We start from the raw sequence: 41,573 nt of genomic DNA, 5'->3' as shown, positions 1-41,573 counted from the left end.
CCCCCCCCCCCCCCCCCCCCCCCCCCCCCCCCCCCCCCCCCCCCCCCCCCCCCCCCCCCCCCCCCCCCCCCCCCCCCCCCCCCCCCCCCCCGGCCCGGTGCTCAGGACACCGGGCGGTTCGGGTGGACGCTCCGGGTCACGCCGGCGGCGGGCAGAGGGTGGTCCGCAGCGCGTCGTTGATCTTCGCGGCGGTGTCCGGTCCGAAGCCCTGCGGGTGGTCGGGCGAGGTGAAGCGCTGGTTGGCCAGCTCGACCAGCTTCGACTTGTCCTTGGGGAACTGGAACAGCGCCTGGCACTGGTTGCGGGCCCGGTCCACGGCCTGGTCCGGCTTGCCGCCGACGATTGCCGGGTCTATCGCGTCCAGCGCGGCGACCAGCTTGCCGGTCAGGTCGGTGCCCGGCTTTCCGGGCAGGCCGGCGTCGCTGGGGGGCGTGGGCTTGGCCGGGGCGGGGGCTCCGGAGGAACCGGAGTCCGGGGCGGGGGCCGAGGGGCTGTCGGGCGCGGGCGCCGAGGGGGCCGCGGGCACCGAGGGGGAGGCGGCCGGGTCGGGCGCGGAGGCCGAGGGCGACTCGGGCGCCGACGGCGTCGAGGCGGTGCCGGGGGCGGGAGCCGAGGCGGCGGCCGGGGTGGTGGGGGAGCCGGCCGCGGCGGTGGCCGGGTGGGGGCCCGGTCCGGAGCTGGAGCAGGCAGCGAGGCTCACCGCGGCGAATGCCGTGAGGGTGGCGGCGAGGAGACGAGTGCGCATGGCGTCACACTGTCATGTCCGCGGCGTCGAAGGGAAGATCCTCCCGCGAGCGCGGACGGCCCGGGAGGGGGACCTCCCGGGCCGCCGACTCGCCGCGTTCGCAAGACACGGGCGAGGCGCCAGCAAGGCACGGCCAGGGCGCGGGCGAGGCGCCAGCAAGGAACGGCCGGGGCGCGACCGGGCACGGCCAAGGGGCCGGCCGAGGCGTGGTCAGCCGAGGCCGTTGGCCTTCAGCCAGTCCTTGGCCACCGCCGACGGGTCGTCCTTGTCGATCGCGACGCGCTTCATCAGCGCCGTCAGCCCCGCCGTGTCGAGCTTGGCCGACACCGCGTTGAGGGCCGCCGTCGCGGTGGGGTTCACGCTCGCCTTGTTGACCAGCGGGGTGACGTTCTGCGCGCCGAAGAGGTTCTTCGGGTCGGTCAGCGGGACGAGCTTCAGCTGGACGATCTTCGGGTCGGTGGTGAACACGTTGCCGACCTGGATGGTGCCGTCCTTGAGCGCGTTCGCGGTGGCGTCGCCGGTGGGCTTCCACTCCTTGAAGTTCAGCCCGTAGACGTCCTTGAGCTGCTGCTCGCGGCGGGACTTGAACTCCGGCGGACCGCCTATCGTGAACTCGCCCGCCTTGGCGGCCAGGTCGGCGATGCTCTTGAGGCCGTACTTGTCGGCGTTCTCCTGGGTGACGCTGAGCGAGTCCTTGTCCTCGGCGGGGGAGGAGTCGAGGATCCCCAGTGCGGCGGGCAGCGTCTTGGCCAGCGCCGCGTTCACCTCCTCGGTGGTGGCGGCGGTGGACTTGGCGTCCAGGTAGGCGAGCAGCGAGCCGTTGTACTCGGGCAGGACGCTCAGGCTGCCGCTCTGGAGCTGCCCGTAGAGCACCTCGCGGCTGCCGATGTTGAACTTCTCCTCGACCTTGACGCCCTTGGCCTTGAGGGCCTGCGAGTAGATCGAGCCGAGCAGCACGTTCTCCGGGAAGTTCGCCGAGCCGACGACCACCGTCGAGCCGGCGCCGGCGCCCGAGGCGGCGGGGGAGCCCGCCGCGGAGCCGCCGCCGAGCGGGTCGCCGCCGCCGGAGGAGCCGCAGGCGGTGGCGCCGAGGGCGAGTGCGGCGAGCGTGCCGAGGACGACGGCGCGCCTGCTTCCGTGGTTTGTCGACATGGTGACAGATGTCCTTCCGGAGAGGATGGGAACGAGGTTCAGCGGGCCCGGCGCTGGGCGCGCATCCCGGGCGGGAGCGCGTACCGGGCGAGCAGGGCGAAGAACAGCTGGGCGCCGACCGCGAGCAGCACCACCAGCAGTGCGCCGCCGACGGTGACGGCGTACTTGCGGGTGGCCAGTCCGTCGATGACGTAGCGGCCGAGGCCGCCCAGCCCGACGTACGCGGCCACGGTGGCGGTCGCGATCACCTGGACGGTCGCGGTGCGAAAGCCCGCGAGCAGGGTCGGCGCCCCGGATGGCAGGCAGACCTGCCACAGCACCTGCGGGTGGGTCAGCCCGATGCCGCGCGCCGCGTCCCGGACGTCCGGGTCGGTGCCGCGCACCCCCTCGACGGCGGCCACCAGCAGCGGTGGCGCGGCGAGCGCGACCAGCGGGATCAGCACGGCCGTGTCCCCGACCCCGCCGAGCAGCACTGCCAGCGTCACCAGGCCGAGCGTCGGCAGGGCGCGGGTGGCACCGGCGAAGGCCGTCACGAGCGTGACGCCGCGCCCGGTGTAACCGATCAGCAGCCCGAGCGGCACGGCGAGCAGCGCTGCGAACAGCAGGGCCTCGCCGGAGAGCACCAGGTGCTCGGTGATCCGGTGCACGATCGAGTCCGGGCCGCTGCGGTGGTCGGGGGCGGAGAAGAAGTCGCCCAGCCAGTTCAGCCAGTTCACGAACCGGCTCCCTTCTCCCGGACGGCCCAGGGTGCGAGCAGCCGGCGGGCGCCCACCAGCAGCAGGTCGACGGCCAGCGCGAGGGCGGCGATCAGCGCGATGCCGGCCACGATCGGGGTCGGGAACGTGCGCTGGAAGCCGTCGATGAACAGGTAGCCGAGCCCGCCGCGCCCGATCAGCGCGCCGACGCTGGCCAGCGAGATGCTGGACACCGCCGCGACCCGCAGCCCGGCGATCAGGTACGGCACGGCGGCGGGCAGCTCGACGGAGGTCAGCCGGTGCCACGGCCCGTACCCCATCGCGGTGGCGGCCTGCCGGACCGGGTCCGGGACGGCGCGCAGGCCGTCCACGGTGGTCGGCAGCAGCACGGCGAGCGCGTAGAAGGTGAGCGGGATCATCACGGTGGCCTGGGTGGCGAGGCCGGTGTAGGGGATGAGCACCACGAACACGGCCAGCGAGGGCAGCGCGTAGACGATGTTGAAGACGGCGGACAGCGGTTGGTACAGCCGGGGGAAGCGGGTGCAGGCCAGGCCCAGCGGGACGGCCAGCAGCAGGCCGATGAGCACCGGAAGCAGGGAGATCACGGCGTGGTCGGCGAGCAGGTCGCCGAGGTAGCCGAGGTGGTCGCCGATCCAGTACCAGCGGACGATCGGTTCACCGTCCACCGGCCGCCCCGTCCGTGAGGTCACCGGCCGCCGCGCCGGCTGCCGCACCGCCCGCCGCGTCCACAGGGCCACCGGCTCCCGCACCGCCCGCCGTGCCCGCTGCGTCGGCCGCCGCGGCGGCCACAGGGGTGGACAGTGCGGCGAGGACGGCCTCGCGGCTCGCGGTGCCGGTGGCCCGGCCGTCGGCGTCCAGGGCCACGGCGGCCCCGGCGGGGGAGAGGACGGCGGCGTCCAGCGCGGTGCGCAGGGTGTCGGCGTCCGGCCGGTAGCCGGAGACCGGGTGCAGCTCGGCGGTGGCGGCGTCGCGGTCGATCCAGCCGATCGGGCGGCGCTCGTCGTCCAGCGCCAGTTCCCAGCCGCCGTAGCGCAGCCCGTCGGCCACTGGGCGGACGGCGACGGTGGTCGCGGGGCGCAGGGCGAGGCCGCGCAGGCCCCGGTCGCGGCCGAGGAAGGCGGCCACGCCGTCGTCCGCGGGGGTGGTGAGCAGGGTGTGCGGGTCGGCGAGCTGGGCGATCCGGCCGTGTTCGCGCAGGACCACCACCTGGTCGCCGAGCCGGACGGCCTCCTCGATGTCGTGGGTGACGAACAGCACCGTCTTGTGCAGCTCGGACTGGAGCCGCAGCAGTTCCTCCTGGAGCCCGGCGCGCACCACCGGGTCGACGGCGCTGAACGGCTCGTCCATCAGCAGCACCGGCGGGTCGGCCGCGAGGGCGCGGGCCACGCCCACCCGTTGCTGCTGGCCGCCGGACAGCTGGAACGGGTACCGCTTGCCGGTCTCGGGAGCGAGCCCGACCAGTTCGAGCAGTTCGGCGGCCCGGGCGCGGGCCTTCTTGCGGTCCCAGCCGAGCAGGTAGGGCACGGTGGCGACGTTGTCGATCACCTTGCGGTGCGGGAACAGGCCGGCCTGCTGGATCACGTAGCCGATGCCACGGCGCAGCTTGGCGGGCTCCAGTTCGGCGACGTCCGTGTCGTCCAGCAGCACCCGGCCCGAGGTCGGCTCGACCATCCGGTTGACCATGCGCAGCAGGGTGGTCTTGCCACACCCGGACGGTCCGACCAGGACGGTTATCCGACCGGTCGGGACGTCCAGGTCCAGGCCCTCGACGGCGATGGTGCCGTCGGGGTGGCGCTTGCCGGCGCCCTCGAATCTGATCACGGGGAGTTTCCTCGTCAGGGCGCCCCGGGGAGGCGGCGCCTGTTTCGGTCGTACGGTTGATGGCGGTTCGTCGACAAGCGGCGACGGCGTGGGCCGTACCGGCCGCTGCCGTGACGGCGTCTGTCGGATCGACCGCCCGGGCGTTCTTCCGCCCGCGTGGCTGCCCAGCTTCGGACCGGCGGAAACTCTGATCAGACTATGACCTGCATCATCTCCTGTCTCTCACTTACCACCCGGCACGGGGCCCGGACCCCGCCTCCGGACGGCCGGGGCCGACCGGACGCCCGACGTTCCGGCAGGTCAGAGGGGTGGGACACGGACACCCTGACGGCGGGTCGAGGGCTCGGGCCCCGGACGATCAGCCCGTCAGCCGCCGAGCGCCCCGGCCCTCCAGACTCTCAGCCGCCCCGGCGCGTCGGCAGCCCGGAGGCCGCCCAGCCGACGAAGCCGCCGTCCAGATCGGTCGCCCGGTGCAGCCCCAGCTCGCGCAGCGAGGCCGCCGCCAGGCTGGAGGCGTACCCCTCCGAGCAGACCACGATCACCTCGACGTCGTAATCCGACGCCTCGGGGATCCGGTGACTGCCCGTCGGGTCCAGCCGCCACTCCAGGACGTTGCGCTCGATGATCAGCGAGCCGGGGATCTCCCCCTCCGCCGCCCGCTGCGCCGCCGGACGGATGTCCACCAGCAGCGCGCCGTCCAGCTGCGACTGGTACGCCTCTCGGGCGCGCGGACGGTGGACGCCCTCGCGGGCCCGCTCCACCAGGTCGTCGATCGTGGTCACCATTGCTCCGGTCCTTCCTCCGAGGTACGGACGAGCCCGCCGGCCCGCAGGTCGTAGTGCGCCATCGAGCCCAGCGGGGGCGAGTAGGCGTGCAGGGTCACGGCCGGGCCGGACGCGGTGTTGCGCACGTCGTGCACGTACTCGGGGCCGAAGGCGCGGGCGGTGCCGGCCGGGACCCGGCGGATCAGCAGGCCCTGCTCCGGCCCGCCGAGGGACAGCTCCTCCAGCTCGCCGAGGGCGACGGTGAACGCGCCGCGCGAGCCGCCGTGGTCGTGGAAGCCGGTGGACTGGCCGGGCAGCCAGCTGATCAGCCACACCTCGTGGTCGTCGTCGGCCACCAGCCGCCGATACCAGCGCTCCTCGGTGGAGAGCCGGACGAGGTGGATCCACTGGTCGGGCTGTTCGGCCAGTTCGCGGACGACGGTGCGCAGGGCGCTCGGGGTGAGCGGCGCGCGGGTCTCCGCGGTGGCGGTGGCGGTGGCCGTGGCGGTGGCGGTGGCGGTGGCCGTGGCCTTGGCTGTTCTGGCCGGTGCCGGTGCCGGTGCCGGTGCCGGGGTCGGGGCTTGGGCGGCAGCGGGTTCGTCGGGGGCGAGGTTCAGGCTCATGGGGGCGTCCTCGGGTGCAGCGGGAACGTCGGCGGGGTGCGCCCTGGTCCGGCGGCGGGCGAGGGCGCGGGCCGACGGAGCGGCACGGCACGCGCGGATGCGCCGGGCGGGGCGGGAATCAGAACGCTGGGTGCGGGTGTGCGGCGCGGGCCCTGGCGGACGTCACAGGGCGGGGGCAGCGCGGAGAGCCAAGGTCAACAGGCACAGATGGAACTCGCCTGGCGTCGCAGATCGACGTGCAGGCGGCAGACCAGAGTGGTGCCGGTGTCCATGCGCCGGATCCTTCCCGAGCCAACCGGACGAAGTCAAGCCGGATGGGGCCGGATCGCCCGGCTCCGCCGCCGGTCGGCTCTCCGCCGGCTGCCCGTTACCCCTCGGCCGGCCGCCTTCGGCTGCGCCGCGCTAATCCACCCCGGCCGACCGGCCGACCGGCCGACCGGCCGTCGAGCCGTTCTGGACCGGAACCGCCGAACGGCACTCGCATGCGTAAGGACCCCACTTGCGGGGTAAATGATCGTTTCATCCCATCCAGGACCCTCTGCGTGTCCGCGTCACGAGATCGCCCCAGATGCGTTACCGCCAACGTATTGTCAGGCCACCGAGGCCCGGCCTACGGTCTACAGACCGCTTTCTACGCACGTAGACCCCTGCGGATCCCCGGCGGTCCGCAGACGAGACCCGCCCGCCCCGTCAACCCTCAGACCGCAGGCCCGACCCCATGGCCGGGCGGCGGAGTTGCGGAGGTATCCATGTCGCAGATCGTCCGTGCCGCGCTCGTCCAGACCCGCTGGACCGGCGACCAGGAGAGCATGATCGCCCTTCACGAGCGGTACGCCCGCGAGGCCGCCGCCCAGGGCGCGAAGATCATCGGTTTCCAGGAGGTCTTCAACGCCCCGTACTTCTGTCAGGTCCAGGAAGCCGAGCACTACCGCTGGGCCGAAGCCGTCCCCGACGGCCCCACCGTCCGCCGGATGCAGGACCTCGCCCGTGAACTCGGCCTGGTGATCGTCGTCCCGGTCTACGAGGAGGAACAGGCCGGGGTCTACTACAACACCGCCGCCGTCATCGACGCCGACGGCAGCTACCTCGGCAAGTACCGCAAGCACCACATCCCGCAGGTCAAGGGCTTCTGGGAGAAGTACTACTTCAAGCCCGGCAACCTCGGCTGGCCCGTCTTCGACACCGCCGTCGGCAAGGTCGGCGTCTACATCTGCTACGACCGCCACTTCCCCGAGGGCTGGCGCGCCCTGGGCCTGGCCGGAGCGCAGATCGTCTACAACCCCTCCGCCACCAGCCGAGGCCTCTCCGCCTACCTCTGGCAGCTGGAACAGCCCGCCGCCGCCGTCGCCAACGAGTACTTCGTCGCCGCCATCAACCGCGTCGGCACCGAGGAGTACGGCGACAACGACTTCTACGGGACCTCCTACTTCGTCGACCCGCGCGGCCAGTTCGTCGGCGACGTCGCCTCCGACAAGGAGGAGGAGCTCGTCGTCCGCGACCTCGACCTCGGCCTGATCGAACAGGTCCGCCAGCAGTGGGCGTTCTACCGGGACCGCCGCCCCGACGCCTACGGACCGCTCGCCGAGGCCTGAGGAGCAGCGCGATGACCACCCGCGACCCGCACCAGCGCACCATCGTCCGCGGCGGCCTCGTCATCACCGCCGCCGACGAACTCCACGCCGACGTCCTCATCGAGGGCGAACGCATCGCCGCCCTCGCCACCACCGGCAGCTCCACCGCCGAGGCCTGGAGCGCCGACACCGTCATCGACGCCACCGGCCACTACGTCATCCCGGGCGGCGTCGACGCCCACACCCACATGGAACTGCCCTTCGGCGGCACCTCGGCCTCCGACACCTTCGAGACCGGCACCCGGGCCGCCGCCTGGGGCGGCACCACCACCATCGTCGACTTCGCCGTGCAGTCCGTCGGCGGCTCGCTGCGCGAGGGCCTGGACACCTGGCACGCCAAGGCCGACGGCAACTGCGCCGTCGACTACGCCTTCCACACCATCGTCTCCGACGTCAACGAGGGCGTCCTCAAGGAGATGGACGCCCTCGTCGACTCCGGCGAGTCCACCTCCTTCAAGCTCTTCATGGCCTACCCCGGCGTCTTCTACAGCGACGACGGCCGCATCCTGCGCGCCATGCAGCGCGGCGCGGTCAACGGCGGGCTGATCATGATGCACGCCGAGAACGGCATCGCCATCGACGTCCTGGTCGAACAGGCCCTCGCCGCCGGGCACACCGCACCCCGCTACCACGGCGAGGTCCGCCGCGAACTCCTGGAGGCCGAGGCCACCCACCGGGCCATCAAGCTCGCCCAGGTCGCCGGCAGCCCGCTCTACGTCGTCCACGTCTCCGCGGCCGCCGCCCTCGCCGAGCTCGTCCAGGCCCGCGACGCCGGGCTCAACGTCTTCGGCGAGACCTGCCCGCAGTACCTGTTCCTCTCCACCGACAACCTCGCCGAGACCGGTGCCGACGGCTTCGAGGGCGCCAAGTACGTGTGCAGCACGCCGCTTCGGCCGCGCGAGCACCAGGAGACGCTCTGGCGCGGACTGCGCGCCAACGACCTCCAGGTGGTCTCCACCGACCACTGCCCGTTCTGCTTCACCGGGCAGAAGGAACTCGGCCGCGGCGACTTCTCGAAGATCCCCAACGGCCTGCCCGGCGTGGAGAACCGGATGGACCTGCTCCACCAGGCCGTCGTGGACGGGCACATCACCCGTCGGCGCTGGATCGAGATCGCCTGCACCACGCCCGCCCGGATGTTCGGGCTGCACCCGCGCAAGGGCACCATCGCGCCCGGCGCCGACGCCGACCTCGTCGTCTACGACCCCACCGCCATGCAGACCGTCTCCGCCGCCACGCACCACATGAACGTCGACTACTCGGCGTACGAGGGCCGCCAACTCGCCGGCCGCGCCCGCACCGTGCTCTCGCGCGGCACCGTCGTGCTGGACGGCGAAACCTGGCTCGGCCGGGCCGGCCACGGCACGTTCCTGCGCCGCGACACCTGCCAGTACCTGACCTGACCACTCTCCCGCGCCGCCGCCCGGGCCTGTGCGCACGACCGCCCGGGCGGCGGAACCACCCTCCCCGGAGCCACCATGGACATCGGCCTCGTCCTGCAGACAGACCCGCCCGCCCGCCTGCTCATCGACCGGATGATCCGCGCCGAACAGGCCGGGTTCAGCCACGGCTGGACCTTCGACTCCTGCGTCCTGTGGCAGGAGCCGTTCGTCATCTACAGCCGGATCCTCGCCGAGACACGGCGGTTGACCGTCGGACCGATGGTCACCAACCCCTCCACCCGGACCTGGGAGGTCACCGCCTCCCTGTTCGCCACGCTCAACGACATGTACGGCAACCGCACCGTCTGCGGCATCGGCCGCGGCGACTCCGCCATGCGGGTCGCCGGACGCCACCCCGCCACCCTCGCCCGGCTCTCCCAGGCCATGCACGCCATCAAGGAGCTGGCCGAGGGGCGGACGGTCGAGGTGGACGGCACCGAGATGTACCTGCCGTGGGTCGGCCCAGGCGCCCAACTCCCCATCTGGATGGGCGCATACGGGCCGAAGGCGCTCGCACTGACCGGTCGTCAGGCCGACGGATTCATCCTCCAGCTGGCCGACCCGTACCTCACCGAGTACATGGTCAAAGCGGTGCGGTCCGCCGCGGCCGAGGCCGGCCGGGACCCGGACGCCGTCACCATCTGCGTCGCCGCCCCCGCCTACGTGACCGCCGACGACTCGCCCGCCGCGCTCGCCCACGCCCGGGAGCAGTGCCGCTGGTTCGGCGGGATGGTCGGCAACCACGTGGCCGACCTGGTCAGCCACTACGGCGCACACTCCGAGCTCGTCCCGGAGGCCCTCACCGACTACATCAAGGGCCGCCAGGGCTACGACTACAGCCACCACGGCCGGGCCGGGAACCCCGACACCGCCTTCGTGCCGGACGAGATCGTCGACCGCTTCTGCCTCATCGGCCCGCCGCAGGCCCAACTCGCCCGCTTGGAGCACCTCCGCTCCCTCGGCGTCGACCAGTTCGCCGTCTACGCCATGCACGACGCCGTCGAGGCCACCATCGACGCCTACGGGACCGACGTCATCCCGCACCTGTCCCGCCAACCCCAGACGTAACGCCATTCACGCGGAGGGGAGTTGACCATGGCCGACACCGCGACCAGCGGCGGCGGGCAGCGGCATCACTCCGACGGCCGGGTCGAACTCGAACCGGCCGCAGGAGAGTTGCCGTCCAACGGCTTCACCAACGACGACCTGCGGCCGGTCCCGGTGGCACGGCGCACCTGGACCACCTACAACTTCCTGGCGCTCTGGGTCGGCATGGCCCACAACATCCCGTCCTGGACGCTCGCCTCGGGGCTCGTCGCGCTCGGCATGGACTGGAAGCAGGCCGTGCTGACCATCGCGCTCGCCAACCTCGTGGTGCTCGTGCCGATGCTGCTCACCGGGCACGCCGGGACGAAGTACGGCATTCCGTTCCCGGTGTTCGCCCGGGCCGCGTTCGGACTGCGCGGCGCCAACCTGCCCGCGCTCATCCGGGCGGCGGTGGCCTGCGCCTGGTTCGGCATCCAGAGCTGGATCGGCGGCGAGGGGATCTTCCTGCTGGCCGGCAAGCTGCTGGGAGAATCCTGGCGCACGGCAGCGGAGTTCGGCGGCTATCCATGGACGCAGTGGGTGTCGTTCCTGCTGTTCTGGCTGATCGAGATGGCCATCATCGCCCGTGGGATGGAGACCCTCCGGCGGTTCGAGAACTGGGCCGCGCCGTTCGTGATCGTCGGCGCGCTGGCGCTGCTGGCATGGATCACCGTGAAGGCGGGCGGGTTCGGTCCGTTGCTCGACCAGCCGTCCGAACTGGGCTGGGGCGGCGGGTTCTGGAAGGTCTTCTTCCCCGCGCTGATGGGCATGATCGGGTTCTGGTCGACCCTGTCGCTCAACATCCCCGACTTCACCCGCTTCGGGGGCAGCCAGCGCGCCCAGATCCGCGGGCAGGCGCTCGGCCTGCCGACCACGATGACGCTCTTCGCGCTGCTGTCCGTCCTCGTCACCTCCGGCTCGCAGGCCGTCTACGGCGCACCGGTGTGGGATCCGATCGAACTCGCCGCGAAGATGGAGAACCCGGTCGGCATCCTGTTCGCGCTGCTGACCGTCCTGATCGCGACGCTGTCGGTGAACATCGCCGCCAACGTCGTCTCGCCGGCCTACGACCTCGCCAACCTGCTGCCCCGACTGGTCGACTTCCGTACCGGGGCGCTGATCACCGGCGTCGTCGGGATCGCGATCTTCCCGTGGAGGCTGATCTCCGACCCGCACGTGTACATCTTCACCTGGCTGGGTGTGGTCGGCGGCCTGCTCGGGACGGTGGCCGGGGTCCTGATCGCCGACTACTGGGTGCTGCGTGGCACCCGGCTGCAACTCGCCGAGCTGTACCAGCCGGGCGGGGCGTACTGGTACGCGGGCGGGTGGAACTGGCGGGCGGTGACGGCGCTGTTGGTCGGGGGCGTCCTGGCGATCGGCGGCTCGTACGGCGGGCCGTTCCCGGCGGACGGGCTGCTGCCCGTGTTCAAGCCGCTGGCCGACTACGGCTGGGCGGTCGGCTTCGGGTCGGCCTCGGTGCTGTACCTCGTGCTGGGCGCTGTCCCGGGTGCCCGGCGGGTGGGCGGGCGCCACGGGCGGACGGCGGCGGACGGCTGACAAGTGACAGCGGACGGATAACAGCGAACGGATGACAGCGAACAGATAACAGATATCGAAATCTGTTATCTGTTCGCTGTTACTTGTTCACTGCCGGCTGCCCGCTGTCATTCGCCAGTCGCTGCCCGGTCGACGGCCGCGAGCACCTTCGCCGCACCGTCCTCGGCCGCGAGCGTGGCGGCCGCCGCCCGGGCCTGGTCGCGGTAGCGGGGGTCGTCGAGGGCCTGGCGGATGGCGGCGGCGAGGCGTGCGGCGGTGAGGGCGTGCAGCGGTACCGGCCCGGGGGAGACGCCGAGGCGGGTGAGCCGGTCGGACCAGAACGGGGCGTCGAGCTGCGCGGGTACCGGTACGGCCGGCGTGCCGCAGCGCAGGGTGGCGGCGGTCGTGCCGGCGCCGGCGTGGTGGATCACGGCGGCCATGCGGGGGAACAGCCAGTCGTGCGGGGCGTCGCCGATGGTCAGGACGTCCTCCGCCTCGCCGGCTCCGAGGTCGCTCCAGCCCGACTGCAGGACGGCCCGGACCCGGGCGGCGCGGACCGCGGCGACCACTGCCGCGGTGAGCCGGCCGGGGTCGGGGACGACCAGGCTGCCGAAGCCGACGAAGACCGGCGGCGGTCCGGCGGCGAGGAAGTCGAGCAGTCGGGTCGGGGGGTGCCAGTCCGGATCCCGTACCGGCCACCAGTAACCGGCCACGTCCAGCCCCGGGCGCCAGTCGGCGGGCCGCGGGACCACGGCGGGCGAAAACCCGTGCAGGACGGGGTACTTGCGCCTGGCGTGGGCGGCGCCGAGCGGCGGTAGGCCGAGGCGGCGCCGCAGCCCGCGTACGGCGGGGGCGAAGAGCTGGTCGGTCGCGACCTGGACGGCGTGCCCCGCGAGCAGGTTGCCCGGGCGGCCGAGTGAGCGGGCACCGGTGACAGCGGGCGCGAACTCCCTGGTGGGGGAGAGGGGTTGGAGGTGTAGGCCGATGCTGGGAATGCCCGCAGCCTCGGCGGCGACCTGGCCGAGCGGGCTGGTGGTGCTGGTGGTGAGCAGCAGGTCGGTGCCGAGTGCCGTGGCGTCGGCGATGCCGTCGGCGAGCTCCGGCATGAACTTCCGCCCCAGCTGTAGAAGTTGCAGGACGGCGCGAGGTCCGGTGCCGGCCTGGAGCAGGCGCCGCCCCTCGGCGGAGGCGAGTTCGGCGCGCGGGTCGACCGGCAGCGGGCGGAACTCCAGCCCTGCGGTCCGCACCGAGGCGGCGAAGGTGGCGTGGGTTGCGACGGCCACCTGATGGCCGGCCGCCTGGAGGCGGGCGCCGAGCCCGGTGAACGGGGCCACGTCGCCCCGGGATCCGGCGGTGGCGATCAGGATGCGCATGGCCGCAGTATCCCGGCGCGGGCGCCCCGCCGGAAAGGTGCCGTGCCCGGAGCGGCCCGGTCCGGGGTGGCCGGTTCGGGCCGGTGCTTCCGCGGCGCCGGAACCGGGCGGTGGTGGGCGGCGTCCTTCCTGGCAGAGCGGCGGAACGGGGCCGCCGCGCCGTGGACGGGAGGGACAGATGAGCATCGTCGCGTGGATCGTGCTTGGCCTGCTGGCGGGGGCACTGGCCAAGCTGCTGCTGCCGGGGAAGGACCCGGGCGGCCTGATCGTGACAACCCTGATCGGTATCGCCGGCTCCTTCGTGGGCGGTTGGATCGCCTCGCACTTCCTGCACAGGTCGGTGACGGCGCACTTCTTCGACATGGCGACCTGGGTGTCGGCGATCGGCGGGGCCCTGGTGCTGCTGATCATCTACCGGCTGGTGTTCGGCAGCTCCCGACGCTAGCCCGAGCGCCGGGAACCGGCCCCGCGCCGACGCGGACACGGTGTCGCACAGCCGAGCCGGCCAGGCCCACGGGGCGGCCGGCTCGGCTCAGCGCGTCGGTGCCGACGCCTCCGCGACCCACTCCGGCAGGTCCTCGCGGGCGGCCAGCCAGGCGGTCGGCACCTCGGCGAGGCCGGTGCGAGCGGCGACCGCCCCGGCGGCGATCGCGCAGGTGGTGTCCATGTCGCCCCAGCCCTCCAGGGTGTGCCAGATGACCTCGGGCAGTGAGTCCAGGTGCCCGGCGGCGGACCAGAGGGCGAACGGGACGGTGTCCGGGGCGGAGATCATGAACCCGGAGCCGAGTACGTTGGCGGCCTGCCGGACGCTCGTGTGTCCGGGCAGCCGGGCGGCGATCCGTAGACCGGAGCGCACTTCGCCGTCCGGCAGACGCCCGGCCACCTCTGCCAGCAACTCGGCACGGCCGGGCGGGTTTTGGCCCCGGCTGCGGACAGCGAGTGCCGTAGCGAGGGCGACTGCCACCGCGCCCGCGACCGCCTCCGGGTGGAAGTGCGTGGTGAGCGCCTGGAGTTCAGCCTGCCGGGCGACGGCGTCCAGGTCGTCCGCGAACCAGGCGCCCAGTGGGGCGACCCGCATCGCGGCGCCGTTCCCGTACGAGCCCTGACCCTCGAACTGGCGCGAGGTGATGGCGCGCCAGTCCCCGCCGGCGCCGATCTCACGCAGTACCCGGTGCATCGACGGGCCGTACTTGCGCCCGTACTCCCGGGCGTACTCCTCGGCGAACTCGCCGGCCAGCGCATCCTGTCGGACCTCGCCCCAGGAGGCCAGGTGGCGGATGAGGACCAGCGCCATCGCGGTGTCGTCGGTCCAGTACCAGGGCGCCGGGCGGAGCCGGCGGGCGGCCAGCGCGGCGGGCGCCTCGTCGAGCGGGCACGAGAACCAGCGGTCGCCGAAGGCGTCGCCGAGGGCGAGCCCCTGCAGACTGTCCAGGGTCGGACGGGGCGGAGGGGTTGGACGGGCCGGACGCATGTCGTCCTCCAAGTGAGATCAACCGTGCGCGGCAGTCTGCCGGACGGCCGGGCCCGCCGGCGACCGGGTTTCACTCCGGTGCCGGCGAGCCCGGCCGTCGGTGTCCGGGTTCAGGGGCGCCCGGGGCTTCGGAGGTCCGTCACTTGGCGAGCAGGCCGCCGAGGATGAGCTTCCAGAGGGCCTCGAAACGGTCCTCGATGGTCGGCTCGGACCACGAGGACGCGTACGCCGGGTCGTGGAAGGGGCCGGTGGCGTCGAAGACGGCGCGGGCCGTGGAGAGGATGTGGGCGAGCTTGAACTCCTTGCTCTCCATGCCGTCCTGGACGATCTGGGCGATCTGGGTGACCAGGGTGTCGATGTGCGCCTCGACGATGCCGCTGTTCTCCTCGACCAGCACCATGTAGGTGGCGAACAGCTCCGGGTCGTCCAGCGCCTTCTTCCGCTTGGCCGCGAACAGCGTCACCAGCCAGCGGTGCAGCCGCTCGACGGCCGAGCCGGCCTCGGTCGAGATGAAGGCGAGCTGGTGGTGCGCCTGGTCGAGCCAGCGCTGGGTGACCGCCTCGCGCAGCGCGGCCTTGCTCGGGAAGTGGCGGTAGACGCTGCTGTGGCTGACGCCGAGGATCCGGGCGACGTCCACGACGGTGGCCTTGGCCGGGCCGAACCGCCGGAGGACGTCCTCCGCCGCGATCAGGATCTGCTCGGCGGTGAGTGTGGTGTCCGTGGTCACGGGGAGGTCCGTCCTTAGGGTCGTGCGGTCGAGGGTGGTGCTGCCGTCCCCGGCCGTCGGGCCGGTTCCGGTGGGTCAGTGCTCGCTGTCCAGGTGCTCCATCTGGGCGGCAGCGTAGCGGTCGCCCGCTGCGGAGCCGGCGGGGACGGCCGCCTCGATGGCCGCGAGGTCGGCCGCGGTGAGCGTGACGTCCAGCGCGCCCAGCGCCTCGGTGAGGCGGTCGCGGCGGCGGGCGCCGACCAGCGGAACGACGTCCTCCCCGCGCGAGGCGACCCAGGCGATGGCGACCTGGGCGACGCTCGCCTCCTTCGCGGAGGCCACCGCGCGCAGTGCCTCGACGAGCGCGAGGTTGTGGGCCAGGTTGTTGCCCTGGAAGCGCGGACTGTGGCCACGGAAGTCGGTGCCGGCCAGGGCGCGGCCCTGGTCCCAGTGGCCGCTGAGCAGGCCGCGCGAGAGCACGCCGTAGGCGGTGATGCCGATGCCGAGCTCGCGGGCGGTGGGGAGGATGGCGTCCTCGATCGAGCGGGAGATCAGCGAGTACTCGATCTGCAGGTCGCTGATCGGGTGGACGGCGGCGGCGCGGCGCAGGGTGTCGGCGCCGACCTCCGACAGGCCGATGTGACGGACGTAGCCGGCCTTCACCAGGTCCGCGATGGCGCCGACGGTCTCCTCGACCGGGACGTTCGGGTCCAGGCGGGCGGGGCGGTAGACGTCGATGTGGTCGGTGCGCAGTCGGCGCAGCGTGTAGGCGAGGGCGGTCTTGGTGGCGGCGGGGCTCGCGTCGTAGCCGAGCCACTGGCCGTCCGGGCCGCGCTGGGCGCCGAACTTCACGCTGATCTGCACGCTCTCGCGGGCGCGGCCGCGCAGGGCCTCGTGGATCAGCAGCTCGTTGTGGCCCATGCCGTAGAAGTCGCCGGTGTCGAGCAGGGTGACCCCGGCGTCGATCGCGGCGTGGATGGTGGCGATGCTCTCGGCCTCGTCGGCCGGGCCGTACAGGTCGGACATGCCCATGCAGCCGAGGCCGAGGGCGGAGGTGACCGGTCCGGAGGTGCCGAGGGTGCGCTGCGTGGGGCGGGAGGTCGTGGCCACGGGGACTCCAGGGGTGGGTGCGGCGATGGGTGGGGTGACCCGGAGTCCACTATGACACGACAGCGAACAGATTTCAAAATCTGTTCGCTGTCGTCTGTTATCTGTTATCTGAAAGCTGTCACCTGTTATCTGTCACCCGCCGACTCGATCGGCCGCCCGGCTGCGGTTCTCGTACGCGAGTGCCTCGCCGGCCGCGGCCTCGCCGGCCGGGGGCTCTGGCGGCGAGGCCGGACCCCAGTCCTCCCGCCCGCCCAGTGACCGCAGCAGGTAGGCGCGGGCCGGCGGCAGGTTGCGCCACACCGTGCGCTCACCCAGCCCGTACGCCGCCTCGAACCGCCGCAGCAGTCGCACCACTGCCCGGTGGCGGGCGCTCTGCCGGGGCCCCGAGGACAGGGTGCGGGCCGTCGTCGTGCCGAGGTAGCCGAAGTACGTCAGCTCGCCCCCGGGCAGAAGCAGCCGCAGGTAGAGGTCGAGGAGGTGGCGTACCTGGGCCGGCTCGAAGTTGGTGAACGGCAGGCCCGACACGATCACGTCGTACCGCTCGTCCGTCTCGCCGGCTCGGCCCGTCACGTTCGTCTGGTCCTGGGGCAGTTCCTCCACCCGGCAGGCCGACAGCCGCAGGGCGACACCCGGGCGTCGTGCGGCCAGCACCGGGTCCTCGCGCAGCCGGTCGGCGAAGCGCGGGTTCGCCTCGACGACGTGCAGCCGGTCACCCGGGAGCAGTACTTGGGCCAGCCGGCGGGTCACCACGCCCGTCCCGGCGCCGACTTCCAGCACCGAGATCGGCCGATTCGGGCGGCTGGTGGCCGGAACCACCAGGGCGTTCACGAGGTCCTCACCGCTCGGGGCCAGCGCTCCGGTGTCGTGGAAGGTGCGCAGGGCCTCGGCGAGGAACAGCAGGTGGTCCCCGGCGGACCGTGAACTACGCTGCGGGGTGAGGAAGTCGGGGCGCGGGCGGAGCTGTTCGGTGGTCATGCCTTCGACGCTAGGCAGCCCCGCCGCACCCCGAATCGGCCGACGAGCGACGCGTACCCCCGACGAAAGTCGAGGGTGCGGGTACCCGGGAGAAGGGGGCACCCGCCCGCCGCCCGCCCGTAACATCGAGCCGGACGGACGGACGGACAGGCGACGGACGGACGGAGCGAGCGCGGAGGGAGCCCGATGCGAGAGGACGGGAGCGGCCCGATGCGCGCAGGCCTGTTGGGCTGGTACGGCCCGGGCCGCCGGCTGTGGAGCGAAACCCTGCTGCTGCTCGGCATCCTCGCGCTCACCGCCGAGGAGGGCCTCTCCCAGTGGGTCCACGCCGATGAGCCGTTTCGGCTGCCCCGGACCGTCGTGGCCGTCCTCGCCTCGCTCTCCCTGCTGTTCGCCCGCCGCTACCCGATGGCCTCCGCCGTCCTGCCGGTGCTCACCGGCGGCCTGTTCAACCGCGCCTTTCCCGGGCTGTTCAGCGTCTACTACCTCGCCTCCCTCGGCCGGACCGGCCCGGCGGCGGCCGGCGGCGCCCTCATCGCGATGGTGGGCGCGACCCGAGCCGATTCGCTGGTCGGCTGGGCGGGCACCACCGGATCCCAACTCCTCGTTCAGGCGGCGACCTTGTCCTTCGGCCTGTGGCTGCACGGCCGCAGGGTGCTGATCCGCACCCTGCACGAGCAGGTGGACGCGCTGCGCCGGGAGCGCGAGTTGCGCGCCGAACGGGCCCAGGCCGCCGAACGGGCCCGGATCGCCCGGGAGATGCACGACGTGCTCGCCCACCGCCTCAGCCTGCTGGTGCTGCACGCCGGGGTGCTGCGCGACCAGGCCCTCGCCGGTACCGTCGCCGCCGACCCGGACCGGCTCACCCACCGCCTCGAACTGCTGCGCACCACCGCCGCCCACTCGCTCGACGACCTGCGTGACGTCCTCGGCGCCCTGCGGGCCGACCCGCCGACAGCACCGGCCGCCGAGGAGGTGCCGGCCGCACCGCCCCGGGTGGCGCGCGTCCCGGTGCCCGTCCCGGCGCGCGTCCCGGCGCCCGCGCTGCGCGACCTCACCGAACTCGTCGGTGAGGCCACTTCGGCCGGGCAAGAGGTCGAACTGGCCCTCTCCGGCGACCCGGAGACCGTCCCCACCACCCACCGGCTGGCCGTGCACCGCCTGGTCCAGGAGGCGCTGACCAACGCCCGCAAGTACGCGCACGCCGCGCCCGTCACCGTCCGGGTCCGCTACGGCGCCCCGGCAACCACCGTCGAGGTCCGCAACGGTCCGGGGGAGGCGTCGCCGAACGGGCCGGGCACCGGCGGCGGGTACGGTCTGGTGGGGCTCGCCGAACGGGTCGACGCGCTCGGCGGCTACCTCGACGCGGGACCGGACGGTGGTGGCGGCTTCCGGCTCGCAGCCCGCCTGCCCGCACCGGAGCGCCCGCCGCGGACCGTGCCAGGACCCGTGCCAGGACCGGGACACGGCCTCGGATCCGGGCCTTCTCCGGCCCTTGCCCCCTCCCCGACCCCGCAGCCGAAGGACGCCGCATGATCCGCACGATGGTGGTCGACGACGACGCGCTGGTGCGGCTCGGCCTCGTCGACCTGCTCGCCCAGGACCCGGCCCTCACCGTGGTCGCCGAGGCCACCGACGGACTGCAGGCCGTCGAACTCGCCCGCAGCCAGCGGATCGACGTGGCGCTCATGGACATCCGGATGCCCAGGCTCGACGGCATCGCCGCCACCAGGCGCCTGCGCGAACTGCCCGACGCCCCGCGCGTGATCGCGCTCACCACCTTCGACCTCGACGAGTACGTGTACCAGGCGCTCGCCGCCGGGGCCGACGGCTTCCTGCTCAAGGACACCCCGCCCGCCGAGATCGCCCGGGCCGTCCACGTCGTCGCCGGCGGCCAGGGGATGCTGCACCCGGCGGCCGCGCGGCGACTGATCGACCGCTACCACCGCACCGGTGCGCCCCGGTCGGTCGCCGCCCGCAACCGGGTCGCCGGGCTGACCCCGCGCGAGACCGACGTGCTGCGCGAACTCGCCGACGGGCTCTCCAACGCGGAGATCGCGGGCGTCCTCGGGATGCGCGAGAGCACCGTGAAGGCGCACGTCAGCCGGATCCTGACCGGGTTGGGCGTCGGCAACCGGGTCCAGGCCGCGCTGCTCGCGCGCGATTCCGGGCTGGTCGGGGACGGCGCCTGAGCCGGCACCGGGCGCTGTGGGGCGGTGCGGTGCGGTGCGATGGTGCGGTGCCGTCGTGGCTCGTGTGGTCGCTGGTCCTGCCGATGCGCGACGCCCGGTGGTGCGCGCGGTGGTGGGTGGGGCGTCATGTCGTCCGGTGTTCACGCGAGTGTTCCCGGGGCGTCGGACCGGGCTCCCCCTGAGCCGGTCGCGTGCTCCCGGTTCGTACCGCGCGCTGAGCCGTTGTCACCCATCCGGCGTGGAAATCCCGCGCCTTGGCGGTTTGCGCTGCCGAACCCGGGCGGCGGGTCCATGGTGGAGATGGGCGCGATCCGGCGACCGCGCCCGCGCGCCGATCCAGGCCCGCGCGCCGCGTGCCCGCCGCTGTTCTCCGACGGGTGTCCGAGGCTGAGGGCCCGGTCCCGGCACGCTGGGAGCAGGGCCACCTCGCAGGAAGCCGAACGGTTCTTCTAGGCTCACATCTCGGCTTCCCTGCGGCGGTCCGGCCCGTTGCGCCCGCCGTCAGGAAGCCGCCGTCCACGGGGCCCCGGGCGGACCGGGGCCACCGGATCGAGCGAGGAGGACGCAATGCCAAGCACGCCGCCCAGCCGTTCCACCGCACTTGGGCCAGACGGTCCGTTCCGAAGGGCCGGGCACCATCCCGGTCGATCGGCGCGGTCCGGCCGGGCCTGGCAGCCGGGTTGGGGTGGCCGGCCGGTCCGGCCGCTGAATACCGGCAGCGGCCGCGGAGGCGAACGTTGAGTCCCCAGATCGTCGGGTTGCCCGCCGCGCCGAGTGCCGCCGCCCCCGACGGTGACTCCGCCCCCGCGCCCGCCCCTGCCTCGGACCGCGCCCCCGTCGACCTCCCGGCCGCTGCTGACGGTGAGGCCCTCACCGCTACCGCGACCGCTCATGCCACGGCCACGGCCACGGCCACCGTCACAGCCTCGGCCACCGCTGCCGCGACCGCCGCACTCCCCGGCCTGCCGCAGGCCCTCAGCACCCGCGCCCGTACGCTGGCCGGGGCCGTCCGGCGCCGGTGCACGGACCTGGCCCGGATCGAGTCGCCCAGCGGAGACGTGCCCCGACTCGACGCTCTCGCCGAGGAGTTGAGCGCCGGGTTCAGCGCCACCGGTGCCACCGCGCGGCGCGAGCCCGGGCCGGCCGGTGACCACCTGGTCCTGGAGTGGGAGGGGCAGGACGAGACCCTGCCGCACCTGTTGATCGTCGGCCACCACGACACCGTCTGGCCGGTCGGCACCCTCGCCGACTGGCCGGTCACCGAGCAGGACGGTCTGCTCAGCGGCCCCGGCGTCGTCGACATGAAGGGCGGACTCGCCATCCTGGAAGGCGCGTTCGCCCTGCTCGCCGACCTCGGGCAGCGGCCGCACCGCGCCGTCCGGCTGGTCGTCGTCTCCGACGAGGAGGTCGGCAGTCCGGACGGACGGCGCCTGGTCGAGCGCCAGTTGCGCGGCGCGGCTGCGGTCCTCGGGCTCGAACCTCCGCACCCCGACGGCCGGTTGAAGACGGCTCGGCGCGGCAGCACCCGGGTCCGGCTCACCGTCACCGGGCGTGAGGCCCACGCGGGCAACGACGCCCACGACGGGGTGTCGGCAGTCGACGAACTCGTCGACCAGCTCGTCGTCGTCCGCGGCCTCGCGGGACAGCCGGGGACGGAGCTCAACGCCGGTCGGATCAGCGGGGGTTCGCGGGCCAACGTGGTCGCGGGCCGGGCCGAGGCCGAGCTCGGCCTGCGGTTCTCCACCGTCGAGGCGCAGCGCCGTACGCTCGACAACCTGGCTCGGCTCACCGCGCTGCGCCCGGGGGCCAGGGTCCGGACCGAGGTGCTGTCCAGCCGTCCGGCGTGGCCCGAGCGCACCGGCAACCCGCTGCTGCGGCACGTTCGTTCACTCGCCGCGGTGCTCGGGCAGCAGCTGGACGGCGGTCCGGCGGGCGGCGCGGGGGACACCAATCTGCCGGGCTCGCGCGGGCTGCCGACGCTGGACGGCTTCGGCGCGGTCGGTGCCGGTGCTCACGCCCGGCACGAGCACATCCGGCTCGACCAGCTGGCACCCCGGATCGCCCTGCTGGCCGCGCTCCTCGCCGTACCGCTGCCGAGGCTGCGCGACCGCACGGAGGGTTGAGCGGGCTGCCGGCGGCCGGGGGCTGTCGGCGAACAGGGAGCAGGGAGCAGGGAACAGAGAACAGAAGACGGATGACAAGTAACAGCTGACAGATAACAGCTAACAGATAATGAAATCTGTTAGCTGTTATCTGTTTGTTGCCCACCCGCTCGCGGCAGCCCGCCCGTCGACGACTGCCCGCCGTCCGAAACCCCGCCCCTCACCCGCGTCCCTTGCCATCCCTCCGCCTCGCCGCGCAGAATGGTACCGACCGACCGAACGGTCAGTCGGTTGGCGCCGCGGGCGCCGGCGCGGGACACGAGAGGTGATCGTGGTGACAGCAGAGGTGGCCGAGGCGGTCCCCGCGCAGGCGCTGGAGGACCGGTTCGAGGCGGTCGTCGCCGCCGAGCAGCGGATCGAGCCCAGGGACTGGATGCCCGACGCCTACCGGGCCACGTTGGTCCGCCAGATCGCCCAGCACGCCCACTCCGAGATCATCGGCATGCAGCCCGAGGGCAACTGGCTCACCCGCGCCCCCTCGCTGCGCCGCAAGGCGATCCTGCTCGCCAAGGCCCAGGACGAGGCCGGCCACGGCCTCTACCTCTACGCCGCCGCCGAGACCCTGGGTGTCGACCGCGCCGAGCTGACCGAGAAGCTGATCTCCGGCCGGCAGAAGTACTCCTCGATCTTCAACTACCCGACCCTCACCTTCGCCGACGTCGGCGTGATCGGCTGGCTGGTCGACGGCGCCGCGATCTGCAACCAGGTCCCGCTGTGCCGCTGCAGCTACGGCCCGTACGCCCGCGCGATGGTGCGGATCTGCAAGGAGGAGTCGTTCCACCAGCGGCAGGGCTACGAGCTGCTGCTGACACTGATGCGCGGCACCGAGGCGCAGCGCCGGATGGTCCAGGACGCGGTGGACCGCTGGTGGTGGCCGTCTCTGATGATGTTCGGGCCCCCGGACGCCGACTCGCCGAACACCGCCCGCTCGATGGCCTGGCGGATCAAGCGGCACACCAACGACGAGCTGCGCCAGCGCTTCGTCGACATGACCGTCCCGCAGGCCGAGCACCTGGGCGTCACGCTCCCGGATCCCGAGCTGCGCCGGAACGAGGAACGCGGCGGCTGGGACTTCGGCGAGCCGGACTGGTCCGAGCTGACCAGGGTCATCCACGGCCAGGGCCCGTGCAACGCCCAGCGGGTCGACCGCCGCCGGACGGCGCACGAGGACGGTGCCTGGGTCCGTGAGGCGGCCGTCGCCTACGCGGCCAAGCGCCGCGCCGAACAGTCCGCCGAACCCGGGCAGCCCACCGGATCCGAACCGCCCGTCGAAGCCGGGCAGCCCGGGCGTACGGGCGAGCCCACGGAACAGGAGAACGGAAAGTGACCGAGTCCAAGGCCGGCTGGCCGCTGTACGAGGTGTTCGTGCGCCCCCGGCGCGGGCTGAACCACGTCCACGTCGGTTCGCTGCACGCGGCCGACGACCGGATGGCCCTGCTCGCCGCCCGCGACCTCTACACCCGCCGCAACGAGGGCGTCAGCCTCTGGGTGGTCCGCTCGGACGCGATCACCGCCTCCACCCCGGACGAGCGCGACCCGTTCTTCGAGCCCAGCGGGGACAAGGTCTACCGCCACCCGACCTTCTACGACATCCCCGAGGATGTCCCGCACATCTGACGGGGGAACCGCCATGCAGGACCACAGCACGCAGGCCGGCGCTGACGTCGACGCCGACGACCACGTCTACCTCGGCCTCGCCGAAGCCACGCCCGGCCCCGAGGGCGAGGGCCGCTGGGCGTACGGGACGGGCTTCGCCGACCCGCTGCTCGGCGTGGACACCGCCGTGCCCGCCGGAGTGGACGGCGCGGACCTCGCCGCCTACTGCCTGATGCTCGGAGACGACGCCCTGATCCTCTCCCAGCGCCTGATCGAGTGGTGCACCCGGGCGCCCGAACTGGAGGAGGAGGTCGCGCTCGCCAACCTGGGCCTCGACCTGCTCGGCCAGGCCCGGCTGCTGCTCACCCGGGCCGGCCAGGCGGACGGCTCCGGCCGCACCGAGGACGACCTGGCGTACTGGCGGGAGGACCACGAGTTCCGCAACGTCCGGCTGGTCGAGGCCCCGAACGGCGACTTCGCCCACTCGATCGCCCGGCTGCTGCTGTTCGCCACCGCGCGCTGCGCCCTGTACGAGGCGCTGAGCGCGCACCCGGACCCGGTGCTGGCGGCGGTCGCCGCCCGGGGCGTCAAGGAGCTGGCGTACCACCGCGAGTACGCCACCGCCTGGACGCTTCGGCTCGGTGACGGCACGCCGTACTCCTCGGCGCGGATGCAGGCCGGGCTGGACGCGCTCTGGCCGCTGCTGGAGGAACTGTTCACGGCCCACCCGGTGGAGCTGCGGACGGGCGCCGATCCGGCGGTGCTGCGCGAACCGGTGCTGCGCTCGCTCGGCGCCGTTCTCGCCGAGGCCGGGCTGACCGTACCGGACGTGCGGCCGCTGGCCACCGTGCTCGGCCGGGCCGGCCGGGACGGCGTGCACACCGAGGCGCTCGGCCCGCTGCTCGCCGAATTCCAGGTGCTGGCCCGCGCGCACCCGGGGGCGACGTGGTGAGCGCGGCGCTGACGGAGCGCGGGACGGCCTGGGAGGTCGCGGCGGCCGTGCCGGACCCGGAGCTGCCCATGCTGACCCTGGCCGACCTGGGCGTGCTGGCCGAGGTGGCGGTGGACGACGGCGCGGTGACCGCCTGGCTGACCCCGACCTACTCGGGTTGCCCCGCCGTGGCCGAGATGGCCGCCGACGTGGACCGCCGGCTGCGCGCGGCCGGGTACCGGGACGTCCGGGTCCGGCTGCGGCTGGATCCGCCGTGGTCGACCGATCTGATCACCGCCGAGGGCCGCCGCAAACTCGTCGAGGCGGGTATCGCCCCGCCGCGTCCGACCTCCGCCGCCGGCGTGGCCGGCCCGGTCCCGCTCGCGCTCGGTCCCACCCGCACCGCCGCTCCGGCCGGCACCTCCGCTGCCGCTTTCGCTTCCGCAGCCGCCCCCGTGCCCTGCCCGCGCTGCGGCGGTGCGGACACGGAGGAGCTGTCCCGCTTCGGTTCCACCGCCTGCAAGGCGCTCTGGCGCTGCCGCGCCTGCCGGGAGCCGTTCGAACGCGTCAAGGAGATCTGAATGCCCGCCGCTTCGCCCGCCGCGTCCCAGGCCGACGCCTCCCAGCCCGCCGCGTCCCAGGCCGACGCATCCCAGACCGAAGCCTCCGCCGCCGCGCACGCCGACACTCCCGCTGAGGCCGCGGTGTCCACGCTGCGCCCCGCCCGCCGCCCGACCTTCCACCGGCTGCGGATCGAGCGGGTCGAGCGGCTCTGCGACGACGCCGTGGCGGTGACCTTCGAGGTGCCGGACGGGCTCGCGGCGGACTTCGTATTCCGGCCGGGGCAGACCCTGACGCTGCGCAAGGTGGTGGAGGGCGTCGACGAGCGCCGCTCGTACTCGATCTGCGCCCCCGCCGACGGGCCGCTGCGGATTGCCGTCCGGGAGGTGCCCGGCGGGCTGTTCTCCCGGTGGCTGGTCCGGGACGCGGGGCCGGGCGAGGAGGTGGACGTGCTGACGCCGTCGGGCCTGTTCACCCCCGACCTCGGCGTTCCGGCCGAGCACGTGCTGCTCGCGGCCGGTTCCGGCATCACCCCGATGCTGTCGATCGCCGCGTCCGTCCTGGCCGCCGACCGCCGCTCCACCGTCACCCTGCTGTACGGCAACCGGCGCAGCGACACCGTGATGTTCGCGGACGAGCTGGCCGACCTGAAGGACCGCTACCTCGGCCGCTTCCAGCTGGTCCACGTCCTGTCCCGGGAGACCCGCGACGCCGAACTGCTCAGCGGGCGGCTGGACCCGGAGCGGGTGGGGGCGCTGCTGGGGGCGCTGGTGGATGTCGGGAGCGTCGGGCACTGGTGGCTGTGCGGCCCGTTCGGGATGGTCGCGGGGGCGAAGGAACTGCTCGCCGGGCTGGGCGTGCCGGGCGAGCGCGTGCACCAGGAACTGTTCCACGCCGAGGACGAGCCGGTGTCCGAGCGACCGGAGGACCGGGACGGCGCGGCGGGAGCGGCCGACGGCCCGCACAGCGAGGTCACCGTCGTCCTGGACGGGCGCGGCAGCACGCTCTCCCTGCCGTGCGACCGCTCGATCCTGGACGGTGCCCAGCGCTCCCGCCCCGACCTGCCGTTCGCCTGCAAGGGCGGGGTCTGCGGCACCTGCCGTGCGCTGGTCACCGAGGGCGAGGTCGAGATGCGCCGCAACTTCGCGCTGGAGGAGAAGGAGCTGGCTGCCGGCTACGTCCTCACCTGCCAGGCCCGCCCGATCACCGACCGGGTGACGGTCGACTACGACCGCTGAGCGGCCGACCGCCCCGCCCTTCCCCTCCCGACTGCTTCAGACCACGGCCGGGGCGGGCAGCCTGGCCGGGTCGCCGAGCAGGTGGACGAGGTCGCTGACGGCGGCGCGACCGGCCCGGTTGGCGCCGATGGTGCTGGCGGACGGGCCGTAGCCGACCAGGTGGACGCGCGGGTCGGCGGTGGCACGGGTGCCGGTGAGCGCGATGCCGCCGCCGGGGGAGCGCAGCCCGAGCGGGGCCAGGTGGCCGACCTCCGGGCGGAAGCCGGTGGCCCACACGATCGCGTCCACCGCCAGCTCCTCCTCCCCCCAGGCGACGCCGTGCTCGGTGAGCCGGTCGAACATCGGGCGGCGGTGCAGGGCGCCCAGTTCCTCGGCACGCCGGTAGGCGACGGACGGGCCGAGCCCGGTGACGCTCACCACGCTGCGCACCGGCAGGCCCTGCCGGACCCGTTCCTCGACCTTGGCGACCACCGCGCGTCCGTACTCGGGGGTGAACGGCCCCTCGTGGTAGACGGGCGGGGTCCGGGTGACCCAGACCGTCTCGCCGACCGCAGCCACCTCGGACAGCACCTGGATCGCCGAAGCGCCCCCGCCCACCACCAGGACGCGCCGGCCGGCGAACTCCCCGGGGCCGCGGTAGTCGGCGTAGTGCAGTTGGCGACCGGCGAAGTGGCCCGGGTAGTGGGGCAGGAACGGGCGGGTCCAGGTGCCGGTGGCGTTGATCAGCGCCCGCGTGGACCAGGTGCCGTGGTCGGTCTCGACCAGCAGCCGGGAGTCCGGGCGGTCCGACTCGGCGCGCACCGCGCGAACGGCGACGGGGCGTACGACCGGGAGCGCGTGCCGGGCCTCGTACGCCGCGAAGTACCCCGGCACGACCTCGCGCGCCGGGGCCTCGGGGTCGGGCGCGGGGAGTTCGGCGTCCGGGAGGTCGTGGAAACCGTGCACGGTGGCCATCCGCAGGGACGGTGAGCGGTGCGCCCAGGCGCCTCCCGGTGCGGGGTTGGCGTCGAGCACGACGAAGCCGCCGTCGGCGTCCGCCCGGTAGGGGGCGAAGCCGCGGCGGCGGAGGTGGTAGGCGGCGGACAGTCCGGCCTGTCCGGCGCCCACCACCAGGATGTCCACCACGTGGACGTCCACTACCAGGACGTCCGCGTGCCGCTGCCCGCCATTGGTTGCACCGTAAACAGTCACGCCGGTGAAACATCGGGGGTGCGGCGGGTGTTCCCGCGTCCGCGGGTGCTTGCGGTCCCGCCGCGTGGCGCCCCGCGCGGGCGACGCGTCAGACGGCCGGGGAGATCACCGCGGCCGTGCCGTAGGCGCAGACCTCGGTGCCGACGTCCGCCGCCTCCGTCACGTCGAAGCGCATCATCAGCACCGCGTTCCCGCCGCGCGCCTTGGTCTGCTCGATCAGCCGCTGCATCGCCTCGTTGCGGCTCTCGACCAGGGTCTTCGTCAGGCCCCGCAGCTCGCCGCCGATCAGCGACTTCAGTCCGGCGCCGATCTGGCTGCCGAGGTGGCGGCTGCGCACGGTCAGCCCGAAGACCTCGCCGATCACATGATCGACCCGGAAGCCGGGGATGTCGTTGGTGGTCACGACCAGGACGTCGGCGTTCGGGCCCTGCCCGCCGCCGTACTCGTTGATGTCAGCCATGGGTCCATCCTGCCGTGTCGTACGTCCGAGTGATCGAGGCGGGGCCGGGCGATGGCCGAGAAGGGGTCCAGAAGCTGGTTCAGACCGGTGATCGGGCGGCCGAAAGGCCGTACCGTAGCCCCATGGGCGAGCGAAGCGATCATCCACAGGGGCCGGGCGCGGCGGAGGACTCCGGCGCGCAGGAGATCGAGGCGACGGTGGTGCTGGGCCTGCGGATCACCGACTGGCCGGCGCTGCGCGCCGCCGCGATCAGGGCCGTCGAGGAGCTGGTGTTCGAGGGCGTCGACCCGGCCGGCCAGCGCCGCGAGCTGCTGCGCGAGGTCTCCGAGGACGCCAACGCGGCGCTCGGCGCCCTGCTGCACCCGGACCGGCTGGTGGCCGCGATCCCCGGGGTCGAGGCGATCGGCGGCACGCTGGAGATCAGCGTCACCGAGGACTTCGCGCCGGACTTCGCCGAGCTGTTCCCGCTGGAGGGCGACGAGGACGAGGACGGCGGCGCCGGCGCGGACTGGACCCTCACCCCGCGCACCGCCTGCCTCCTGCACGCCCAGCTGATCGGCCTGGCCGACGCCGCCTACGACGACTTCGACGAGCACGGTGACGACCCGGTCGTCGACGGCGAGGACGCCGACTGGGCGGTCTACGCCCGCCTGCCCCAGCGCACCTGGCGGCTGCACCGGAACTGGCGCCGCGCCATGGCCCGGGCCTTCGACGACCTGGCCGACGACCTCGCGCTCGGTGAATGGCCGCTGCCGCGATGTCTGGCCGAGGACATCGGGCTGCGGATGGCCCTGGTGGACGCCCGGGCCCTGCTCGGCGCGCAGCCCGAGTCGGTGGCCGACATGATGGGCGACCTGCCGGCCGACCTGTACGACTACGACTGGGACGGCTGTCACGACGAACTGTTCGGCGTCTACGGACCGGACGACGGCGACCCGGAGCTGGGCGCCGAGCAGCGCACCGAGGTGCTGCTGGCGGCCACGCACCCGGAGGGCTGGTTCCTGACGTACGAGGACGCGGAGGCGCGGGACCCGCAGCGCGGCTACCGGCGCTGACCGGCCGTCGGGCCGGGTCGGCCCTGGTCGGGATGGTGCGAAGTGCTCTTCGGGCGCTGCGACGGGTGGGCGACTAGGCTGCGGGCATGTCCGATACGTCTGATGTGCGTGCGGTACCCGGGGGACCGGACGGGGCGGACGGTCCGGCCCGGGCGGACAGTCCGGCGGGCCGGGACGACCAGGTGCTCACCCGGATCGCGCTCGGACTGGACGGCGTGCAGGCCGCCCAGCGCGGGCGGACGGCCGAGGCGCGGGCCAGCTTCGAGGCGCTCTGGGCGGCGCTCGGCGAGCGGGGCGACGTCTTCCACCGCTGCGTCCTCGCCCATTACCTGGCCGACCTACAGGACTATCCGCAGGACGAGCTGGAGTGGGACCGGCGGGCGCTGGCCGCCGCCGACTCGCTGACCGCCGAGCGTGCCCAGACCTACGAGTCCGCCCTCCAGGTGCGCGCGTTCTACCCCTCGCTGCACCTCAACCTGGCCTCGGACCACCTCAAGCTCGGCGAGCCCGACCTCGCGCGCGAGCAGCTGGAACGCGCCGTGCGCAGCCTGGACGCGCTCCCCGAGGACGCCTACAGCGCGGGCATCCGGTCGGCCGTCGACGAACTGCGGCAGCGGCTGCGCTGAGCGGCGGTGTGCGGGGGCGGGGGTGTGCAGGGGCAGGGGCGTGCGGGGGCAGGGGCGTGTAGGGACGGGGGTGGAGATGGCGGCGGCTCGGGTGGTTCGGGGCGGGTCGTACGGGCTCCCGGCACCGCGTGATCACCGGGGTGGCGGGGCTGGCATGCTGGACGGGTGACTTCTCCGTTCGACACCCCTGCTCCCGATGCCGCTTCCGATTCCGCTCCGGCGCCCGTTTCCGCTGCCGACGACGCCCCGGCCCCGGCGGACCGTGACGCGCGGCCGCAGTACGTGCTGCCGCTGCTCGTCCGGCTGGAGAAGGCCACGCCGCCCGGGCGGACCGACGCGCTGGAGACCTCGGCCCGGGCGGTGCTCACCCTGTTGTCCGACTCGCGGGTGACCGACGCGGACGGCGAGTGGGCGGAGCGGGTCGAGGCCTGGGAGGACGCCCGGATCCGCAAGGTGGTCCGGCGGGCCCGGGGCGGGGAGTGGCGCCGGGCGGGCGAACTGCCGGGGATCACGGTGAGCGGACGGGAGGCCGAGGTGCGGGTGTTTCCGCCGGTGCCGTTGGATGGCTGGCCGAAGGACCTCGCCAAGCTCCAGGTCTCCGGGACGGACTTGGAGGAGACCACCGAGGTCGGCGCTCCTGAGCCCGGGTTGCCGGTGCTGTGGCTCAACCCGGAGCTGGAGATGAGCGCGGGTAAGACGATGGCGCAGACCGGCCACGCCGCCCAGCTGGCCTGGTGGCGGCTGGACGAGGCGCAGCGCAAGGAGTGGGCCGAGGCCGGATTCGCGCTCGCGGTGCGGACGGCCCCGGCGGAGGCGTGGGAGGGGCTGGTCACCAGCGGTCTGCCGCTGGTCCGGGATGCGGGCTTCACCGAGATCGCGCCGGGTAGCTGCACGGTGATCGCGGACCACCCGGCATTGCGGGGGACTGCTGAGGTCTGACAGCGAGCTCGGCCCTGCCTCGGCTCACCCGCCACTGGGCCGTGAACGGGCATGGTGGCGTCCCGACGGTTTGACGACGGAGAGCACGACGTTGGCGACGTACACCGACAGCGCGACGATCGGGATGATCACCAGGTTGTAGCGGGTGAATCCGAGGTGCATGTCCGCGATGGTGCCGGTGGGGTGCTGGTCCACCAGGTGGGCCGCTTCGTGCAGCCGGGCGGTGAGTTCGAAGATCGAGGCGGCGGTGGCGGCCAGGGTGAGCCAGAACTTGACGGCAACCCAGCGGTACCTGAACAGGCGCCAGGGGGTGCCGAGCGCGAGGAGCAGTCCGGTCAGCAGGGAGAGCAGGCTCAGCGGGAAGACCAGCGCGTCGCCGAGGACCGGCATCATCCGGTAGGCGCTGCGCAGGGTCTCCGCGCTGTCCGTCAGCAGCCCTGTCGCGCCGAGTGTGAGCAGGCAGAGCATCAGGCCCAGCCAGCTGACCGAGCTGACGATGTGCACGACCACCGCGCTCTTGCGGGCAGTCGGTGAGAGGCGGAAGTTCTTGGGCTGCCGGGTGCCCGGACGGGGCGTTGCCGCGGAGGACGCGGCGGGGGTGGTCATACGGGGTCCTTCGGGAGGCGACGGGGGAGGGGGCCTGCGTCAGGCTCTCGTGGCGAGCGCCGTGGTCGCCGGCTTGTGGCTGCGGCCGGCCACCGGCGTCAGAGCATGATGCGCCCGCCGGCCACGTCGATCGTCAGGCCGGTCAGCCAGGACGACGACTCGGACGCGAGGAAGAGCGCGGCGTGAGCGACATCGGCGGGCACTCCTGCGCGGCCCAGCGGGAACTGCCTGACGATCAGCGGGAGCTTTTCGGCGGGTATGCGCTCCTGCTGGCTCTCCGTCATGATCAAGGGCGGAGCGAGGCAGTTGACCCGCACGCCGTACCGGCCCACCTCCTGTGCGACCTGGCGGGTGAACATCAGCACGCCTGCCTTGGCCGCCGCGTAGGAGGCGGCGGCACCGCCGGGAAGCCGCCCGGCGGTGGACGCCATGGTGATGATCGAACCGCCGCCGCGCTCGATCATGCCGGGCAGGAAGGTCTGCACGGCCAGGAAGGTGGTGGTCAGGTTCAGGTCGACCACCGAGTGCCAGTGCTCCAGGCTCATCTGCTCGATCGGCACCGGGTCGCCGCCTCCGCCGACGAACGCGCAGAGCACTTCGATCGGACCGACGGACTGCTCGGCCTGTGCACGCAGCCGCACGAGGTCGGCGGGATCGGTGCAGTCGGCCGTCATCGCGACCGCCGTTCCGCCTGCCGCGCGGATCTCGCCGACCGTCCGGTCGACGGCACTCCGGTCGCGGCCGACGACGGCTGCCTTGACACCGTTGGCGGCCAGGGCCTTTGCCGTCTCGGCTCCGATGCCCCGGGAACCTCCGGTGACGAGGGCGGCCTTGCCCGCGAGATCGGGATAGGTGGGCAGTGGCGTGGTCATCAGTGTGGCTCCGTGGATTCTCGGTTGACGGTGAATCGGCCGGCGGGCGGCGTGGTCTCGTCAGACATGGGAGGGGGCCGTGGCGTCATCGGCTTCGGCCGGGCGTCGCGCCGGGTTGAGGGCGCCGGCCTGGCGGCCGGCGCGTCGCCCCGGACTGATCCGCCGATGCGGGCACCTGCCGCCCGTGCCGACCCCAGGAATCCTCGGCGCCGCGCCTGCACGCCGTCGTCGTCCGAGCGGCGGCCGTCGGGATACTCCTGCTGACGTAGCGTCGCGTCCCGGTGGTACGACGTTGGGAGGAGGCCGAAGTGCCAGTCTCAGACCAGCTGCTGACACGACACAAGGGACAATGCTCTCTTGGTGGCCGAGCCCTTGGTGCGACCCACGGCCGAAGCACCAGGCCTGTGTGAGGGCGGCCGGTGCTCCGGTACCTCCGCGGGCGTACGGCGGAAGCCTTCCTCCGGAGGACGCCCCGGCGCGGCCGGCGCGGTGAACTGAACCGCGCCGGACGTGGGCCTTCCAGCCGGCGCCGTCCCTTGCCTGGAGGCTGTCGACCTTGTCGTCCTTCACCTCGCCCCGCCGGTCGTCCGCGGGAGCGCTCAGCGGCATCCTGTACGTGCTCCTCTTCGTGGCCAGCCTCGTCATCAGCGGCATCACCGCGCCCTCCGGGCCGTTCGCCACCCCGTACTCCAGTGACGACGTGGTGCGGAAGTACCTGCTCGCCGATCCGGCGGCGCTGCACCGCTCGCTTCAGGTGGGAGCCCTGTTCCAACTGCTCTCGGCACTGGCGCTGCTGGCGTTCGTCCCCTGGCTCACAGAGTTCGTGGGCCGCTACGGCACCCCGGTGCGGGCGGGTGTGGTCCGGGCGGCGGGCAGTGCGTCCGGGGTCCTGCTGGTGCTGTCCGCGAGCGCGGGTTGGGTCCTGTCGCTGCTGGGCACCGCCGCGGACCTGTCGGTGTCCCGCGCCCTCATGGACCTCGCCTTCATCACCGGCGCTGCGCCCGCGATCGGTACGCTCGGCGTGGTCCTGTGGCAGGTGTCGCGCACCGCGCTGGTGAGCCGGGCGCTGCCGGCCTGGGTGGCCTGGTCCGGACTGGCCCTGTCCGCCGCGAGCACGTTGTCTCTGCTCTCGCTGGTCGCCGAGCCGGCCACGCTGCTGATCCCGGTCGGACGTTACGTCGGCTTCCTCTGGTTCGTCGCGGTGAGCCTGACGCTGTGGCGTCGGGACGGCGGCACCCCCTCCACGGGCCAGTCGCGTACTACGGCGGGAGTAGCTGCGCCCGCACCCGCGAGCTGATGCCCAGGTGTGGCGCGCCGCACTAGCCTTCCGGCATGAACGAGTTGCGCCCGTCGTGGAAGCCGCCGTGGAACCGGTCCGGCCGGGCGGGCCTGCCCGTGCTCTCGTCGCTGGCCGTCGCCTGCTTCCAAGTGGCGGGCACGGTCGGCGCAGGACACCGGCAGCCCGACCGCGTCCAGCTCGACGCCCTCGGCTACGCGCTGCTCCTGCTCGGCCCCGCCGCGCTGCTGCTGCGCCGCCGCCACCCGGCGGCGGTCATGGTCGGTACCACAGCGGTCACCATCGGCTACCTGCTCGCCGGGTACCCGTACGGCCCGGTCTTCGTCAGTCTTGGTGTGGCGTTCTTCGTCGCGGTCCAGTGCGGGCGACGGCGGGCGGCCTGGGCCTGCGGCGGCGCCTTCTACGTCGGTCAGCTGCTGATGAGCTACGCGGTTCCGCACGACTGGCTGCGGGCCAAGAGCTGGCAGGCCAACGCCTGGCAGGAGTTGGGCGTCACGGCGGTGCTGCTGCTCATCGCGACCGGTGCGGAACTGGCCCGGACCCGCCGCGAGCAGTTCGCCGCCGCCAGAGCCGCCGCGGAGGAGGCGCAGCGGCGCCGCGTCGACGAGGAGCGGCTGCGGATGGCCCGCGAGCTGCACGACATCCTGGCGCACAGCATCTCGTTGGTCCACGTCCAGGCCGGGGTGGCGCTGGAACTCATCGACACCCGCCCGGAACAGGCCAGAAGCGCCCTGGCGACGATCAAGGCCGCCAGCAAGGAGGCCCTGGGCGAGGTCCGGCAGGTCCTCGGCACGCTGCGCGGACCGGGGGCCACCGCGCCGCGCACTCCCGCCCCCGGCCTGGACCGGCTGGACGAACTGGTCGACCAGGCCGGCCGGGCAGGCCTGACCGTCAGCGTCCGTTCCGAGGGCATCCCCGGGGAGGTTTCGGCCGCCGTCCAGCGGGCCGCCTTCCGGATCGTCCAGGAAGCCCTGACCAATGTGATCCGCCACTCCGCCGCCCGGACGGCCACCGTGCTGCTCTCCCGGACGGCCGACGGCCTCACCGTGCGGATCGACGACCCGGGCCCGGTGGGCGGCGGCGACGCGGGTGGCTCGGGAGCCGGACTGATCGGGATGAGGGAGCGGGTCGCCGCCTTCGGGGGCACCCTGGAGGCGGGCCCGTACGACGCGGGATTCCGAGTCCGGGCCCGCTTGACGAGGGGTGACTGATGATCAGGGTGCTGCTGGTGGATGACCAGATGCTGGTCCGGGCCGGTTTCCGGGCGTTGCTCGACGCCCAGCTCGACGTCGAGGTGGTCGGCGAGGCCGACGACGGCGAGCAGGCCCTGCGTCTCGCCGTCGAGCTGCGTCCTGACGTGGTGCTGATGGACATCCGGATGCCCCGCCTCGACGGCCTGGAGGCCACCCGGCGGATCGGGGCCGACCCGGAGCTCGGCGGGGTGCGGGTGGTCGTACTGACCACCTTCGAGCTCGACGAGTACGTCTTCGAGGCGCTGCGGTCCGGCGCGGCAGGGTTCCTCGTCAAGGACGCCGAGCCGGCCGAATTGCTCCGGGCGGTCCGGGTCGCCGCCGCAGGTGACGCGCTGCTCTCGCCGGGCGTCACCCGGCGCCTGATCGGAGAGTTCGCCGCCCGCTCGAAGGAACCGCAGGCGGTCGGCCTTGAGATGCTCACCGAACGCGAACGCGAGGTGCTTGCCCTGGTCGGGCTCGGGCTCTCCAACGAGGACATCGCCCGCCGCCTGGTGGTCAGCCCGCTGACCGCCAAGACGCATGTCAGCCGCGCCATGGTCAAGCTCGGCGCCCGCGACCGCGCCCAACTGGTCGTCCTCGCCTACGAGTCTGGCCTGGTCCGCCCTGGCTGGCTCGGGTGACGAGTGACAGATGACAGCGAACAGATAACAGCAAACAGATAACAGATTTCGAAATCTGTTATCTGTTCGCTGTTTGTTGTCATCGGCCACCGGCCCACCGGCCCACCGGCCCGCCGCCCGCCGTCGGGCGCTACTCGCCGGAAGCCTGGTGCCGCCGGATCGCCCGCAGCCCGCCGTAGGCGGCTGCGGCCGTCCAGAGGGCCATGATCAGCAGTCCGGTCCAGTGGCCGTAGTGGATGCCGGCCTCGGTCCGGGTGTGCATCGCGTACAGGCCGGCCCGGTCGGGCAGGAACTGGCCGACCTCGCGGACGCCGGGGATGGCCGCCAGCCAGGTGGTGCCGAGGAACACCATCGGGCCGAGTAGGCCGAGCGCGGCGCTGAAGTTGCCCAGCATCGTGGTCAGTCCGAGGCAGAGCAGTACCAGCAGCGGGTGGTAGAGCACGCCGGCCACGAAGCTGCGGGCCAGGCCGGGGGTTGACCAGTCCAGTCCGACGGTGGCGTCGACGGCCAGGAACGAGCCCGCCGTCGACGCCAGCCCGAGCAGCAGGCCCAGCCCGGCTCCGAGCGTGAGCTTGGCGCCGTACAGCCGAGCGCGCCGGGGGACGGCGATGAACGAGGTGCTGATCATGCGGGTGTTGAACTCCTGGCCGATCAGCAGGATCCCGAGGCAGGCCACGGCCACGTGCCCGAAGAGCAGCCCGTAGTAGATCCCGTTGGCCGGGTCAGTGCCGGGGGCCACGGTCTTGGGGTCGGAGGCGGCGCTGACGGCCGTAGTGACCCCGACGGTCAGGACCAGGGCGACCAGCGGGGCCGCCCACTGGGAGGGCAGGGTGGTGAACTTGATCCGTTCGGCGCGCAGGGCGTGGGCCGCGCTCATGGTCATCTTCCCTTCGTTCGTGGTCACTTGGCGCGCCGCAGGGCGAGCAGGCCGCCGTAGGCCGCGGCGCCGGCCCACAGGGCCATGATCAGCAGTCCGGTCCAGTGCCCGTACGAGACCTGCGGGTCGTCGGCGTAGTGCATCGCGTACTGGCCGGCCCGGTCGGGCAGGAACTGGGCCACCTGCCGCACCCCGGCCACGCCGCCGAGCAGCGGCGAGAGCAGGAAGAAGACCGGGACCAGCAGTCCCATGGCGGCGGTGAGGTTGCCGAGCAGCGCGGTCGCGCCGAGGCAGAACACCACCAGCAGCACCGGGTAGAGCACGCCGGCGGTGGCGCTGCGGACGAAGGCGGGGCCGTCCCAGTCGCCGGGGACGGTGGCCGCGTACCCGGCGAAGGCGCCCGCCGTGCCCGCCGCGCCGACGCCGAGGCCGACCAGCGCGCCGAGCGTGAGCTTGGCGCCGTACAGCCGTCCGCGCCGGGGGACGGCGGTCAGCGAGACGTCGATCATGCGGGTGTTGAACTCCTGGCCGATCAGCAGGACCGCGAAGCAGACCAGCGCGGCCTGGCCGAAGTTGAGCCCGTAGAAGACGCCCACGCCGGGGTCGTCGGTGAGGTTGTGCTCCGAGCCGCCGAGGGCCGCACCGATCGCCGTGGTGGTGCCCACGGTGAGCGCGAAGGCGAGCAGCGGGGTGATCCAGAGCGAGTGGAGGGTGGTGAGCTTGATCCGCTCGGCGTCGAAGGCGCAGAGGTGGTGCCGGAGAGTTGAGTCGGGGCTCATGCGGTGGCCTCGGCGCGGTACTCGACGCTGTCGGCGGTCATCCGCATGAACGCTTCCTCCAGCGAGTCCTGTTGGACCGCGATCTCGTACAGGACCACGCCGTGTGCGGCGGCGAGCGCGGCGATCTGCTCGGGTTCGGCGCCGGTCACCTCCCAGGCGCCGTCGTCGACCTCGGTCGCGGTGAGGTTGCCGGCGGTGTCCGACTGCCGGAGCAGGTCGCCGCCGAACAGGGCGGCGAGCTTGGCCGAGTTGACGGCCCGGACGCGGATCCTGGTCCGGCCGTGCTGGTCGATGAGCTCGGCGGTGGCGGCGTCCGCGAGCAGCCGACCACGGCCGATGACCACCAAGTGGTCGGCGGTGAGCGCCATTTCGGTCATCAGGTGGGACGACACCAGCACCGACCTGCCCTCGGCGGCCAGTTCGCGCAACAGGGTGCGGATCCAGCGGATGCCCTCCGGGTCGAGACCGTTGACCGGTTCGTCCAGCAGCAGCACCGGCGGGTCGCCGAGCAGCGCGGCGGCCACCCCGAGGCGCTGGCGCATACCGAGGGAGAAGCCGCGGATCCGCCGTCCGGCGGCGTCCGTCAGGCCGACCTGGGCGAGCACCTCGTCCACCCGGCGCGGCGCCAGGCCGTTGCTCGCCGCGAGCCAGCGCAGGTGGCCGGCGGCGGTGCGGCCGCCGTGCAGGGCGTGGGCGTCCAGCAGGGCGCCCACCTGTCGTAGCGGCTGGACGAGTTCGGTGTACCGGCGGCCGCCGACCAGGGCGCTACCGGCGGTGGGGCGGTCCAGGCCGAGGATCAGGCGCATGGTGGTGCTCTTACCGGCGCCGTTCGGGCCGAGGAAGCCCGTCACCAGGCCGGGCCGGACCTCGAAGGACAGGTCGTCGACGACGCGCCGACCGTCGTACTCCTTGGTGAGGCCCTGGATCTCGATCACGGCCGCGCTCCCCTCTCGGTGCTCCGGTGCCGGGTCGTCCGGCTGGTGGTCACATTCGACCGGAGCGGGCCGTACCGGCGGATCCCGCCGGGGTCGGGAGCCGTCTCCCTCCCGGGAGGGAGACGGCGGCAGGCCGGCGGGGGAGCCCGGGCCGACCGCTGAGCTGGCAGGATGGTGGAATGCCCAGGATCCTCGCGCCGCTGCTGGCCGGCGCCACGTACGCGCGCCTGCTGCATCTGCTGGTCGGGTGGATCTTCGTGGGCGTCGTCCTGATGATCTACCCGGGGACGTACCACAAGAGCCTGGGCGAGATCGTGGTCGCCGGCGCCGCGGTGGACACCGCCCTGCTCGCCCTGGTCGCCCTCGTCCCCGCGACGCGGCGCGCCGAGGGGGTGCAGGCGCGACTGCTGCTGCTGCCCGACCGCGAGGAGGACATCGCCGCCGAGTCCTCCCGCACCTGGGCGGACCGGCGGCGCACCGCCGGCTGGCTGATCGGGCGGGTCGTGCTCGGCTCGGTGGTCGGGTTCGCGACGGCCTTCGGCCTCACCAGCGGCTACGACCTGCTGACCGGACCGGACTCGTTCTGGTACCTCCCGCTCGCCCCGGTGCTGGTGATCGGCTACGGCTGGCTGGTGGTGTCCGCCGGGCGCCTCCAACTCGCCATGGCTGTAAGGCTTCTGGGGCCATCCCCGGCGGAGCGGCTGGCGGAGGCGGAGCTGCGCGCCGAACGGCTGCTGGAACGCAACAGGTTGGCCCGCGAGCTGCACGACTCCATCGGCCACGCACTGACGGTGACGGTCCTTCAGGCGGGTGCCGCGCGGGAAGTCGGGGACCAGGTGTTCACCGCCAAGGCGCTCGAAGTCATCGAGGAGACCGGCCGCCGGGCCATGGAGGACCTCGAACGCACCCTCGTCCTGCTCCGCGAGACGCCGGAGGGCGCGGCCGGCAACGGAACGGCCACCGAACAGCCCGGTGTCGACCAGTTGCCCGCACTGTTCGACACCGCCCGGTCGGCCGGGAGCCCGGTCGAGGCGCGGATCGAGGTGTCGGCGGGCGCGCTGCCCGGGGTGCTCTCCCGCGAGTCCTACCGGATCGTCCAGGAGGGTGTCACCAACGCGCTCAAGTACGCGCCCGGCGAGCCGGTCAGCGTCCGGATCGCCCTTCAGGGAGGGCAGTTGGAGCTGCGCTGCGCCAATCGCCCGGCGGTCGGCGGCGTTCCGGCGCGCCTCCCGGGCGGCGCGGCGGGCAAGGGCGGCAAGGGGCTGCGCGGCATCCGGGAGCGCGCCACGCTGCTCGGCGGGGAGGCCACCGCCGGGGTTTCGGGCGACGGGGGCGGGGAGTGGGTGCTCGCCGTCCGGTTGCCCCTACGCTTGGGCTCGTGACGAACGATCTTGTGGGCGACGGACCGTCGAGGGGCTCCGCTGGGATGATCGACATCCTGCTCGCCGACGACGAGGAGCTGGTCCGGGCCGGGATGCGGGCCGTCCTGGAGGCGCAGGGGGACCTACGGGTGGTCGGTGAGGCCGCCGACGGCGCCGACGCGGTGGCGCTGGCCCGCTCGCTGCGCCCACACGTCGTCCTGATGGACGTCCGGATGCCGGTGCTGGACGGCCTGGCGGCCACCCGCGAGCTCCTGCGCCCCGGCGCGCCGGGGGAGCAGCCGCCGAAGATCCTGGTCGTCACCACCTTCGAGAACGACGACTACGTCTACCAGGCACTGCGCGCGGGCGCCGACGGCTTCCTGCTGAAGCGCTCCCGAGCGGCCGAGATCGCGCACGCGGTACGGCTGGTGGCGGCGGGCGAGTCGCTGCTGTTCCCGGCCACGATCCGCCGCCTCGCGGCCGGCCACGGCAATCCCGCCGCCCGCGCGACCATGGAGCGGGCGGCGCTGACCGAGCGCGAGGCGGAGGTGCTGCGGCTGGTCGCGCGCGGCCTCAGCAACGGGGAGATCGCCGAGCTGCTGTTCCTCGGCGTGCAGACGGTGAAGACCCACGTCAGCAGTGTGCTGGCGAAGCTCGGGGCGCGGGACCGCACCCAGGCGGTGATCGCCGCGTACGAGTCGGGCTTCGTCGAGCCGTCGGAGTAGCGCAGAGCGCAGCGGGCAGGAGCTCGGCGGGGACGCGGGCGGCCCGGCGCGGTGTCGGGGTCAGGCCGGGTACGCGTGGGTCTGGGTGGCTTTGACGGAGGCCCAGACCTCGGATCCGGGCGCCAGCCCCAGCTCGGCGACGGCGGCCGGGGTGAGGTCGGCGGCCATCGGGAGTTCGCCCGCGAGGTCGGCGCGCACCTGGTCGCCGTGCAGGTCCAGGCCGGTGACCTCGGCCTTCCACACGTTGCGCGCGCTGGACTGGGGCCGTTCGCGGTGCAGGGTCACGGCGGACGGCGGGAAGGCGACGAAGGCCGGGCCGGACAGCTCCTCGGTGGTGGCCAGGACCGTGCCGGCCGTGAGCGTGACCTGGTGGCCGTCGGCCACGCCCTGGTACAGGTTCAGTCCGACCAGGCGCGCGATGTAGTCGGTGCGCGGCCGCCGGGCGACCTCCGCCGGGCTGCCGGACTGCACCTCGTGCCCGCTCTCGATCACCACCAGCCGATCGGCGAGTACCATCGCGTCCAGCGGGTCGTGCGTCACCAGCACCGCCACGGCCTCGAACTCGGCCAGATGGCGCCGCAGTTGGGCGCGTACGTCGAGCCGGGTGCGGGCGTCCAGAGCGGCCAGTGGCTCGTCCAGCAGCAGCAGCCGGGGGCGGACGGCCAGCGCCCGGGCCAGCGCCACCCGCTGGGCCTGGCCGCCGGAGAGGCTGCCGGGTCGTACGGAGGCGTGGTCGGCCAGGCCCATCCGCTCCAGCCAACCGGCCGCCTCGGCCCGGGCGGCACGCTTGGGGCGGCCCTGGCAGCGCGGGCCGAAGGCGACGTTGTCGAGCGCGCTGAGGTGCGGGAAGAGCAGGTAGTCCTGGAACACCACACCGACGGGACGCTCCTCGGAGGGGGTGTGCACGCGCTGCCCGGGCTCCTCCAACAGGCGTCCGTCCAGGCGCAGGTGGCCGCCGGTGAGCGGGAGCAGCCCGGCGAGGGCGCGCAGGGCGGTGGACTTGCCGGCGCCGTTCGGGCCGAGCAGCGCGATCACCTCGCCGGGTGCGGCGGTGAGGGCGAGGTCGAGGGTGAACGCGGCGCGCTCCACCCGCAGCCGGGCGTCGAGGGCGGGTGCAGGTGCAGCCGCGGCGGCCGTGGAGGCGGGGTCGGCCGAGTCGGTGGGGTCGGTGGGGTCGGTGGGGGAAGTGCTCATCGGGGCGGCGTCCAGGGGGTCGGGGCAGCGGTGGCCGGGCTCCGGCCCGGGGCTCGCGGGGCCGTCACGGGGTCGACATCCAGCGGTCGCGCAGGCCGACCAGGACCGCGACGGAGACCACCAGCAGGACCAGCGACAGCGCGATCGCCGCCTCGGGGTCCGATTCCATGGCGAGGTAGACGGCCAGTGGCATGGTCTGGGTGCGGCCCGGGAAGTTGCCCGCGAAGGTGATCGTGGCGCCGAACTCGCCGAGCGCCCGGGCCCAGGCGAGGACCGCCCCGGCGGCGATCCCCGGGGCGATCAGCGGCAGGGTCACCCGGCGGAACGCCGTCAGCCGGGAGGCGCCCAGGGTCGCGGCCGCCTCTTCGTAGCGGGGGTCGGCGGCGCGCAGCGCACCCTCCACGCTGATCACCAGGAACGGCATCGCCACGAACGCCTCGGCGATGACCACTCCGGTCGTGGTGAACGGCAGCGTGATGCCGAAGGCCGAGTCCAGCCAGGAACCGACGATGCCGCGCCGTCCGAGGACCAGCAGCAGTGCCACGCCGCCGACCACCGGCGGCAGCACCAGCGGCAGGGTGACCAGGGCCCGGATCACCCGTCGGCCCGGCAGCTCGGTGCGGGCGAGCAGCCAGGCCAGCGGGACGCCGAGGACCAGCGAGACCGCCGTGGCCGCTGTCGCGCAGATCAGCGACAGACGCAGGGCGTCCCAGACGGCGGCGCTGGTGAGCTGCTCGGACAGGCCGCTCCAGGGCGCCCGGACGAGCAGGCCGACCAGCGGCAGGATCAGGAACGCCAGCCCGAGCAGCGCCGGGAGCAGCAGCGTGACCGGGACGCGGTGGGTGCGCCGGCGCCGGGGGGGGGGGGGGGGGGGGGGGGGGGGGGCGGGGGGGGGGAGGGGGGGGGTGGGGGGGGGGGGGGGGGGGGGGGGGGGGGGGGGGGGGGGGGGGGG

The 41,573-nt window shown here is 73.6% G+C and carries 43 protein-coding genes; 21 read left to right on the top strand and 22 right to left on the bottom strand.

The window, feature by feature from the left end; translation table 11 throughout:
* Positions 1-136 precede the first annotated feature (136 nt).
* The 8 genes from AC07BF_RS10500 to AC07BF_RS10465 all read right to left on the bottom strand — a co-directional run bounded on the left by AC07BF_RS10500 (position 137) and on the right by AC07BF_RS10465 (position 6,093).
* Positions 137-745: a hypothetical protein gene (locus tag AC07BF_RS10500; protein ID WP_400804799.1), complete on the bottom strand. Its 609-nt coding sequence runs from the start codon at positions 743-745 to the stop codon at positions 137-139.
* A gap of 210 nt (positions 746-955) precedes the next feature.
* Entirely contained in the window at positions 956-1,897 is a 942-nt protein-coding gene (locus AC07BF_RS10495; protein WP_350875079.1) for an ABC transporter substrate-binding protein, read from the bottom strand.
* A 38-nt stretch (positions 1,898-1,935) separates the two neighbouring features.
* Positions 1,936-2,613, bottom strand: coding sequence for an ABC transporter permease (locus AC07BF_RS10490; RefSeq protein WP_363579465.1), 678 nt, complete (start codon positions 2,611-2,613; stop codon positions 1,936-1,938).
* Positions 2,610-3,278, bottom strand: a complete 669-nt coding sequence (locus AC07BF_RS10485; RefSeq protein WP_363579463.1) for an ABC transporter permease — start codon at positions 3,276-3,278, stop codon at positions 2,610-2,612. The genes AC07BF_RS10490 and AC07BF_RS10485 overlap by 4 nt, the downstream gene beginning before the upstream one ends.
* Complete coding sequence (locus AC07BF_RS10480; protein WP_363579461.1) at positions 3,268-4,434, bottom strand: ABC transporter ATP-binding protein; 1,167 nt, start codon at positions 4,432-4,434, stop codon at positions 3,268-3,270. The genes AC07BF_RS10485 and AC07BF_RS10480 overlap by 11 nt, the downstream gene beginning before the upstream one ends.
* A 398-nt stretch (positions 4,435-4,832) precedes the next feature.
* Positions 4,833-5,219 (bottom strand): rhodanese-like domain-containing protein, encoded by a 387-nt coding sequence (locus AC07BF_RS10475; protein ID WP_363579460.1) that lies wholly within the window; start codon positions 5,217-5,219, stop codon positions 4,833-4,835.
* The gene (locus AC07BF_RS10470) at positions 5,213-5,821 is read right to left on the bottom strand and encodes a cysteine dioxygenase (RefSeq protein WP_478333221.1); all 609 of its coding nucleotides are present in this window, start codon (positions 5,819-5,821) and stop codon (positions 5,213-5,215) included. Before AC07BF_RS10470 ends, AC07BF_RS10475 begins: the two co-directional genes overlap by 7 nt.
* Before the next feature lie 194 nt (positions 5,822-6,015).
* A complete protein-coding gene (locus AC07BF_RS10465; protein WP_106981192.1) occupies positions 6,016-6,093 on the bottom strand; it encodes a putative leader peptide in 78 nt (25 codons plus the stop codon).
* 477 nt (positions 6,094-6,570) lie between these two features.
* Between AC07BF_RS10465 and AC07BF_RS10460 the strand changes: the two genes are divergently transcribed.
* From AC07BF_RS10460 to AC07BF_RS10445, 4 genes are all read left to right on the top strand, one after another.
* The gene (locus AC07BF_RS10460) at positions 6,571-7,413 is read left to right on the top strand and encodes a nitrilase-related carbon-nitrogen hydrolase (RefSeq protein ID WP_063349907.1); all 843 of its coding nucleotides are present in this window, start codon (positions 6,571-6,573) and stop codon (positions 7,411-7,413) included.
* An 11-nt stretch (positions 7,414-7,424) separates the two neighbouring features.
* Positions 7,425-8,855, top strand: a complete 1,431-nt coding sequence (hydA, locus tag AC07BF_RS10455) for a dihydropyrimidinase (RefSeq protein WP_478333220.1) — start codon at positions 7,425-7,427, stop codon at positions 8,853-8,855.
* A gap of 75 nt (positions 8,856-8,930) precedes the next feature.
* Positions 8,931-9,962 (top strand): TIGR03842 family LLM class F420-dependent oxidoreductase, encoded by a 1,032-nt coding sequence (locus AC07BF_RS10450; protein WP_478333219.1) that lies wholly within the window; start codon positions 8,931-8,933, stop codon positions 9,960-9,962.
* A gap of 27 nt (positions 9,963-9,989) precedes the next feature.
* Positions 9,990-11,537, top strand: a complete 1,548-nt coding sequence (locus AC07BF_RS10445) for an NCS1 family nucleobase:cation symporter-1 (protein WP_363579450.1) — start codon at positions 9,990-9,992, stop codon at positions 11,535-11,537.
* 107 nt (positions 11,538-11,644) lie between these two features.
* Here AC07BF_RS10445 and AC07BF_RS10440 read toward each other — a convergent pair whose 3' ends face one another.
* Positions 11,645-12,889 carry a glycosyltransferase gene (locus AC07BF_RS10440; protein WP_478333218.1) on the bottom strand — a complete coding sequence of 415 codons (1,245 nt, stop codon included), beginning with the start codon at positions 12,887-12,889 and terminating at the stop codon, positions 11,645-11,647.
* Positions 12,890-13,067: 178 nt separating this feature from the next.
* On the opposite strand from AC07BF_RS10440, the gene AC07BF_RS10435 reads away from it, so the two are divergent.
* Positions 13,068-13,334, top strand: a complete 267-nt coding sequence (locus AC07BF_RS10435; protein ID WP_350875097.1) for a GlsB/YeaQ/YmgE family stress response membrane protein — start codon at positions 13,068-13,070, stop codon at positions 13,332-13,334.
* Positions 13,335-13,421: 87 nt separating this feature from the next.
* Here the strand turns inward: AC07BF_RS10435 and AC07BF_RS10430 are convergent, their stop codons facing one another.
* The 4 genes from AC07BF_RS10430 to AC07BF_RS10415 form a co-directional block, all read right to left on the bottom strand.
* Positions 13,422-14,360 (bottom strand): ADP-ribosylglycohydrolase family protein, encoded by a 939-nt coding sequence (locus AC07BF_RS10430; RefSeq protein ID WP_478333217.1) that lies wholly within the window; start codon positions 14,358-14,360, stop codon positions 13,422-13,424.
* A gap of 139 nt (positions 14,361-14,499) precedes the next feature.
* A complete protein-coding gene (locus AC07BF_RS10425) occupies positions 14,500-15,087 on the bottom strand; it encodes a TetR/AcrR family transcriptional regulator (protein WP_350875099.1) in 588 nt (195 codons plus the stop codon).
* A gap of 75 nt (positions 15,088-15,162) precedes the next feature.
* Entirely contained in the window at positions 15,163-16,176 is a 1,014-nt protein-coding gene (locus AC07BF_RS10420) for an aldo/keto reductase (RefSeq protein WP_400804822.1), read from the bottom strand.
* Positions 16,177-16,308: 132 nt separating this feature from the next.
* Positions 16,309-17,151 carry a class I SAM-dependent methyltransferase gene (locus AC07BF_RS10415; protein ID WP_363579440.1) on the bottom strand — a complete coding sequence of 281 codons (843 nt, stop codon included), beginning with the start codon at positions 17,149-17,151 and terminating at the stop codon, positions 16,309-16,311.
* Positions 17,152-17,361: 210 nt separating this feature from the next.
* On the opposite strand from AC07BF_RS10415, the gene AC07BF_RS10410 reads away from it, so the two are divergent.
* From AC07BF_RS10410 to paaE, 8 genes are all read left to right on the top strand, one after another.
* Positions 17,362-18,687 carry a sensor histidine kinase gene (locus AC07BF_RS10410; RefSeq protein ID WP_363579438.1) on the top strand — a complete coding sequence of 442 codons (1,326 nt, stop codon included), beginning with the start codon at positions 17,362-17,364 and terminating at the stop codon, positions 18,685-18,687.
* A complete protein-coding gene (locus AC07BF_RS10405) occupies positions 18,684-19,343 on the top strand; it encodes a response regulator transcription factor (protein ID WP_363579436.1) in 660 nt (219 codons plus the stop codon). The genes AC07BF_RS10410 and AC07BF_RS10405 overlap by 4 nt, the downstream gene beginning before the upstream one ends.
* A gap of 737 nt (positions 19,344-20,080) precedes the next feature.
* Positions 20,081-21,466, top strand: a complete 1,386-nt coding sequence (locus tag AC07BF_RS10400; protein WP_363579434.1) for a M20/M25/M40 family metallo-hydrolase — start codon at positions 20,081-20,083, stop codon at positions 21,464-21,466.
* 310 nt (positions 21,467-21,776) lie between these two features.
* The gene (gene paaA / locus AC07BF_RS10395; protein ID WP_363627589.1) at positions 21,777-22,832 is read left to right on the top strand and encodes a 1,2-phenylacetyl-CoA epoxidase subunit PaaA; all 1,056 of its coding nucleotides are present in this window, start codon (positions 21,777-21,779) and stop codon (positions 22,830-22,832) included.
* Positions 22,829-23,122: a 1,2-phenylacetyl-CoA epoxidase subunit PaaB gene (paaB, locus tag AC07BF_RS10390; protein WP_030056311.1), complete on the top strand. Its 294-nt coding sequence runs from the start codon at positions 22,829-22,831 to the stop codon at positions 23,120-23,122. Before paaA ends, paaB begins: the two co-directional genes overlap by 4 nt.
* 13 nt (positions 23,123-23,135) lie before the next feature.
* On the top strand, positions 23,136-24,053 hold the full coding sequence (gene paaC / locus AC07BF_RS10385) for a 1,2-phenylacetyl-CoA epoxidase subunit PaaC (protein WP_363579430.1): 918 nt from the start codon (positions 23,136-23,138) through the stop codon (positions 24,051-24,053).
* The gene (paaD, locus tag AC07BF_RS10380) at positions 24,047-24,613 is read left to right on the top strand and encodes a 1,2-phenylacetyl-CoA epoxidase subunit PaaD (RefSeq protein WP_363627587.1); all 567 of its coding nucleotides are present in this window, start codon (positions 24,047-24,049) and stop codon (positions 24,611-24,613) included. The genes paaC and paaD overlap by 7 nt, the downstream gene beginning before the upstream one ends.
* Entirely contained in the window at positions 24,614-25,831 is a 1,218-nt protein-coding gene (paaE, locus tag AC07BF_RS10375) for a 1,2-phenylacetyl-CoA epoxidase subunit PaaE (RefSeq protein ID WP_478319486.1), read from the top strand. It begins immediately after the preceding gene.
* A gap of 36 nt (positions 25,832-25,867) precedes the next feature.
* Here paaE and AC07BF_RS10370 read toward each other — a convergent pair whose 3' ends face one another.
* The gene (locus tag AC07BF_RS10370) at positions 25,868-26,968 is read right to left on the bottom strand and encodes an NAD(P)-binding domain-containing protein (protein ID WP_400805277.1); all 1,101 of its coding nucleotides are present in this window, start codon (positions 26,966-26,968) and stop codon (positions 25,868-25,870) included.
* Positions 26,969-27,110: 142 nt separating this feature from the next.
* Entirely contained in the window at positions 27,111-27,482 is a 372-nt protein-coding gene (locus AC07BF_RS10365; protein WP_363579424.1) for a YbjQ family protein, read from the bottom strand.
* A gap of 122 nt (positions 27,483-27,604) precedes the next feature.
* Between AC07BF_RS10365 and AC07BF_RS10360 the strand changes: the two genes are divergently transcribed.
* From AC07BF_RS10360 to AC07BF_RS10350, 3 genes are all read left to right on the top strand, one after another.
* On the top strand, positions 27,605-28,537 hold the full coding sequence (locus AC07BF_RS10360) for a hypothetical protein (protein WP_350875123.1): 933 nt from the start codon (positions 27,605-27,607) through the stop codon (positions 28,535-28,537).
* Between the two features lie 86 nt (positions 28,538-28,623).
* A complete protein-coding gene (locus tag AC07BF_RS10355) occupies positions 28,624-29,163 on the top strand; it encodes a hypothetical protein (protein ID WP_400804851.1) in 540 nt (179 codons plus the stop codon).
* 165 nt (positions 29,164-29,328) lie between these two features.
* On the top strand, positions 29,329-30,102 hold the full coding sequence (locus AC07BF_RS10350) for a peptidyl-tRNA hydrolase (protein ID WP_400804854.1): 774 nt from the start codon (positions 29,329-29,331) through the stop codon (positions 30,100-30,102).
* 24 nt (positions 30,103-30,126) lie between these two features.
* Here the strand turns inward: AC07BF_RS10350 and AC07BF_RS10345 are convergent, their stop codons facing one another.
* Positions 30,127-30,708: a DUF2269 domain-containing protein gene (locus tag AC07BF_RS10345; RefSeq protein WP_363627583.1), complete on the bottom strand. Its 582-nt coding sequence runs from the start codon at positions 30,706-30,708 to the stop codon at positions 30,127-30,129.
* A 98-nt stretch (positions 30,709-30,806) separates the two neighbouring features.
* On the bottom strand, positions 30,807-31,580 hold the full coding sequence (locus AC07BF_RS10340; RefSeq protein ID WP_478333216.1) for an SDR family NAD(P)-dependent oxidoreductase: 774 nt from the start codon (positions 31,578-31,580) through the stop codon (positions 30,807-30,809).
* 556 nt (positions 31,581-32,136) lie between these two features.
* Between AC07BF_RS10340 and AC07BF_RS10335 the strand changes: the two genes are divergently transcribed.
* The 3 genes from AC07BF_RS10335 to AC07BF_RS10325 are packed head-to-tail and all read left to right on the top strand — an operon-like array spanning position 32,137 to position 34,750.
* Positions 32,137-32,877, top strand: coding sequence for a hypothetical protein (locus AC07BF_RS10335; RefSeq protein WP_363627581.1), 741 nt, complete (start codon positions 32,137-32,139; stop codon positions 32,875-32,877).
* Positions 32,878-32,912: 35 nt separating this feature from the next.
* The gene (locus AC07BF_RS10330; RefSeq protein WP_478333215.1) at positions 32,913-34,088 is read left to right on the top strand and encodes a sensor histidine kinase; all 1,176 of its coding nucleotides are present in this window, start codon (positions 32,913-32,915) and stop codon (positions 34,086-34,088) included.
* Positions 34,088-34,750, top strand: coding sequence for a response regulator transcription factor (locus AC07BF_RS10325; protein ID WP_363579411.1), 663 nt, complete (start codon positions 34,088-34,090; stop codon positions 34,748-34,750). The genes AC07BF_RS10330 and AC07BF_RS10325 overlap by 1 nt, the downstream gene beginning before the upstream one ends.
* Positions 34,751-34,880: 130 nt before the next feature.
* On the opposite strand, the gene AC07BF_RS10320 is transcribed toward AC07BF_RS10325, so the two are convergent.
* Genes AC07BF_RS10320 through AC07BF_RS10310 form a run of 3 tightly spaced genes read right to left on the bottom strand, consistent with a single transcriptional unit; the run spans position 34,881 to position 37,341 of the window.
* Positions 34,881-35,627, bottom strand: coding sequence for a hypothetical protein (locus AC07BF_RS10320; protein WP_400984274.1), 747 nt, complete (start codon positions 35,625-35,627; stop codon positions 34,881-34,883).
* A gap of 23 nt (positions 35,628-35,650) precedes the next feature.
* The gene (locus AC07BF_RS10315) at positions 35,651-36,406 is read right to left on the bottom strand and encodes a hypothetical protein (RefSeq protein WP_363579409.1); all 756 of its coding nucleotides are present in this window, start codon (positions 36,404-36,406) and stop codon (positions 35,651-35,653) included.
* Positions 36,403-37,341 (bottom strand): ABC transporter ATP-binding protein, encoded by a 939-nt coding sequence (locus tag AC07BF_RS10310; RefSeq protein ID WP_478333214.1) that lies wholly within the window; start codon positions 37,339-37,341, stop codon positions 36,403-36,405. The genes AC07BF_RS10315 and AC07BF_RS10310 overlap by 4 nt, the downstream gene beginning before the upstream one ends.
* 179 nt (positions 37,342-37,520) lie before the next feature.
* Between AC07BF_RS10310 and AC07BF_RS10305 the strand changes: the two genes are divergently transcribed.
* Both AC07BF_RS10305 and AC07BF_RS10300 read left to right on the top strand, forming a co-directional pair.
* The gene (locus tag AC07BF_RS10305; RefSeq protein ID WP_363579406.1) at positions 37,521-38,723 is read left to right on the top strand and encodes a sensor histidine kinase; all 1,203 of its coding nucleotides are present in this window, start codon (positions 37,521-37,523) and stop codon (positions 38,721-38,723) included.
* Positions 38,724-38,767: 44 nt separating this feature from the next.
* Positions 38,768-39,427 carry a response regulator transcription factor gene (locus AC07BF_RS10300; protein WP_400984489.1) on the top strand — a complete coding sequence of 220 codons (660 nt, stop codon included), beginning with the start codon at positions 38,768-38,770 and terminating at the stop codon, positions 39,425-39,427.
* Between the two features lie 60 nt (positions 39,428-39,487).
* Here AC07BF_RS10300 and AC07BF_RS10295 read toward each other — a convergent pair whose 3' ends face one another.
* Positions 39,488-40,621 carry an ABC transporter ATP-binding protein gene (locus AC07BF_RS10295; protein WP_478333213.1) on the bottom strand — a complete coding sequence of 378 codons (1,134 nt, stop codon included), beginning with the start codon at positions 40,619-40,621 and terminating at the stop codon, positions 39,488-39,490.
* A gap of 64 nt (positions 40,622-40,685) precedes the next feature.
* Positions 40,686-41,573 (bottom strand): ABC transporter permease (locus tag AC07BF_RS10290; protein ID WP_478333212.1); only part of this gene is annotated, 888 nt, incomplete at its 5' end.

Source organism: Kitasatospora sp. NPDC043950, from assembly GCF_056435345.1.
This window is presented reverse-complemented; position numbering and strand designations above follow the sequence as displayed.

Bases quoted from the DNA above. Each gene is read 5' to 3' on its own strand.
- AC07BF_RS10500 (WP_400804799.1), bottom strand. From the start codon at position 745: ATGCGCACTCGTCTCCTCGCCGCCACCCTCACGGCATTCGCCGCGGTG.
- AC07BF_RS10495 (WP_350875079.1), bottom strand. From the start codon at position 1,897: ATGTCGACAAACCACGGAAGCAGGCGCGCCGTCGTCCTCGGCACGCTC.
- AC07BF_RS10475 (WP_363579460.1), bottom strand. From the start codon at position 5,219: ATGGTGACCACGATCGACGACCTGGTGGAGCGGGCCCGCGAGGGCGTC.
- AC07BF_RS10470 (WP_478333221.1), bottom strand. From the start codon at position 5,821: ATGAGCCTGAACCTCGCCCCCGACGAACCCGCTGCCGCCCAAGCCCCG.
- AC07BF_RS10465 (WP_106981192.1), bottom strand. From the start codon at position 6,093: ATGGACACCGGCACCACTCTGGTCTGCCGCCTGCACGTCGATCTGCGA.
- AC07BF_RS10460 (WP_063349907.1), top strand. From the start codon at position 6,571: ATGTCGCAGATCGTCCGTGCCGCGCTCGTCCAGACCCGCTGGACCGGC.
- hydA (WP_478333220.1), top strand. From the start codon at position 7,425: ATGACCACCCGCGACCCGCACCAGCGCACCATCGTCCGCGGCGGCCTC.
- AC07BF_RS10450 (WP_478333219.1), top strand. From the start codon at position 8,931: ATGGACATCGGCCTCGTCCTGCAGACAGACCCGCCCGCCCGCCTGCTC.
- AC07BF_RS10445 (WP_363579450.1), top strand. From the start codon at position 9,990: ATGGCCGACACCGCGACCAGCGGCGGCGGGCAGCGGCATCACTCCGAC.
- AC07BF_RS10440 (WP_478333218.1), bottom strand. From the start codon at position 12,889: ATGCGCATCCTGATCGCCACCGCCGGATCCCGGGGCGACGTGGCCCCG.
- AC07BF_RS10435 (WP_350875097.1), top strand. From the start codon at position 13,068: ATGAGCATCGTCGCGTGGATCGTGCTTGGCCTGCTGGCGGGGGCACTG.
- AC07BF_RS10430 (WP_478333217.1), bottom strand. From the start codon at position 14,360: ATGCGTCCGGCCCGTCCAACCCCTCCGCCCCGTCCGACCCTGGACAGT.
- AC07BF_RS10415 (WP_363579440.1), bottom strand. From the start codon at position 17,151: ATGACCACCGAACAGCTCCGCCCGCGCCCCGACTTCCTCACCCCGCAG.
- AC07BF_RS10410 (WP_363579438.1), top strand. From the start codon at position 17,362: ATGCGCGCAGGCCTGTTGGGCTGGTACGGCCCGGGCCGCCGGCTGTGG.
- AC07BF_RS10405 (WP_363579436.1), top strand. From the start codon at position 18,684: ATGATCCGCACGATGGTGGTCGACGACGACGCGCTGGTGCGGCTCGGC.
- paaC (WP_363579430.1), top strand. From the start codon at position 23,136: ATGCAGGACCACAGCACGCAGGCCGGCGCTGACGTCGACGCCGACGAC.
- paaE (WP_478319486.1), top strand. From the start codon at position 24,614: ATGCCCGCCGCTTCGCCCGCCGCGTCCCAGGCCGACGCCTCCCAGCCC.
- AC07BF_RS10365 (WP_363579424.1), bottom strand. From the start codon at position 27,482: ATGGCTGACATCAACGAGTACGGCGGCGGGCAGGGCCCGAACGCCGAC.
- AC07BF_RS10360 (WP_350875123.1), top strand. From the start codon at position 27,605: ATGGGCGAGCGAAGCGATCATCCACAGGGGCCGGGCGCGGCGGAGGAC.
- AC07BF_RS10355 (WP_400804851.1), top strand. From the start codon at position 28,624: ATGTCCGATACGTCTGATGTGCGTGCGGTACCCGGGGGACCGGACGGG.
- AC07BF_RS10345 (WP_363627583.1), bottom strand. From the start codon at position 30,708: ATGACCACCCCCGCCGCGTCCTCCGCGGCAACGCCCCGTCCGGGCACC.
- AC07BF_RS10340 (WP_478333216.1), bottom strand. From the start codon at position 31,580: ATGACCACGCCACTGCCCACCTATCCCGATCTCGCGGGCAAGGCCGCC.
- AC07BF_RS10330 (WP_478333215.1), top strand. From the start codon at position 32,913: ATGAACGAGTTGCGCCCGTCGTGGAAGCCGCCGTGGAACCGGTCCGGC.
- AC07BF_RS10325 (WP_363579411.1), top strand. From the start codon at position 34,088: ATGATCAGGGTGCTGCTGGTGGATGACCAGATGCTGGTCCGGGCCGGT.
- AC07BF_RS10320 (WP_400984274.1), bottom strand. From the start codon at position 35,627: ATGAGCGCGGCCCACGCCCTGCGCGCCGAACGGATCAAGTTCACCACC.
- AC07BF_RS10315 (WP_363579409.1), bottom strand. From the start codon at position 36,406: ATGAGCCCCGACTCAACTCTCCGGCACCACCTCTGCGCCTTCGACGCC.
- AC07BF_RS10305 (WP_363579406.1), top strand. From the start codon at position 37,521: ATGCCCAGGATCCTCGCGCCGCTGCTGGCCGGCGCCACGTACGCGCGC.
- AC07BF_RS10300 (WP_400984489.1), top strand. From the start codon at position 38,768: ATGATCGACATCCTGCTCGCCGACGACGAGGAGCTGGTCCGGGCCGGG.
- AC07BF_RS10295 (WP_478333213.1), bottom strand. From the start codon at position 40,621: ATGAGCACTTCCCCCACCGACCCCACCGACCCCACCGACTCGGCCGAC.